Annotated in this window: 58 protein-coding genes and 1 tRNA gene (1 of these 59 cut by a window edge); 31 read left to right on the forward strand and 28 right to left on the reverse strand. The window is 71.5% G+C overall.

Translation table 11 applies throughout. The features are described 5' to 3' along the window. Nucleotides 1-55: 55 nt before the first annotated feature. From cobA to cobC, 3 genes are all read right to left on the reverse strand, one after another. Nucleotides 56-1,297: a uroporphyrinogen-III C-methyltransferase gene (gene cobA, locus Vse01_RS19975; RefSeq protein WP_093410650.1), complete on the reverse strand. Its 1,242-nt coding sequence runs from the start codon at nt 1,295-1,297 to the stop codon at nt 56-58. Between the two features lie 118 nt (nt 1,298-1,415). After that, nucleotides 1,416-2,522, reverse strand: coding sequence for a nicotinate-nucleotide--dimethylbenzimidazole phosphoribosyltransferase (cobT, locus tag Vse01_RS19980; RefSeq protein ID WP_170863618.1), 1,107 nt, complete (start codon nt 2,520-2,522; stop codon nt 1,416-1,418). Continuing rightward, complete coding sequence (gene cobC, locus Vse01_RS19985; protein WP_093410440.1) at nt 2,522-3,607, reverse strand: Rv2231c family histidinol phosphate aminotransferase CobC; 1,086 nt, start codon at nt 3,605-3,607, stop codon at nt 2,522-2,524. Before cobC ends, cobT begins: the two co-directional genes overlap by 1 nt. 121 nt (nt 3,608-3,728) lie before the next feature. On the opposite strand from cobC, the gene Vse01_RS19990 reads away from it, so the two are divergent. Continuing rightward, entirely contained in the window at nt 3,729-5,861 is a 2,133-nt protein-coding gene (locus tag Vse01_RS19990; protein ID WP_093410442.1) for a transglycosylase domain-containing protein, read from the forward strand. Nucleotides 5,862-5,864: 3 nt separating this feature from the next. On the opposite strand, the gene Vse01_RS19995 is transcribed toward Vse01_RS19990, so the two are convergent. Further along, a complete protein-coding gene (locus Vse01_RS19995) occupies nt 5,865-7,346 on the reverse strand; it encodes a cobyrinic acid a,c-diamide synthase CobB (RefSeq protein ID WP_093410652.1) in 1,482 nt (493 codons plus the stop codon). A gap of 282 nt (nt 7,347-7,628) precedes the next feature. Between Vse01_RS19995 and Vse01_RS20000 the strand changes: the two genes are divergently transcribed. Then, entirely contained in the window at nt 7,629-8,447 is an 819-nt protein-coding gene (locus tag Vse01_RS20000; RefSeq protein ID WP_093410444.1) for an SURF1 family cytochrome oxidase biogenesis protein, read from the forward strand. A gap of 3 nt (nt 8,448-8,450) precedes the next feature. Here Vse01_RS20000 and Vse01_RS20005 read toward each other — a convergent pair whose 3' ends face one another. From Vse01_RS20005 to Vse01_RS20020, 4 genes are all read right to left on the reverse strand, one after another. Then, nucleotides 8,451-10,031, reverse strand: coding sequence for an ATP-dependent DNA ligase (locus Vse01_RS20005; RefSeq protein ID WP_093410446.1), 1,581 nt, complete (start codon nt 10,029-10,031; stop codon nt 8,451-8,453). A 117-nt stretch (nt 10,032-10,148) separates the two neighbouring features. Next, nucleotides 10,149-10,355: a hypothetical protein gene (locus tag Vse01_RS20010; protein WP_093410448.1), complete on the reverse strand. Its 207-nt coding sequence runs from the start codon at nt 10,353-10,355 to the stop codon at nt 10,149-10,151. 70 nt (nt 10,356-10,425) lie between these two features. Further along, nucleotides 10,426-11,772, reverse strand: coding sequence for a dipeptidase (locus Vse01_RS20015; protein ID WP_170863619.1), 1,347 nt, complete (start codon nt 11,770-11,772; stop codon nt 10,426-10,428). 152 nt (nt 11,773-11,924) lie between these two features. Further along, nucleotides 11,925-12,554, reverse strand: a complete 630-nt coding sequence (locus Vse01_RS20020; RefSeq protein ID WP_373870689.1) for a uridine kinase family protein — start codon at nt 12,552-12,554, stop codon at nt 11,925-11,927. An 87-nt stretch (nt 12,555-12,641) separates the two neighbouring features. On the opposite strand from Vse01_RS20020, the gene Vse01_RS20025 reads away from it, so the two are divergent. Next, complete coding sequence (locus Vse01_RS20025; RefSeq protein ID WP_093410450.1) at nt 12,642-13,043, forward strand: rhodanese-like domain-containing protein; 402 nt, start codon at nt 12,642-12,644, stop codon at nt 13,041-13,043. A gap of 79 nt (nt 13,044-13,122) precedes the next feature. Here Vse01_RS20025 and Vse01_RS20030 read toward each other — a convergent pair whose 3' ends face one another. The 3 genes from Vse01_RS20030 to Vse01_RS20040 form a co-directional block, all read right to left on the reverse strand. Further along, nucleotides 13,123-14,667 carry a cobyric acid synthase gene (locus tag Vse01_RS20030; protein ID WP_093410452.1) on the reverse strand — a complete coding sequence of 515 codons (1,545 nt, stop codon included), beginning with the start codon at nt 14,665-14,667 and terminating at the stop codon, nt 13,123-13,125. After that, nucleotides 14,664-15,704 (reverse strand): cobalamin biosynthesis protein, encoded by a 1,041-nt coding sequence (locus tag Vse01_RS20035; protein WP_093410454.1) that lies wholly within the window; start codon nt 15,702-15,704, stop codon nt 14,664-14,666. The genes Vse01_RS20030 and Vse01_RS20035 overlap by 4 nt, the downstream gene beginning before the upstream one ends. 183 nt (nt 15,705-15,887) lie before the next feature. After that, nucleotides 15,888-16,676 carry a single-stranded DNA-binding protein gene (locus Vse01_RS20040; RefSeq protein WP_232511447.1) on the reverse strand — a complete coding sequence of 263 codons (789 nt, stop codon included), beginning with the start codon at nt 16,674-16,676 and terminating at the stop codon, nt 15,888-15,890. A gap of 348 nt (nt 16,677-17,024) precedes the next feature. Here Vse01_RS20040 and Vse01_RS20045 point away from each other — a divergent pair, with 348 nt between their 5' ends. The 5 genes from Vse01_RS20045 (at nt 17,025) to Vse01_RS20065 (ending at nt 19,776) form a co-directional block, all read left to right on the forward strand. After that, complete coding sequence (locus tag Vse01_RS20045; protein WP_093410456.1) at nt 17,025-17,441, forward strand: HPF/RaiA family ribosome-associated protein; 417 nt, start codon at nt 17,025-17,027, stop codon at nt 17,439-17,441. A gap of 58 nt (nt 17,442-17,499) precedes the next feature. Further along, nucleotides 17,500-17,706 carry a hypothetical protein gene (locus tag Vse01_RS20050; RefSeq protein WP_139233244.1) on the forward strand — a complete coding sequence of 69 codons (207 nt, stop codon included), beginning with the start codon at nt 17,500-17,502 and terminating at the stop codon, nt 17,704-17,706. A 78-nt stretch (nt 17,707-17,784) separates the two neighbouring features. Beyond that, nucleotides 17,785-18,819, forward strand: a complete 1,035-nt coding sequence (locus Vse01_RS20055) for an alpha/beta hydrolase (protein WP_093410460.1) — start codon at nt 17,785-17,787, stop codon at nt 18,817-18,819. A gap of 95 nt (nt 18,820-18,914) precedes the next feature. Beyond that, a tRNA-Arg gene (locus Vse01_RS20060) sits at nt 18,915-18,987 on the forward strand. A gap of 423 nt (nt 18,988-19,410) precedes the next feature. Further along, nucleotides 19,411-19,776 carry a hypothetical protein gene (locus Vse01_RS20065; protein WP_139233245.1) on the forward strand — a complete coding sequence of 122 codons (366 nt, stop codon included), beginning with the start codon at nt 19,411-19,413 and terminating at the stop codon, nt 19,774-19,776. A gap of 117 nt (nt 19,777-19,893) precedes the next feature. On the opposite strand, the gene Vse01_RS20070 is transcribed toward Vse01_RS20065, so the two are convergent. Both Vse01_RS20070 and Vse01_RS20075 read right to left on the reverse strand, forming a co-directional pair. Next, a complete protein-coding gene (locus Vse01_RS20070) occupies nt 19,894-20,667 on the reverse strand; it encodes an HAD family hydrolase (protein ID WP_093410464.1) in 774 nt (257 codons plus the stop codon). A gap of 158 nt (nt 20,668-20,825) precedes the next feature. Continuing rightward, nucleotides 20,826-22,367, reverse strand: a complete 1,542-nt coding sequence (locus Vse01_RS20075) for a PQQ-dependent sugar dehydrogenase (protein ID WP_093410466.1) — start codon at nt 22,365-22,367, stop codon at nt 20,826-20,828. Between the two features lie 99 nt (nt 22,368-22,466). Here Vse01_RS20075 and Vse01_RS20080 point away from each other — a divergent pair, with 99 nt between their 5' ends. The 5 genes from Vse01_RS20080 (at nt 22,467) to Vse01_RS20100 (ending at nt 27,060) form a co-directional block, all read left to right on the forward strand. Further along, complete coding sequence (locus Vse01_RS20080; protein WP_093410468.1) at nt 22,467-23,012, forward strand: GNAT family N-acetyltransferase; 546 nt, start codon at nt 22,467-22,469, stop codon at nt 23,010-23,012. Nucleotides 23,013-23,150: 138 nt separating this feature from the next. Further along, nucleotides 23,151-24,329 (forward strand): sensor histidine kinase, encoded by a 1,179-nt coding sequence (locus Vse01_RS20085; protein WP_093410470.1) that lies wholly within the window; start codon nt 23,151-23,153, stop codon nt 24,327-24,329. Further along, a complete protein-coding gene (locus tag Vse01_RS20090) occupies nt 24,319-25,599 on the forward strand; it encodes a hypothetical protein (protein ID WP_232511448.1) in 1,281 nt (426 codons plus the stop codon). The genes Vse01_RS20085 and Vse01_RS20090 overlap by 11 nt, the downstream gene beginning before the upstream one ends. Then, a complete protein-coding gene (locus Vse01_RS20095) occupies nt 25,572-26,285 on the forward strand; it encodes a response regulator transcription factor (RefSeq protein WP_093410472.1) in 714 nt (237 codons plus the stop codon). The genes Vse01_RS20090 and Vse01_RS20095 overlap by 28 nt, the downstream gene beginning before the upstream one ends. Before the next feature lie 73 nt (nt 26,286-26,358). Continuing rightward, nucleotides 26,359-27,060 (forward strand): hypothetical protein, encoded by a 702-nt coding sequence (locus tag Vse01_RS20100; RefSeq protein WP_093410659.1) that lies wholly within the window; start codon nt 26,359-26,361, stop codon nt 27,058-27,060. Between the two features lie 25 nt (nt 27,061-27,085). On the opposite strand, the gene Vse01_RS20105 is transcribed toward Vse01_RS20100, so the two are convergent. The 7 genes from Vse01_RS20105 to Vse01_RS20135 form a co-directional block, all read right to left on the reverse strand. Continuing rightward, on the reverse strand, nt 27,086-27,835 hold the full coding sequence (locus Vse01_RS20105) for a lysophospholipid acyltransferase family protein (RefSeq protein ID WP_093410478.1): 750 nt from the start codon (nt 27,833-27,835) through the stop codon (nt 27,086-27,088). A gap of 112 nt (nt 27,836-27,947) precedes the next feature. Continuing rightward, complete coding sequence (locus tag Vse01_RS20110) at nt 27,948-30,008, reverse strand: amylo-alpha-1,6-glucosidase (RefSeq protein ID WP_093410480.1); 2,061 nt, start codon at nt 30,006-30,008, stop codon at nt 27,948-27,950. After that, on the reverse strand, nt 30,008-30,376 hold the full coding sequence (locus Vse01_RS20115; protein ID WP_093410482.1) for an SCP2 sterol-binding domain-containing protein: 369 nt from the start codon (nt 30,374-30,376) through the stop codon (nt 30,008-30,010). The genes Vse01_RS20110 and Vse01_RS20115 overlap by 1 nt, the downstream gene beginning before the upstream one ends. Before the next feature lie 211 nt (nt 30,377-30,587). After that, nucleotides 30,588-31,004 (reverse strand): CBS domain-containing protein, encoded by a 417-nt coding sequence (locus tag Vse01_RS20120; RefSeq protein ID WP_093410484.1) that lies wholly within the window; start codon nt 31,002-31,004, stop codon nt 30,588-30,590. A 149-nt stretch (nt 31,005-31,153) separates the two neighbouring features. Continuing rightward, entirely contained in the window at nt 31,154-32,176 is a 1,023-nt protein-coding gene (locus tag Vse01_RS20125) for an aspartate-semialdehyde dehydrogenase (RefSeq protein ID WP_093410486.1), read from the reverse strand. 220 nt (nt 32,177-32,396) lie between these two features. Next, nucleotides 32,397-33,749: a M16 family metallopeptidase gene (locus Vse01_RS20130; protein ID WP_093410490.1), complete on the reverse strand. Its 1,353-nt coding sequence runs from the start codon at nt 33,747-33,749 to the stop codon at nt 32,397-32,399. 23 nt (nt 33,750-33,772) lie between these two features. Continuing rightward, nucleotides 33,773-35,065 (reverse strand): M16 family metallopeptidase, encoded by a 1,293-nt coding sequence (locus Vse01_RS20135; protein WP_093410494.1) that lies wholly within the window; start codon nt 35,063-35,065, stop codon nt 33,773-33,775. 153 nt (nt 35,066-35,218) lie between these two features. On the opposite strand from Vse01_RS20135, the gene Vse01_RS20140 reads away from it, so the two are divergent. After that, the gene (locus Vse01_RS20140; protein ID WP_093410496.1) at nt 35,219-35,953 is read left to right on the forward strand and encodes a phosphodiesterase; all 735 of its coding nucleotides are present in this window, start codon (nt 35,219-35,221) and stop codon (nt 35,951-35,953) included. On the opposite strand, the gene Vse01_RS20145 is transcribed toward Vse01_RS20140, so the two are convergent. Then, nucleotides 35,920-36,135 carry a hypothetical protein gene (locus Vse01_RS20145; protein WP_093410498.1) on the reverse strand — a complete coding sequence of 72 codons (216 nt, stop codon included), beginning with the start codon at nt 36,133-36,135 and terminating at the stop codon, nt 35,920-35,922. The genes Vse01_RS20140 and Vse01_RS20145 overlap by 34 nt on opposite strands. Nucleotides 36,136-36,232: 97 nt before the next feature. Continuing rightward, nucleotides 36,233-37,384: an alkaline phosphatase PhoX gene (locus tag Vse01_RS20150; RefSeq protein WP_093410500.1), complete on the reverse strand. Its 1,152-nt coding sequence runs from the start codon at nt 37,382-37,384 to the stop codon at nt 36,233-36,235. Nucleotides 37,385-37,687: 303 nt separating this feature from the next. On the opposite strand from Vse01_RS20150, the gene Vse01_RS20155 reads away from it, so the two are divergent. The 3 genes from Vse01_RS20155 (at nt 37,688) to Vse01_RS20165 (ending at nt 39,535) form a co-directional block, all read left to right on the forward strand. Next, nucleotides 37,688-38,788: a 3-deoxy-7-phosphoheptulonate synthase gene (locus tag Vse01_RS20155; protein ID WP_093410502.1), complete on the forward strand. Its 1,101-nt coding sequence runs from the start codon at nt 37,688-37,690 to the stop codon at nt 38,786-38,788. Nucleotides 38,789-39,057: 269 nt separating this feature from the next. After that, entirely contained in the window at nt 39,058-39,300 is a 243-nt protein-coding gene (locus Vse01_RS20160; protein ID WP_373870692.1) for a hypothetical protein, read from the forward strand. 37 nt (nt 39,301-39,337) lie between these two features. Continuing rightward, nucleotides 39,338-39,535: a hypothetical protein gene (locus Vse01_RS20165; RefSeq protein WP_093410663.1), complete on the forward strand. Its 198-nt coding sequence runs from the start codon at nt 39,338-39,340 to the stop codon at nt 39,533-39,535. Nucleotides 39,536-39,678: 143 nt separating this feature from the next. Here Vse01_RS20165 and Vse01_RS20170 read toward each other — a convergent pair whose 3' ends face one another. Genes Vse01_RS20170 through Vse01_RS20180 form a run of 3 tightly spaced genes read right to left on the reverse strand, consistent with a single transcriptional unit; the run spans nt 39,679 to nt 40,919 of the window. Next, nucleotides 39,679-40,212: a DUF1360 domain-containing protein gene (locus Vse01_RS20170; protein ID WP_093410504.1), complete on the reverse strand. Its 534-nt coding sequence runs from the start codon at nt 40,210-40,212 to the stop codon at nt 39,679-39,681. A gap of 60 nt (nt 40,213-40,272) precedes the next feature. Continuing rightward, nucleotides 40,273-40,596: an SRPBCC family protein gene (locus tag Vse01_RS20175; RefSeq protein WP_093410506.1), complete on the reverse strand. Its 324-nt coding sequence runs from the start codon at nt 40,594-40,596 to the stop codon at nt 40,273-40,275. Then, nucleotides 40,596-40,919 (reverse strand): DUF6158 family protein, encoded by a 324-nt coding sequence (locus Vse01_RS20180; RefSeq protein ID WP_093410510.1) that lies wholly within the window; start codon nt 40,917-40,919, stop codon nt 40,596-40,598. The genes Vse01_RS20175 and Vse01_RS20180 overlap by 1 nt, the downstream gene beginning before the upstream one ends. 120 nt (nt 40,920-41,039) lie before the next feature. Here Vse01_RS20180 and Vse01_RS20185 point away from each other — a divergent pair, with 120 nt between their 5' ends. Both Vse01_RS20185 and Vse01_RS20190 read left to right on the forward strand, forming a co-directional pair. Further along, complete coding sequence (locus Vse01_RS20185) at nt 41,040-41,498, forward strand: hypothetical protein (RefSeq protein WP_093410512.1); 459 nt, start codon at nt 41,040-41,042, stop codon at nt 41,496-41,498. Between the two features lie 26 nt (nt 41,499-41,524). Continuing rightward, entirely contained in the window at nt 41,525-41,866 is a 342-nt protein-coding gene (locus Vse01_RS20190; RefSeq protein ID WP_093410516.1) for a DUF3817 domain-containing protein, read from the forward strand. A gap of 10 nt (nt 41,867-41,876) precedes the next feature. Here the strand turns inward: Vse01_RS20190 and Vse01_RS20195 are convergent, their stop codons facing one another. After that, nucleotides 41,877-42,410, reverse strand: a complete 534-nt coding sequence (locus tag Vse01_RS20195) for a DUF6232 family protein (protein WP_093410517.1) — start codon at nt 42,408-42,410, stop codon at nt 41,877-41,879. A gap of 457 nt (nt 42,411-42,867) precedes the next feature. Between Vse01_RS20195 and Vse01_RS20200 the strand changes: the two genes are divergently transcribed. Continuing rightward, nucleotides 42,868-43,839: a C40 family peptidase gene (locus Vse01_RS20200; RefSeq protein ID WP_093410519.1), complete on the forward strand. Its 972-nt coding sequence runs from the start codon at nt 42,868-42,870 to the stop codon at nt 43,837-43,839. A 105-nt stretch (nt 43,840-43,944) separates the two neighbouring features. Here Vse01_RS20200 and Vse01_RS20205 read toward each other — a convergent pair whose 3' ends face one another. Continuing rightward, the gene (locus tag Vse01_RS20205) at nt 43,945-44,934 is read right to left on the reverse strand and encodes a sigma-70 family RNA polymerase sigma factor (RefSeq protein ID WP_170863621.1); all 990 of its coding nucleotides are present in this window, start codon (nt 44,932-44,934) and stop codon (nt 43,945-43,947) included. A gap of 638 nt (nt 44,935-45,572) precedes the next feature. Here Vse01_RS20205 and Vse01_RS20210 point away from each other — a divergent pair. Next, nucleotides 45,573-46,268, forward strand: a complete 696-nt coding sequence (locus Vse01_RS20210; protein WP_093410523.1) for an SDR family NAD(P)-dependent oxidoreductase — start codon at nt 45,573-45,575, stop codon at nt 46,266-46,268. Here the strand turns inward: Vse01_RS20210 and Vse01_RS20215 are convergent. Further along, nucleotides 46,253-46,957 carry a dTMP kinase gene (locus Vse01_RS20215; RefSeq protein ID WP_093410524.1) on the reverse strand — a complete coding sequence of 235 codons (705 nt, stop codon included), beginning with the start codon at nt 46,955-46,957 and terminating at the stop codon, nt 46,253-46,255. The genes Vse01_RS20210 and Vse01_RS20215 overlap by 16 nt on opposite strands. 112 nt (nt 46,958-47,069) lie before the next feature. Between Vse01_RS20215 and Vse01_RS20220 the strand changes: the two genes are divergently transcribed. The 10 genes from Vse01_RS20220 to Vse01_RS20265 all read left to right on the forward strand — a co-directional run. Continuing rightward, complete coding sequence (locus Vse01_RS20220) at nt 47,070-47,717, forward strand: nucleotidyltransferase family protein (protein ID WP_275415513.1); 648 nt, start codon at nt 47,070-47,072, stop codon at nt 47,715-47,717. After that, a complete protein-coding gene (locus Vse01_RS20225; RefSeq protein ID WP_093410528.1) occupies nt 47,714-47,989 on the forward strand; it encodes a hypothetical protein in 276 nt (91 codons plus the stop codon). The genes Vse01_RS20220 and Vse01_RS20225 overlap by 4 nt, the downstream gene beginning before the upstream one ends. Before the next feature lie 10 nt (nt 47,990-47,999). Continuing rightward, entirely contained in the window at nt 48,000-48,776 is a 777-nt protein-coding gene (locus Vse01_RS20230) for a metallophosphoesterase family protein (protein ID WP_093410530.1), read from the forward strand. Beyond that, complete coding sequence (locus Vse01_RS20235) at nt 48,767-48,910, forward strand: GPGG-motif small membrane protein (RefSeq protein WP_007464364.1); 144 nt, start codon at nt 48,767-48,769, stop codon at nt 48,908-48,910. The genes Vse01_RS20230 and Vse01_RS20235 overlap by 10 nt, the downstream gene beginning before the upstream one ends. Nucleotides 48,911-49,138: 228 nt before the next feature. Next, nucleotides 49,139-49,633, forward strand: a complete 495-nt coding sequence (locus Vse01_RS20240; protein ID WP_093410532.1) for a TspO/MBR family protein — start codon at nt 49,139-49,141, stop codon at nt 49,631-49,633. A gap of 338 nt (nt 49,634-49,971) precedes the next feature. Then, nucleotides 49,972-51,321 (forward strand): ABC transporter substrate-binding protein, encoded by a 1,350-nt coding sequence (locus Vse01_RS20245; RefSeq protein WP_093410534.1) that lies wholly within the window; start codon nt 49,972-49,974, stop codon nt 51,319-51,321. A gap of 69 nt (nt 51,322-51,390) precedes the next feature. Further along, the gene (locus tag Vse01_RS20250) at nt 51,391-52,446 is read left to right on the forward strand and encodes a carbohydrate ABC transporter permease (RefSeq protein WP_093410536.1); all 1,056 of its coding nucleotides are present in this window, start codon (nt 51,391-51,393) and stop codon (nt 52,444-52,446) included. A 1-nt stretch (nt 52,447) separates the two neighbouring features. Then, nucleotides 52,448-53,413, forward strand: coding sequence for a carbohydrate ABC transporter permease (locus Vse01_RS20255; protein ID WP_093410538.1), 966 nt, complete (start codon nt 52,448-52,450; stop codon nt 53,411-53,413). A 61-nt stretch (nt 53,414-53,474) separates the two neighbouring features. Then, a complete protein-coding gene (locus Vse01_RS20260) occupies nt 53,475-54,509 on the forward strand; it encodes a LacI family DNA-binding transcriptional regulator (protein WP_093410540.1) in 1,035 nt (344 codons plus the stop codon). 61 nt (nt 54,510-54,570) lie between these two features. Beyond that, on the forward strand, nt 54,571-55,306 hold the start of the coding sequence (locus tag Vse01_RS20265; protein WP_093410665.1) for a glycoside hydrolase family 13 protein. 908 nt of this gene lie beyond the right edge of the window; 736 of the gene's 1,644 nt are visible here — the first part of the coding sequence; it begins with the start codon at nt 54,571-54,573; its stop codon lies beyond the right edge, outside the window.

Raw genomic sequence — 55,306 nt, forward strand, 5'->3', positions numbered from 1 at the left:
ACCCACGAAGCCAGGCACAGTCGTCCCCCAGCCCAAAACCGCAACCACTAGAGGCTCAGGTCAGCCCAGCCGACCCCAGTACCTCGACCACGTCACCGACCACGACCACAGCCGGTGGACGCAGCCCGGCGGCGGTCACCGCGTCAGTCACCTCGCCGAGCGTCGAGCGGACTATCCGCTGACCACCGGTGGTGGCCTCCTGGATGACCGCAGCCGGCGTCCCCGGTGCCCGCCCGTGGGCCAGCAGCGTGCTGGCGATCGAGGGGAGGTTCTTCAGGCCCATCAGGATCACCAGGGTGCCGCGCAGACCGGCCAGCGCCTCCCAGCGGACAAGTGAGTCCGGTGATTCGGGAGCGACGTGCCCGGAGACGACGGTGAACTCGTGCGCCACCGATCGGTGGGTGACCGGGATGCCCGCCGCGGCCGGCGCGGCGATCGAGCTTGTCACCCCCGGCACCACCGTGACCGGCACTCCCGCCGCCGCGCAGGCGAGCAGTTCCTCTCCGCCCCGCCCGAAGACGTACGGGTCGCCACCCTTGAGCCGGACCACGAAGGCTCCCGCCAACGCCCGATCCACCAGGATCCGGTTGATCTCTTCCTGCGTCCTGGACGGACCGTAGGGGATCTTGGAGGCGTCCACCAGTTCCACGCCGGTGCGCAACTCGTCCAGGAGTAGTCCGGGGACGAGCCGGTCGGCGACCACCACGTCGGCCTCGCTGAGCAGCCGCCAGCCCCGGAGGGTGATCAGTTCCGGGTCACCGGGTCCGGCACCCACCAGGGCGACTCGGCCGCGACGGTCACCCCCGCCGGCAGGGGCGTCGAGCGGTTCCCCGGGCCCGGCGGAGTCCGACACCAGCAGGGCACGGATGGCGTCGCGGACGCTCACCGCGCGGCGTGGGTCGCCACCGCCGAGCACCGCCACGGTGACCGGACCGTACCGGGTCACCGCTGGCGTCCAGGCTGTCGCCGCGTTCCGGTCGTCGGCGCGTACGCAGAAGATCCGACGTTCCGCGGCGGCGGCGCTGACCGTCGCCGCGGCGGTCGGGTCGTCGATGGCGACCTGCACCAGCCAGGCACCATCGAGATCGTCGGCAGCGAACCGGCGCGACACCCAGTGCAGCCGCCCGGCGTCGACGTGTGCGCGCAGCGCCGGGGTGAGGTCCGGTGCCACAAGCAGTACGTCCGCACCCGCGTCGAGCAGCGCCGGGACCCGCCGCGTCGCGACCGCTCCCCCACCGACGACTACCACGCGGAGCCCGGCCAGCCGCAGCCCGAGGGGGTACGCGTTGGCGCTCAGCCCGCCCGAGCCGCCGGCTGCCGCGCCTGATGGTTCACTCGCAAACTCGCTCATACCGCCTCGCTCCGCGCACCGGCGACGCCCGGCACCTGACGGCGAATCCGAAGGGTGCGCTGGCTCACTTCTCGGCCACCCCGGCGGAGTCGAAGGTGGCCACCTCGTGCAGCACCCGGACCGCGCCGGTGACCACCGGCAGGGCCAGCAGCGCGCCGGTGCCCTCACCGAGTCGCAGGCCGAGGTCGATCAGGGGGGTGAGGCCGAGCCGGCGCAGCGCGACAGTCGCGCCGGGCTCGGCGGAGCGGTGACCGGCGACCATGGCCGCCACGGAGTCCGGGGCGAAGGCCGCCGCGGCGAGCGCGGCGGAGACCGCGATCACCCCGTCCAGCAGCACCGGTACTCGACGCGCCGCCGCACCGAGCACGAATCCGGTCAGCGCGGCGTGTTCCAGCCCACCGACGGCGGCCAGCACACCGAGCGGATCCGCCGGGTCGGGGGTGTGGCGGCGCAGCGCGGCGCGTACCACCTCGATCTTGTGCTGGTAGGTCGGGTCGTCGACGCCGGTGCCCCGGCCGGTCGCTTCGGCGGCGTCGACTCCGGTGAAGGCGGCGATCAGGGCGGCGGCCGGGGTGGTGTTGGCGATCCCCATGTCACCGGTGAGCAGAATCCCGGCGCCGGCGTCGACCAGTTTCCCGGCGTTGGCGATACCGACCTCGACCGCCGTCCGCGCCTCCTGCCGGGTCATCGCGGCGGTGACGGTCATGTCCCGGGTACCGGCCCGGATCGGTGTGCTGACCAGTCGGGGCACCGCCGGTTCCGGTGCGCCGTGCAGGGTGCCGGCACCGTCCGGGCCAGCGACGTCGGCCACCGGCAGCGGGGCCGCCACCCCGACGTCGATCACGGTCACCGAGGCACCAGCCTGCCGGGCGAAGGCGTTCACCACCGCCCCACCGGCCAGGAAGTTCGCGACCATCTGCCCGGTGACCTCCTGCGGCCAGGGGCTGACCCGTTGGGCGTGTACGCCGTGATCACCGGCGAAGATCGCCACCGCCGCCCGGTCGGGCACCGGCGGCGGGCAACTGCCCGCCAGGCCGGCGAGGCGTACGGACAGCTCCTCCAGAGCGCCGAGCGAGCCGGCGGGCTTGGTCAGGCGCGCCTGCAACTGCCTCGCCGCGGTCATCGCCGACTCGTCGAGCGGGCCGATGGCCGCGATGGTGTTCTCCAGCATCATGCCTCCATGATGTCGGCCAGCACGTCGATGAACGCGTCGGTGGTCACCCGATCCCGCACTGCGATCCGTAGCCAGTCGGAGCCGAGTCCCGGAAACGTGTCGCCCCGGCGTACCGCCCAGCCCCGGGCCCGCAGCCGGTCCCGGATCCGGTCGGCCCCGGAGATCCGCACCAGCACGAAGGCGCTGGCCGGGCGGCCGGCCACGCGTACGCCGGGCAGCGCCGCAAGCCGCGCGACCAGGTGTTCGCGGTCGGTCGCGAGCTGTGCGGCGATGACCCGTTCGGCGTGGGCCGCCGCAGGGCTCGCGCAGGCTTCGGCGGCGGCCAGCGCTGGGGTGGAGACCGCCCAGAGCGGCTGTACGACGGCCAGCCGGCGCAGCAGCGCGGCCTCGCCGAGCAGGTAGCCGATCCGCAGCCCGGCCAGCCCCCACGTCTTGGTGAGGCTGCGTACGACCAGCAGGCCCGGCAGGTCCCGGCGGGCAGCCAGCGATTCGGGTTCACCGGGTACCCCGGGCGTGGCGGCGGTGTCCGCGAACGCCTCGTCGACCACGAGTACGCGACCGGGGCGGGCCAGTGCGGCGAGGTCGGCGGCGGGGTGCAACACGGAGGTGGGATTCGTCGGGTTGCCGACGACGACCAGGTCGGCGTCGGTGGGTATCCGCTCCGGGTGGAGCCGGAAACCGTCCGCCGGGTCGAGCAGCACCCGCCGCACGGTGTGCCCGGCGGCCCGAAGCGCGGCCTCCGGCTCGGTGAACTGCGGGTGCACCACCACCGGACGACGGATTCCGCGCAGTGCCTGAGCGAGCAGCACGAAGCCCTCGGCGGCACCGGCGGTTAGCAGCACCTCCTCCGGTGGCCGGCGGTGCCGGGCGGCGACGGCGGCGCGGGCCGGACGGGGGTCCGGGTACGCGGCGAGGTCGGCCATCGACGCGGTGATCGGCTCGGCCAGCCAGGGCGGCAGTGGGGCGCGTCGCACGTTGACGGCGAGGTCGACCAGGCCCGCGGCGACCTCGACGTCACCGTGGTGGGCGAGATCCGGCTCGGTCACTGAGGCTCTGGATCTCGTGGTCAGCTGCCCATGCATGACCGCGATCCTGCCGGGAAGGCGCCGCGGGGGACAGCGACCCGGCGGGTGGGCCACATCACCACCGATCACTTCATGAGTATTTCTCATAGACGAATCGGAAATGTCATAACTTGGCGGTGTGAGCTACCGACCCCTTGCTGCCGCTGGTCGTCTCGTTCCGCTACTCCGTGCCGGGCTGATCGCCGGCGTCGTCGTCGCCGCTGCCGCGTACCCGGTCGTCGCGGTGACCGGCATCGGCGCCAAGGCCACCGCGCACGCCGTGGAGAGCAAGACCCGGCTGCTGACCACGGCCCTGCCCGCCGAGACCTCCTACCTGTACGCGCCCGACGGCAAGACCGTGCTGACCATGTTCTTCGAGGAGTACCGGCAGTACACCAAGCTGTCCGACATCTCGCCCAACATGCAGCAGGCCATCGTGGCCGCCGAGGACAACCGCTTCTACCAGCACCACGGCGTCGACCCGAAGGGGGTCGCCCGCGCCTTCGTGGCCAACGCCCGTTCCAGCGGGGTCTCCCAGGGAGCTTCCACCCTCACCATGCAGTACGTCCGGATGGCGCTGCGTGACAGCGCCACCAACCCGAGGGAGGTGCAGGAAGCCACGGCGCAGACCCCGACTCGCAAGATCAAGGAGATGCGCATGGCGGTCGACCTGGAGAAGGAGTTGAGCAAGGAGGAGATCCTGGAGCGGTACCTCAACTCGGCATACTTCGGGCACCGCGCGTACGGCATCTACGCCGCCAGCGAGATCTTCTTCTCGAAGACCCCCAAGGAGCTGACTGCGGTCGAGGCGGCCACCCTCGCCGGGCTGGTCAAGTCGCCATCCCAGTACGACCCGGCCAGTTCCGACCAGAAGGAGGCCACCGCCCGGCGCAACTACGTCCTCGACAACATGGCCCGGCTCGGTTACCTCTCGCCGGACTCGGCCCAGGCGGCGAAGGGCGAGCCGATCCGACTCCGGCTGACCTACCCGCCAAACGACTGCGCCGCCGTTCCCGACAAGTGGAACAGCTGGGGCTTCCTCTGCGACTACCTGAAGAACTGGTGGAGCGCCCAGCCGGCGTTCGGTGAGAACCGGCTCCAGCGGTTGGACAAGCTACGCCGGGGCGGATACCGGATCGTGCTCAGCATGGACCCGAAGATCCAGGCGGCGGCGGAGAAGAACGTCGGCACCGAGTCGAACACCGGCAGCCCGTTCGCAAACGGCATCGTGGTCTCCGAGCCGGGCACCGGACGGGTCAAGGCGATGGCGGTGAACCGCAGGTACTCGCTTGAGGTCGACGAGAATCCGCTCAGCTCCAACCCGGAGGCGGGCCCAGAGGTGCGGGCCAACTACCCGAACACGGTGGCACCCCTGATGGGCGGCGGTGGCCTGCCCGGCTATCAGGCGGGGTCGACGTTCAAGATGTTCCCCATGCTGGCCGCCCTCGACGCCGGGATGCCGCTCAACACCACCTTCAACGCGCCACACAGCTACCGCTCGGAGGTCTACGACGGTTGGCAACCCTCGAACGCCAGTGGCGCGATGAGCGGCATGCAGACCATGTGGTCCGGTTTCGGCAAGTCGGTGAACACCTACTTCGTCTGGCTGGAGGAGCAGGTCGGGGCGGAACGGGCCGTCCGGCTCGCCGAGCAGCTGGGACTGCGCTGGCGTACCGACGTGGACCGGGAGCACGCCTCCCCTGCGAAGGCCAACAAGTGGGGTGCCTTCACCCTGGGCGTCTCCGACGCCACTCCCCTGGAGATGGCCAACGCCTACGCCGCGGTCGCCGCCGACGGGCGCTACTGCGAGGCGCTGCCGGTAAATGCCATCTACAACCGGGACGGCACCCCGGCCACCTACACCACACCGGGTGGCATCGAACGTGAGGTCGCCAAGCCGCGCTGCCGCCAGGTGGTCAGCGCCGACGCGGCGCGCGCCGCCACCGACGCCGCCCGCTGTCCCACCGGCGACACCCCGGCCAAGGGCAGTTGCGGCGGATGGTCCACGGCGGACAGCGTGCGCGGAACGGTGGGCCGCCCGGTGGCCGGCAAGACCGGCACCACGGACAGCACCCGATCCGCCTGGTTCGTCGGCTACACGCCGGAACTGGCGGCGGCCAGCTTCATCTCCGACCCCGACAATCCCTTCAACGCGGTGGGCGACGGGCAGTCGCAGATCCCGATCGTCGCGGTGTCGAACACCCTCCGCGACGCGCTGAAGGGCAAACCCGTTCGGGACTTCGTCCCACCGTCGGACCGGATCGTCGGTTGACGATCAGGCTGGCGGGCCCGCGGCCGGCCCGGACGCCACCGCACCGGCCGGGTCGCCCGGCGCGACACCCGCCGGCCCGGCCGGGGCACCGCCGCCGACCCCGACCGGGACCGTGGCCGGCTCGGCCGCAGCGGCGGCCACCAGCCGGGTCGCGATCCTCGGGTACGCGGCCCAGTGCGGAACGAGCTGGGAGGCGTGTACGCCCCGCCAGATGAACCCCTCCGGCGCGCCGCCCGGCCAGCTCCACGCCGGACGCTGCCCACCCCGGGGATTGAGCACGGCCCGGTGTTCCTTGTGCCCGGTCACCACCTCGCCCCGGCCGGCGACCACACTGTCGCCCTGAGCGGTCGCCTCCCGGTAGCCGACCACCAGCCCGTCCCGCAGACTGCCGATCGCGTCGAGCACCCCGCACATCGGCAGCCCGTCGAGTTCCCGAGCCAGCCAGAGCAGGCCGGCCCCCTCGGCGACCACCGGACGCCCGGTGCGAGCCAGCTCGGCGACTGCGATGCAGAGCCGCCGGTTCGCGGAAAGCTGCTCCGCGTACGACTCGGGCAGCGCCCCGCCGACCACAAGTGCCCGGGTGCCGGCCGGCAGCACCTCGTCGGCGAACGGGTCGAGCGTCATCACCTCCGCCCCGGCGGCCCGCAGCAACTCGGCCGTCTCGGCGTGGCTGAAGCTGCCACCCGGTCCACCGAGCAGCGCCACCACCGGAGGCGCGGCACCGCCGGGCAGGGCCGGGGCGGCCTCGTCGGTGCTCTGCGGTGACCATGGCTGCGCACCCAACGCCGGTGCCGAGCGGGCCAGCCCGAGCAGCCGCTCCAGATCGACGGTGGCGGTCACCGCCTCACCCAGCCGCCGGACCGCCCGGGCGGCCTCGCCGGCGCCTTCAAGGACCGGCACCACGCCGTGCCGACGGGGCGGCAGCACCGAGGGCAGGTCCTGGCGGCGCAGCGCGCCGTAGACCGGGATACCGATGTCGTCGAGCGCCTCCCGCAGCAGCGCCTCGTGTCGGGCGGAGGCCACCCGGTTGAGGATCACCCCACCGATCCACAACTGTTCGTCGTACGCCCGGAAGCCGTGCACCAGGGCGGCCACCGACTGACCCATCGCGGCGACGTCGACCACCAGCACCACCGGGCTGCGCAGCACGGTGGCGACGGCGGCGGTCGACTCGGTCTCGCTCCGGCCGGTCAGGCTGTCGTACAGGCCCATGCTGCCCTGCACCACGGCGAGGTCCGTGCCGGCCGCGCCGTGCAGCAGCAGCGGGGCGATGCGTTCGGCGCCCACCAGCCGCGGATCCAGGGTGCGCCCCGGCCGGCCGCTGGCCAGCCCGAGGTACGCCGCGTCGACCTGGTCCGGCCCGATCTTGAAGCCGGCCACGTCGAGGCCCCGATCGGCGAACGCGGCGAGCAGGCCGATCGCCAGCGCGTTCTTGCCGTGTCCGGAGGAAGGGGCACTGAGCACCAGACGCGGCACGACGGTCATCATCGACTCCTCGCGAGCGGTCGGCGTGCCGACCGTCGGCGCGCTCCGCCCGCGTGACGATAGCTGAAGCGGACGCCGTACACGCACCCTCCGCCGCCCTGTCCCCGGCAGGTCAGGCAGTCGGTGGCGGACCGCCCCGACGCCGGTACGCTCCGCCACGATGAGGTTGCCTGCGCCGTCTCCGGCCGGCGCCACTGCCTGCGGCAGGGCAGGGCGACGACCGCACGCTCGCGCCGGGACGGCTCGGCGCAGTGGCTGCGGTCACACGGGTAATCTCGTGGCGTGTACCGGTTCCTGCTGACGCCGCGCTGGCTGGGCCTCCTCGTGCTGGCCCTGACCGCCGCCACGGTGATGGTGCTGCTCGGCAACTGGCAGTTGGACCGCTACCACGGCCGGACCGCGATCAACGAGCGCATCGACGCCGGCCTTCGAATGGACCCGGTGCCGCTGCGCGAGGCGCTGCCCGCGCCGACCGGTGGCCCCGGCACGGTCGGTGCGCCACCGGCTGCGGAGCGGACCTTCACCCGGGTCACCGTGACCGGCCGGTACGACACCGACAACATCGTCCTGGTGCGGGGCCGCACGGTCGACAGTCGGGTCGGCTTCGAGGTGGTCACCCCGCTGGTGCTGGCCGACGGCACCGCCGTCCTGGTGGACCGGGGTTGGATCCCACCCGCCCCGGGTGGGGCGGTGGCACAGCCCGACGTGCCACCCGCGCCGACTGGCGAGGTGACCGTCGAGGGGCGGGTGCACGCCAGCGAGAGCGGCGACGCCAAGGTGTCCCGCCGCGAGGGCCGGTTGGAGAGCCGCCGGGTCTCCGTGCCCCAACTCGCCGGTGAGCTGCCGTACCCGGTGCACGGCGCGTACCTGCTCCTCGACGAGCAGACGCCGGCCGCCGACCCGGTGTTCCGGGCGGTGCCGGTGGGCCACGCCAACAACTGGCAGAACCTCGGCTACGTCGTCCAATGGTGGATCTTCGCGGCGATGACAGTGGTCGGCTACGGCTGGATCGCCCGCCGCGAGGCCCGCCGGATCGCCGGGGTGGTCGACGAGCGCCCCCGCGACCGGGCCGCCGACGCCGACACGCCGGCGACCACCTGACGCTCAGCCGGCCGGGCGGCCCGCGTGGATCGCCCGGACGGCGTCGATGGTGTCGGCCTCGGCTGCCGTCTTGTCGTCCCGGTAGCGGACCACCCGGGCGAATCGCAGGGCGACCCCACCGGGATAGCGGGAACTGCTCTGCACGCCGTCGAAAGCGATCTCCACGACCTGCTCGGGCCGGACCCGGACGACCCAGTCACCGCGATCCACCGCGAGGCCGAGGAAACGCTCGGTCTGCCAGCGCAGCAGCTCGTCGGTGAGCCCCTTGAAGGTCTTGCCGAGCATCACGAACCCGCCGGTGCCCGGGTCGCGAGCGCCCAGGTGCAGGTTCGACAACCACCCGGTGCGTCGGCCGCTGCCCCACTCCACGGCGAGCACGACCAGGTCGAGGGTGTGCCGGGGCTTCACCTTGACCCAGGCGGCGCCGCGCCGCCCAGCGTCGTAGGGCGCGTCGGGCGCCTTTACCACCACGCCTTCCTGGCCGGCGTCGAGCGCGGCGGCGAAGGCCGCGCCGGCCCGCTCCGGGTCGTCCACCTCCATCCGCCCGACCAGCAGCGACGCATCGGCGGTGCCGCGCAGCGCCGCCCACCGCTCCCGGCCCGGCGCATCGATCAGATCCACCCCGTCGAGGTGCAGCAGGTCGAAGAAGTACGGCGTGAGCACGGTCTCGCCGGTGCGCTCGGCGGCGGCGCGTACCGCCGGTGCGACCGGCGCCCCGGGACCGGCGGCCCCGGCCCGGCGGGCGGCGGCGCTGGACGTCTGCTGGAACGGCAGGGGCCGACCGGTGGCGTCCAGCCCGATGGCCTCCCCGTCGAGGACGATCTCCCGCGCGGGCAGGGCTCGCACGGCGGCGACCACCTCGGGCACCCGGGCAGTGATCTCGTCGAGGCTGCGGGAGAACACGGCGATGTCGGAACCGCTGCGGTGCACCTGGATGCGGATGCCGTCGAGCTTCACGTCGACCACCGCGGGGACCCCGGTGGCGGCGAGCGCCTCGTCGACGGTGGACGCGCTCTGCGCCAGCATCGGCGCCAGGGGCCGGCCGACCCGCAGGCCGAACTCGGCCAACGCGGCGGCTCCGCCGCCGAGGGCGGCCACCGCCACCGCCCGCAGGTCACCGGCGAGCAGCAGCGCCCGGCGTACTGCGGCGACGGGAACCCCGGCGGCTCGGGCGATCGCGTCGGCGAGCAGCCCGGCCTGCGCGCCGTGCCGCAGCTCGCCGAGGAACAAACCGGTCAGCAGGCGCTGCTCGTCGGCGGTGGCGGCCGCGTAGAGCGCCTGCACCAGGGCCCGACGGCGAGTCTGCGAGCCGGTGCCGTGCACGGCCGCGATCTCGTCGATCGCCGCGTCGACCGCCGACACCGTCAGCGTCGGCTGGGCCGCTGGCGGAGGCAGGTCACGCAGGCTGGCCCAGCCGACGCCGGTCTGCCGCTGACGCAGCTCACCGGCGAGCCAGCCGGAGCCCGCCGCCACCTCGGGCGGGTCGAGCCGCCGCAGGGCATCGGCGAGCAGCTCCACCTTGGCCCGACGACCGCTGGTGGCGCCGACGGCCGCGGAGGTGGCAGCCAGGTCGAGGAACCGCACGACCTCATCCTGCCAGCCACCACCGACAACCGGCGCGACCTGCGTGCGGACCCGCCAGCAACGCCACCAGGACGGCGGCCGCCGACGTCACCCGCGCCCACCGACGTCGGCGCGCTGTCAAGCCGGGACCGGCTCCTCGATGCGCAGCCCGCGGGCACGGACACCGTCGGCGATGCGCGACAGCGACGCATCCAGGGCGACCAGGGCGGCGGACAGCTCGCCGAGCTGTTCCTTGAGCGTGTCCTCGGGCCACGCGGAGACGTCGACGTCCCCCAGAGCGATGACGGCGGCCTCCAGGCGGGCCAGAACCTCATTCGTACGCATGTTCGAGAGGCTACAACAGCCCCGCGCCCGACACACCGGAAACGGCCACTGTCGGCAGGAAGTTACGGGTTCACGCGCGACCCGCCTCAGCCACTCTGGCCAGCAACAACGCCTCGGCGAGGCAGACCCGGGCGAACTCGCCCAGGTGCAGGCTCTCGTTGGGCCCATGGGCCCGGGCGTGCGGGTCCTCCACCCCGGTCACCAGGATCGCCGCCTGCGGGAACATCTCCTGGAAGGTGGCGATGAACGGAATGGAGCCGCCGACCCCGATCTCCACCGCGTCGGTGCCGTCCCAGGCGGTACGGAAGGCCGATCGAGCCGCGTCGAACATCGGGCCGGTGGCGTCGATGACGCAGGGGGCGCCGTCGTGCTCGAAACTCACCTCGACCTGTGCGCCCCACGGTGCGCACTGCTCCAGGTGGGCGCGCAGCGCCGCGTACGCCCGCTTCGGTTCGTCGCCCGGCGCCAGCCGTACGCTGATCTTGGCCTTGGCCGCCGGAACCAACGCGTTCGGCGCCTCGCCGGTGGCCGGGGCGTCGATGCCGAGCACGGCGAGCGCCGGCTTGGTCCACAGCCGGTCGGTGATCCGGCCGGTGCCGAACAACCGCACTCCCTCAACCAGCCCGGCCTCGGCCCGGAACCGGTCCTCCGGGTAGTCGACGCGGGCCGCCTCCCGGCCGACCAGGCCGGGTACCGCCACGTTCCCGGCGTCGTCGTGCAGCGTGGCGAGCAGCCGGACCAGTGTGGTGAGCGCGTCCGGGACGGCGCCGCCGAACATGCCGCTGTGCACGGCGTGGTCCAGCGTGCGCACCTCGACGAAGCAGTTGACGATGCCGCGCAACGACGTGGTCAGCGCCGGCACGCCAACATCCCAGTTGGCCGAGTCGGCGATCACGATGGCGTCGGCGGCGAGCTTGTCCCGGTGCTCGGCGAGCAGGCGCTCCAGGGAGTCGGAGCCATACTCCTCCTCCCCCTCGACGAACACGACCACGCCGACCGGCAGCCGGTCACCGTACGCGCGCAGCGCCGCGACGTGCGCCATGATGCCGGCCTTGTCGTCGGCGGCCCCCCGGCCGTACAACCGGCCGTCCCGCTCCACCGGCTCGAACGGGTCGGACTCCCACAGACTCGCGTCGCCGACCGGCTGGACGTCGTGGTGGGCGTAGAGCATCACCGTCGGCGCACCGGGTGGTGCCGCCTTCCGGCCGATCACCGCGGGCTGACCACCGGCCCGCACCACCTCCACGTCAAGGCCACAGCCGCGCAGCAACTCGGCCACCGCCTCGGCGGACCGCTCCACGTGCGCGTGATCGAAGCCTTCGAAGGCGATGCCGGGAATGCGGACGAGACGCTCCAGGTCGGCGCGTACGCCAGGCAACTCCCGCGCGACGGCCTCCCGCAGATCGGACTCGGTCATGATCGGTGTGGTCATGACCGGCATCGTATGCCGGCCTTACCGCGCGGCGCGGCCCGCGGGGGGATTGCGGGCCACCACCGCAGCCCGGACGGCAGGCCGCACCGGGGCGGCGCGGCCTGCCGCCCGCAGCACGGTCGGTGTGGTCGGCGTGCTCAGCCGCATCGGCAGTAGTAGCGCGTCGGGTCGTGCGGCAGGGTGGGTGCGCCGTCGACGATCAGGTCGGCGCGGGCCTCGGTGCCGTCGGCGGCGAAGTGAGCGCTTTCGGTGACGTGCCAGCGTCGCAGCTCCGGCAGGATCGTCGGACCGTCGCGGGCCACCGCCCGATTCAGCCGCAGTGGTTGCGGGGCGGTGACGAAGACCGCCAGGGTCAGGTCCGCCACGGCGGTCGTCCGGGCCGCGCTGACTCCCTCCACGATCAGCACCGGCGTCACCGGGACCGGCACCGGCGCGGGCAGGAAACGCCGCCGCACCCAGCTGTACCGCCGGTAGGCGCCGGCCTGCCCGACCCGGACCGGCGCGAGCACCTGCTCCTCCAACCGCTCCCAGAAGGTCAGCTGGTCATCCCACCCGTCGAGCAGGTCGTCGGTGTGCACCACCGGCGGCCGGGCCGCATCGGGCGTCACACCGGCGAGGGCGTCGGCGAGGCGCGCGGCGAAGACGGTCTTGCCGGCGCCACTGGGCCCGTCGATGGCCACCAGCCGGGTACGCCCCAACCGGGCCGGCCCCGCCAGCACCCGTCGAGCCAGTCCGGCGTACGCCTCGAAGACCACCACCACGGACACCGACGTTACCGATCGGGTTGTCCCGGGCCACTTCGGATCGCGCAGCCGCGCACCGGACGGCATGCTCGTGGCGTGTCCCATTCCGTGATGAGTCCCGGTGTCGAGGCGTTGCTGGAGCAGGCCCGCGCGGGCATGACCCGGTTGACCCCGCAGGAGACGGTGCAGGCCGCGAGCCGGGGTGCGCTCCTGATCGACACCCGCACCGACGCGCAGCGACGGGAACAGGGCGACCTACCCGGCGTCATCGTGATCGACCGGACGGTGTTGGAGTGGCGACTCGACCCGGCCAGTGACTGGCGGATACCCGAAGCCACCGGGTACGACCTGGAGATCGTCGTGATGTGCCGGCAGGGGTACAGCTCCAGCCTCGCCGCCGCGAGCCTGCGCGCCCTGGGCCTGCACCGGGCGACCGACATGATCGGCGGGGTGGAGGCGTGGACGTCGGCCGGCCTGCCCTTCTCCGACCAGCCCGCCGACGTCCGCAACTGATTCGGTCGGCCGTCAGGTATCCAGGGTCTGGGGTCGTGCCACAGTGGACTCTTCCGCCGATGTTCGCCGGCTCAGCACCCTAACCTCCGGTCGGAGCACCGGGAGGGACGAACGGCAGGTCGGTCGGAGGGCCGTCTTCGATGAGCCGCCACAGGGCGTCCGTGTCCAGGTGCTCCTCGACCAGGTCACCGAGCAGGTCGAGACTGCGTTCCCGGGCGGCGGCGAAGGAGGTGTCCGGCGCGATCCGGAAGCCGGTACGCCCGGCTAGTCGGGCCGCCCGGGTGAGGAACCAGCGACGGAACTCGTCGGACTCGAACGCGCCGTGCCAGTGGGTGCCGTGCACGACGCCGTGCATGGCGCCCTCGCCGGCACCACCGGTGTCCCGCAGCAGCGGGGTCAGCTGCGGGTCGGCGGTCGAGACGTACCCGTGGTGGATCTCGTAGCCGTGGACCGGAAGGTCGGCTGCGGCGCTGCCCCGCGCCGGCCGGACGATCTTCGTGTGGTCGAAAGTGATCTCGATGGGCAGCAGGCCGAGGCCGGGCACGGTGCCCTGCCGGCTCTCCACCGGGTCGTGGATGGCGCGGGCCAGCATCTGGTAGCCACCGCAGATGCCGAGCACCGGACGGCCCGCCGCCACGTGCGCGGTGACGGCGTCGGCAAGACCCGTCTCGCGCAGCCAGGCCAGGTCGGCCACGGTCGACTTCGAGCCGGGTAGCACCACCAGGTCGGCGGCGGCCAGTTCGGCCGGCTCGACGGTCAGCCGCACGCGCACTCCCGGCTCGGTCGCCAGCGCCTCGACGTCAGTGGCGTTGCTGATCCGGGGCAGCCGCAGCACGGCCACGTCGAGCCACTCGGTGCCGCGCGGGGCGGGCGGGCGACCCAGGACCCGGCCGTAGGCGAGTGAGTCCTCCGCGTCGAGCCACAGGTCCAGTGCCCAGGGCAGCACCCCGTACGTCGGGCGACCGGTGAGCTGGCGCAGCATCTCCAGCCCGGGAGCGAGCAGGCCGAGGTCACCCCGGAACTTGTTGACCACGAAGCCGGCGAGCAGGGCCTGGTCGGCGGGGTCGAGCAGGGCGAGGGTGCCGAACATGGCGGCGAACACGCCACCCCGGTCGATGTCACCGATGATGATGGTGGGCAGCCGCGCGTGCCGGGCCAGCCCCATGTTCACGTAGTCGCCGTCGCGCAGGTTGATCTCCGCCGGGCTGCCCGCGCCCTCGCAGATGACCACGTCGTACTCCGACCGCAACTCGGCCAGGGCCGCGTAGGCGGTGTCGGCGAGCCGGGGACGCAGGGTCCGGAAGGTGCCGGCGGTGATCGTGTCGACGGCCTGGCCGAGCAGCACCACCTGACTGGCCAGGTCGCTGCCGGGCTTGAGCAGCACCGGGTTGAACCGCAGGTCCGGCGCGAGCCCGCAGGCCGCCGCCTGCATCGCCTGGGCCCGCCCGATCTCGCCGCCCCGGCCGTCCGGCCCGAGCACGACGGCGGAGTTGTTAGACATGTTCTGCGCCTTGAAGGGCGCGACCTTCACACCTCGCCGGTGCAGCCACCGGCAGATGCCGGCGGTGAGCACACTCTTGCCGGCGTCCGAGGTCGTCCCGGCCACCAGCAGCCCACCGGTCACCGACCGCTCCGCAGCGGCAGGGGTCGAGGCGCCCGCAGCGGTCGGACCGTCCGGAAGGATCGAAGCGTCCGGCGGGAAGCGACGCCGATCAGTCGGCCCGCGGTCAACGGGTACGCCACCGCGATACCGAGCGCCGCCAGGCCGACCGCCCGGGAGATCCGGGCGGCCCGGGTCAGGTGCCGAGCCCCGGGACGGGGACCGTCACCGAGAAACGGACGTACCTCCGTACGGCCGAAGTACACGTTGCGTCCGCCCAGGCGTACGCCCAACGCCCCGGCCATCGCCGCCTCGCACTGCCCCGCGTTGGGGCTGGGATGGTCGTCGCGGTCCCGCCGCCATACCCGCCAGGCTCGTTCCCGGTCTCCCTTGCCGGCCGGCGCCAGCGCCACGGTCAGCAGCCCGGTCAGCCGCGCGGGCACCAGGTTGAGCAGGTCGTCCAGGCGCGCGGCGGGCGTACCGAAACGCGCGTAGCGCACGTTACGGTGGCCCACCATCGCGTCGAGAGTGTTCGCCGCGCGGTAGCCGAGCAGGCCGGGAAGCCCGGCGACCGCACCCCAGACCAGTGGGGCGACCACCGCGTCGGAGGTGTTCTCCGCCACCGATTCCACCGTCGCACGTGCGAGTTCGGGCTCGTCGAGCGTCGTCGGGTCCCGCCCGCAGAGATGCCCGAGCCGCTGTCGCGCAACCGGCAGGTCACCACCGCGCAGTGACCGGCCCATCGCCTTCGCCTCGTGGCTCAGGCTACGCCCGCCCAGCACCGCCCAGGTGCCAGCGGCCACCAGCACCACCCGGGCCACCGGCCGATGCCGGGTGCCGACGGTGGCGGCCACACCCATCACGACCGGCGCACCGACGCAGAGCGCGACGAAGACTCCGCCAGCCAGCCGGTCAGGGCGGTAGAGGCGACGTTCCAGGGCGGCGGCGGCCCGGCCGAACCCGGCCACCGGGTGACCACGACGAGGGTCGCCGAACAGGGCGTCCAGCGCGTAGCCCGCGACAAGGCCAGTCGCGTTCGCCACCGCACCCGCGTGTCGCACGGCATGTCACCCCCGGACGGCCAGCCTAGCCGAGTTGGGCACCCGGGATCCGCCCGCCGTAGCCACCCCGAGCACCGCTGTCCTGGGGTGGCAGGCGACCGGGCACGTCACCGGCCCGGTCACCTGATCACCACTGGCGAGGCGCACACCGGCAGGCGCATGCCGGCCGCCTTTCGCGCGTGGTCAGACGGGCTGTGGCAGCCGTCCGCGCCCTCGACGACCGCGCCCGGTCGCGGCATCGCCCGCCCCCGATTCCTCCGGGCGCACCGCCAACTCGACCTCGACCTCGGTGGCTTCGGCGGGCACCGGGGCAAGCTCGTCGGAGACGCCAGCGCCGGCGAAATCGTCCAACTCCCCCGCCGGCAGCCGGCCGCCGCCCGACGACTCGGACCCGCCCGAACCCGGGTCGAATCCGCCGAGCCGCCCTGGGTCGAGATTGCCGTCGAGACCGGCGGCGTAGCCCGACATGTCGGGCAGCTCGAAGTCGTCGTCGACCGGGCGGTCGTCGGGTCGGGCCGGTGCCTCGTCGTCCGGCACCGGCTCGGTCGGCTCCCCGTGCACCCGCCGCTCCGCGTCGGCGTCGGAGACCGCGCTGGTGGTCAGGCTGGGCCGGTTGCGCAGGAAACGCCCACGCCCCCGGGACAGGTCGTGGCCGACTGCGACGGCCTCCAACTCGTACAGCGTGCGGTGGTTGCCGGCGTCGTCGACCCAGTCACGGGTGTAGAGGCGGCCGCAGACCACGACCGGGTCACCGACCATCACCGAGGCGGCAACTCCCTCGGCGAGCTTGCGCCAGCAGTTTACGCGCACCCGCAGGCTGTTGCCGTCGACCCAGCGCCCGCTGTCGCGGTCGAGGCGTCGGGCGGTCGAGGCGACCTTGAAGTTGGCCACCAGGGTGTTGCTCTGGGCGGTTCGGCGCCACTCCGGCGCGGTGAGCACATTTCCGACAATCGTCATGTAGGTATCGAACATCGTCCCTCCTTCAGAGGTCCGGGGCGTGGCTTCGGCGAGTCGACTCGCCACTGAGCCTGCCGCCCGTTGCCCTTCGCAGACAGCCCAGGAGGCGGCACCTGTGGACGACCGGACCACCTGTGGACAAACGCCTGATCAAGGTCCCCTTGTGGTAGGCCGAACGTCCCTGGCCCGCCGGCAGCCACCCGGCGATGATCAAGAGGCAGCGGAAATGGTCACGTTCCGGACGGAGCCGACCTGGGTAGGGATCCCTGCAAGCGCACCCGTGAGCACGACGTCGAACGAAAGGTCAGCGATCATGATGATGACCAGTACCCGTTCCACCCGCCTTACGGGGCAGGTGCGGCGATGAGCGCCGTGCAGGACCCCGCCACCGTGGCCAAGTGCCTCCGGCTGGGCGCGGGCTTCTCCGACCGGGAGCGAAACCGCATCGTCGAGCAGTTCACGACGCTCGACGCCCGCCTGGCCGGCTTCCACGCCGACGCCACCGACATGGAGCTGTCGGTGAAGGATCGGGAGGCCAAGGGTCAGAAGGTCACCCTGGAGTGCTGGATCGCCGGTCGGCAACGGGTGGTCGCCACCTCGACCGAGGAGGACCTGCACGCCGCGCTCAACGACGTCCGCGACGACCTGCGTCGTCAGCTGAACGACGCGAAGACCCGGCAGGAACCCCGCAACAACAAGCACCTGCGGGTCAACGAACCGCCCGGCCCGGTCGCGCCGACCGACGAATTGGCCGGGGCCGGGACGACCGACGAGAGGTGAGCGCATAGCCGGCCGATGGACCTGAGCGGCCGGCGCGCCCACCGTGGAGGTGAACGACATGCCCAACGTGCAGCAACCCGAGATGCGCCGGAGCGGCGAAACCCGGCTGGTCCAGGACAGCGACGGCCCGGTCGAGGGCGGTTCGTCCTCGGCCCGGCGGGAGCACCGCTCGGTGCCGGTCGACCAGGTGTCGCCGTACGGTCCGGATCGTGGCCGGGCCTCGACCTCGCACGAGCCGTCCGGGCGCGAGGCCGTGGGCGATTGACCAGGAGGTAGCCCCTGTCCGCCGGGTGCGGGCGGGCGGGGGCTACCGCCCGGTAGCCAGCCGCAGTACCGTCGGTGGGTGGAACCGGACGTGCTTGGGCCGCCCTACGAGCGGCAGATCATCGACCTGGGCAGGGATGACGAGGGTCCGGTGGTGGCGACGCTGGTCCGCCGCCGGGCGGAGCAGCCCACCGGACGCGCCGTGCTCTACGTGCACGGCTTCGTCGACTATTTCTTCCAGACCCACGTGGCTGACTTCTTCGCCGCGCGCGGCTGGGACTTCTACGCGCTCGACCTGCGCAAATACGGCCGTAGCCTGCTGCCGCACCAGACCCCGAACTTCTGTCGCGACCTCGGCGACTACTTCCCCGAGCTGGACGCTGCCGCACGGATCATCCGGGACGAGGACGGGCACGACACCCTGCTGGCCATGGGCCACTCCACCGGCGGCCTGATCATCTCGCTGTGGGCCGACGCCCGCCGCGACGCCGGACTGGTCGACGGGATCTTCCTCAACAGCCCCTTCTTCGACCTCAACGCTCCCTGGTTCGTGCGGCGACCCCTCGCGGCCGCCGTCGCGCGCCTGGGCCGCAGGGCGCCGCACCGCATCCTCCCGTTCGGGATCGGCACCGTGTACGGCGAGAGCCTGCACGCCGACCATCGCGGCGAGTGGACGTACGACCTGGCCTGGAAGCCGCTCGCCGGTTTCCCCGTGCGGGCCGGTTGGCTGGACGCCATCCGCACCGGTCAGCGGCGACTGCGTGCCGGGTTGGACATCCCCGTGCCGGTGCTGCTCGCCTGCTCCACCCGATCGTTCCGAGGCACGAAGTGGCAGGATGCGGCGACCCTGGCCGACGCCGTCCTCGACGTCGAGCACATGGTCCGCTGGGCTCCCCGGCTCGGCCAGCACGTCACCGTGTCCCGCTTCGACGGCGGCCTGCACGATCTCACGCTCTCCGGCCCCGCCGTACGCGAGAAGGTCTTCGCCGAGGTCGGTCGGTGGGCCGAAGCCTTCCTCTGCGCCGGACCGACGGCCACCCGCCCGACCCCGCCGCAGCCCCGGCCCTCGGCCGAGGACGGACACCCCGCACGCCACTCCGCCGCGGACGCCTGAGCCTCGCCGACACCCGGCCGCTACGACCCGGCCTGACCACCCGTTTCACCGGGCGGAGGGCGGACGGCGGTACCCTTCTCGCGCGATACCACGTTGCGCCCGTAGCTCAGCGGATAGAGCAGGGGACTTCTAATCCCAAGGCCGCAGGTTCGAATCCTGCCGGGCGCGCAGACGATACAGCGGTGGCGGAGTCGTCGAGCGGCTCGTTGCCACCGCCGGGTTCGACTGCGCCCTTCACCGGCGCCGCGAACCGGGGTAGCCACCGCCGCACCATCGGGCTGGCCGAAGGTTGGCTCACCCGGCCAACCCGTGACCCGCCTCCACAACCAGGATCAACGTCGACCTGGCACTCCCTCGGTTGAAGTCGGTACGTCCACGGCCCTTGATCTTTTGGCCCGCTTGCTGAAAGGGTTGCGCCGGCGGTGGACCGCGAAGTCGTCCACAAGGGAGCGTTGCCGAGTCCGCGGATCTCGGCGCGCCCGAAAGTGATGGTCTTCGATTCAGTGGGCGTGCCGGCGCGAATGCTGCACCGCCAGAGCTACCGACGAAGGCCGAAGTCGGAACCGGCCGACCGGCAAAGGGGGAAACAACGTGCGAGCAAGCAATAACGGGACGGGAAGCAGGGTCGGCACCGCCAAACGGGTAGCGGTCACCCTGACCCTTGCGCTCACTTCGACCCTCGGTGTTGTCGCGGTCACCGCCTCACCAGCACAGGCGCTGCCGACGAACTGCAACGGCACCCCCGGGACCGCCACCTACGGGGTCATGTGTCGGGGTGGCACCGGCTTCTACCGTGCCTGGACCGAGTGCAAGCACGTGAGCACAGGCAACAAGAAGCACGCTTACGGCAACGGTGTGGGTATCGGGGGATACTCCAAGGCGAACTGCGGGTCCAACTACCGCATCACCAAGAACCGCGGGGTTACGAAGAGCAACTACCTGCCACCGAACTGGTAGTCACTACCGCACAGATACACCACGACCGACGATCTCCAGCGAGATGCCGGTCGTAACGCTGGATGCTGCCGGTGGCTCGGCCCGAGGATGACCACGGCGGGCGGAGCCACCGGCACGCTAGGGCAGGTCGTCCTCGGGCGAGGAGCCGCCTCGGCTCAGGAGCGCGAGTAGGCCGTGGCCGTCCTCGGTGTGGGCGTCCGGCCGCAGGTCGGGGCGGGACGGCTCGCGGTCGGTGCGAGGTGAGCGCATCAGGATCGCGGCACCTGCACCAGCCCGACGAGCACAGGCCACGTCGCGGTGCACGCTGTCGCCGACGAACCAGCAGTCGCCGATCGGCACGCCGACGGCGTCGGCCGCCAGCCAGGCCAGACGGGGGTTGGGCTTACGGAGCCCGGCCTCGTCGCTGTAGAACTCGGCCACGAACAGGTCGGACAGCCCGGCAGCGGCGAGGAAGTCCCGATGCGCCGCCCCGCAGAGCGCGTTGCTGACCACCGCCATCGGCAGACCTGCCCCGGCCGCGGCTCGCAGCGCCTCCGGGATGCCGGGACGGACCTGCCACTCCGGTCGCCACGCCCACGCGTACGCCAGTGGGGTCGCCGCCTCCTGGACCGCCGTGCGGGCAGCTTCGGGCCAGGTAACGGTGACGAAGTCTGCCCACACCTGCGCGTGTGGCAGCTCGATCGGATCGTCGGAGTTGCCGACGTCGTCGCGCCACCGCGCGTAGGCCCGGCCGCCCTCGGTCAGGTCGGCGGCGATCTGCTCGGCCGACACGGCACCGCCCATCAGGTCGAACAGCCGGCGCACCAGTGCCGGTGGTGCCGGTGGCTGTCGTGGAGCGTCGGCCAGGACACCGCCGAAGTCCAACAGGAGCGCGCGAGGTGGTCGCAGCATCCCCCCATCCTGACGCACCTCCCGCCTACAAACCCGTCCGGGAGGATCACCCGTCCCGCCTGCGTCGCTGTCAATCTTGGAAAGTTCCCGTTCGCGGAGAACGGGAACTTTCCAAGATTGGCTCGATCTGGCACCAGGCGCGGCCTCGGATGGGGAGGTCAGCTGGTTTGGCAGGGGGTGCCGTTGAGCTGGAAGTCGGTGGGGCGGTCGTTGGTGCCGGAGTAGGTGGCCTGGAAGCCGAAGCTCACCGTGCCGTTTGTCGGCAGGCTGCCGTTCCAGGCCGCGTTGCGCGCGGTCACGTTCCTGCCGGCCTGGGTGACCTGCGCGTTCCACGCGTTGGTGACCTGCTGGTTGCCGCCGAAGGACCAGGTCACGGTCCAGCCGGTCAGGGCGGCACCCCGGTTGGTGACCCGGACGTCCGCGGTGAAGCCGCTGTTCCACTGGTTGACCGTCCAGCTCACCACACAGGTGGCGGGTCCGGTGGTCGGCGGCGGTGTCGTGGGCGGGGGCGGCGTGGTGGGAGGCGGAGTTGTCGGCGGCGGCGTGGTCGGCGGCGGGGTGGTGGGAGGGGGTGTGGTGGCGTCGCGGGGCGGGAAGCGCAGGATCCGGTCGTCGGTGGCTGCCGGCGTGCCCCGGCCGTCCCGGTTGCTGGTGGTGACCCAGAGCCACCCGTCCGGGCCGTACTCGACGGTGCGCAGCCGCCCGTAGCTGCCCGCCAGTTCGGCGGTGGGGGTGCCGACGCCGCCGGACCCGTTTAGCGGCACGTTCCACAGGCGGTTTCCGCGCAGGCTGGCCACGAAGAGCCGGTTCCCGGCGATCGCCGCACCGCTCGGTGACGCCTCCGCCGGGGTCCAGGTCAGCAGCGGGTCACGGAAGCGGGGGTCGTTGGCCCTTCCCTCCACCGTGGGCCATCCGTAGTTGCTACCGGCGACGATCAGGTTGATCTCGTCCCAGGTGTTCTGACCGAACTCGGTGGCGTACAGCCTGCCCTGGGCGTCCCAGGCCAGTCCCTGCACGTGACGGTGGCCGAGGCTGTAGACCGGCGATCCGGCGATCGGGTTGTCCGACGGGACGGTGCCGTCGGGCCGGATGCGAAGGATCTTTCCGTTGCGGCTCTGCGGGTCCTGTGCTGAGGCGGTCTGTCCGGCGTCGCCGACGCCGACGTAGAGCATCCCGTCCGGTCCGAACGCGATCCGACCCCCGTTGTGAATGGCCGCGCGGTTCAGCCCGGTGAGGATCGGCTGCTGGGTCTGCGGTGCGGTGAGCCGGAACCGGGCTATCCGGTTGTCGCTCGCGGTGGTGAAGTAGACGTAGATCCAGCCGTCCTGAGCGTAGGTCGGCGACACGGCCAGGCCGAGCAGGCCGCCCTCGCTGACCGGAGTCACACCGGAGATGGTGACCACGGGTTCCGTCGGCTGACCGGGCCGGACCCGCACCACCTGCCCGGTGGGTCGCTGGGCGACCAGGGCGCTGCCGTCGGGCAGGAAGTCCATCCCCCACGGCACCTGGAGACCGGTGGCGACCGTCTCGGGCCGGGAGAAATCGAAGTCACCGACGGCGAGCAGCGCGGGTGGCGCGTCGTTGCGGGCACCGGACGGACGTTCGGCGCTCGGGACCGCGCCGGCCAGGCCGGCGAGGCCGACACTGCCGACGACCAGACCGGCGGTGAGTACGGCCCCGACCGCGAGTCGGATCTTCATGCCACCCCCTATGCATCGATGTAAGTGAATCTAGCACGATGCCACGTCGTCGCCGGAAATCGCTGGCCCGGATCAATCGCCGACCGTACGGTCACCGGCATGCGACTGCGGGAAGAACTGGCGGCCGATCACGATGCCGTCCACGAACTGCACCGGCTGGCCTTCGGTGACCATGGGGAGGTGGTGGCGGCGCTGGTGCGGGCGCTGCGGAACGACGACCCGGAAGCCCTCAGCCTGGTCGCCGAGGAGGACGACGAGGTCGTGGGGCACGTGATGTTCACCCGCAGCCTGCTCGACGCTCCGCGTCAACTCGTACCGGTGCAGGTGCTCAGCCCGGTCGCGGTCACGCCCGGCCGGCAGCGGCGCGGCATCGGTGGCGCTCTGATCAGACACGGGCTGCGCCTGCTCGACGAGCGGGGCGTGCCGGCGGTCTTCCTGGAGGGCGATCCCGGGTACTACGCCCGCCTCGGCTTCGCCGCCGCCGGCGAGCTGGGCTTCCGTCGGCCGTCGCTGCGCATTCCGGCACCCGCCTTCCAGGTGGTCAGGCTATCCGGGTACGAGCCGTGGATGACCGGGACGTTCGTCTACTCGGCCACGTTCTGGCAGCAGGACTGCGTCGGGCTACGCGAGGGGGTCAGCGGCTGAGCGTGACGGATAGGCGACCAAGGGTCGACCTCGACGTAACCCACGGTCATCGGCTCCACTGCCGTGTGTTATTCTCCGGCGTCGATCTCCGCAGCGCGGACCCGGATCGGGTCGTTTGTCGCAAAGGACGCCTTCCCGATGTCGGCCCTGCCCAACCCGATCACGTCACCTGCCACGGTGGACCGTCCGGCCGCCAGCGCGTTCGCGTTCATCTTCACCCGACTGCCGGCGCTGCTGCGGCTCTCCTGCGGCCTGTTCTGCCTCGTGGTGGCGCTCGCCGTGCGTACCCCGCCGGTACGTCCGGAGCTGCTGCTACCCGCCGTGGCGGCGCTGACCGGCTGGTCGCTCTGGTACGCGCTGCACGCCTGGCGGGACGGCGTCGGCACGCCACTCGTCGCCGTCGACGTGGCGCTCACCAGCGCCGCGTGCCTGGCGATCCCGGTCCTGGTCGCACCCGAGGTGCTGCCTGGTGAGGCCAGTTGGATCGCGGTACTGGCCAGCACCACCGTGATCAACGCTCAGGCGACCGCCCCGGCCCGCCTGTCGATTCCGGCCGGGCTGCTGGTCACCGCGGCGTACGCGACGGGTGCGCACACGGCCGGGAATTCGACCGAGGCCAGGGCGCACGCGGCCACCCTGCTCGCCCAGACCGCCTGTACGGCGATGATGACCGCGGTGATGCGCCGCCGCATCACCCGGGCGGACACCGCCTTCGTGGCCGCTCAGCGGGCCGCCCGGGACGCCATGGTCGCCCGGATCGCCCGCGAGGCGGAACGACGGCAGAACCGCGACCTGCATGACACCGTGCTGGCGACGCTCAACATGGTGGGGCAGGGCGCGGTGGACAGGTCCTCCACCGCGCTGCGCGAGCGGTGTGCCGCCGACCTGCGTACCCTCGCCGCTCTGGCGGAGGCGCGCGCGGTGCCGCACGACGTGACCGCCCGACTGGACGAGCGTCTCCGGGCCGCGATCGCCCGGCTGCCCGGCCTCCCGGTCGCCACCGACCTGCCACCGTGCACGGTGGCCGCATCTGTCGCGGAGGCCGTCGCGGAGAGCGCGTACGCCGCGCTGGCCAATGTGGTGAACCATGCCCCCGGCGCACGGGCGACCCTGCGACTGCGGCGGTACGCCGGCACCGTCACGGTCGAGGTGATCGACGACGGTCCCGGTTTCGACCCGGCCACCGTGCCGGCGCACCGGTACGGTCTGCGCGAGTCGGTACACGGCCGGATGGCGACGATCGGCGGGCGTGCCGACGTCGACTCCGCGCCCGGTCGGGGCACCCGGATCCGGCTGGAGTGGTCCGATGTCGGCTGAGCGGCTGTCGACGGACCCGGGGGCGAGCGCGACGGGGTTCCGAGCCGGCACGACCACGTACGCCGAAGGCACCGCCGCCCGTACGGCGTCCCTGCCGCAGCAGCCCCGGCCAGGCCCGGTGCCGAAGCCCGTGGCCGGGCCGGCGTCCGACGAGGTCGGTGCGGTGCGGGCCGCCGCCGCGGTGGCCCGCACCTCCGACCGGGGCGCCCGGATCGTCGCGGTCACCATCGCGCTGGTCTGGCACCTGGCCATCGGGCTGCCCGCGGTGCTCGCCGCCCGGTCGACGCTGGCCGTGCCCGGGGTGGTGCTGGGGGGCTGGTTACTCGTCGCGGCGCTCGGCGTGATCGCCGGGATCCGGCTGCTACACGACACCCCGCTGCCGGCGACGCCGCTGGCCGGCCTGCTGCTGGCAGTCGACGTGGCGGTCTTCGCCACGGTGGGCCGGGCACATCTGTTCAGCCCGGCGAACTGGGTGTGGGGCACCCTTGCCTGGTTCTTCCTGGTGGTGCTCTGGGGGCGGCCGGTGCGCCGGCTGCTGGTACTGCTGGCCGCGCACGCGGCCACCGCGCTGACCGCCGTCGTGCTGCACGGTGCGACGGGCGCCGCCGACCTGGCCCGGGCCACGATGGCCCTCTACGGCACATCGTCGCTGCCGGTGGCGGTCTTCGCCGGTGCGGCGGTGCTTGCCGCGCTGTCCCGGCAGCGCGCCGCCACGGCGGCGACCACGAACGCGATGGTGGCCGAGCGGGAAGCCGCCGAACGGGCCCGGCACGAGCGGGGCGAGCGGCTGAATCTGGTCGGTCGCGCCGCCAGCGAGGTGCTTACCGAGTTGGCCGAGGGACGGGTCGATCCGGCCGACCCGGAGGTGCAGCGCCGCTGCGTACGGGCCGCCGCCCAGTTGCGTCGCCTGATCGCCGAGTCCGACGACGTGCCCCACCCCCTGCTGCACGAGTTGCGGGCCGCTGCCGATCTGGCCGAGCGCAACGGCCTCCCGATCGACCTGGTCACAATTGGTACACCGCCACCGTTGCCGGTGCGGATTCGCCGCAGCCTGGCGGATCCGCTCACCGCCGGTCTCGCGGACGCACAGGACTGGGCCCGGTTGACCGTGGTCTCCGGCCCCGACGAGGTGGTGGTCAGTCTCGTCACACCCGACCGGGAGGGCCCGGACACCACCGGGCATCCGCCGGAGGACGACGACGGGCAGGTGGAGCACCTCTACGAACGGGACGGGAAGATCAGATGGACGCAGACGCGCTGGCACCGGTGACGCCGGGGCGGCCTGTCGGTGTGGCTATCGTGGACGACCACCCGGTAGTCATCGACGGGGTGCGCGCCTGGTTGGCCACCGAGCCCCGGCTGACCGTACTGGCCACCGGCGACGATCCGGACGAGGTTCTGCGAGCGGCACCGCAGGCCGACGTGGTCCTCCTCGACCTGCGGTTGCACGGCCGGCTGGTGCTCGACAAGCTGGCCGAGCTCAGCTCCGCCGGACGACGCGTGGTGGTCTACTCCGAGCACTCCGACCCCGCCACAATGCTCGCCGCGTTGGACGCCGGGGCGGTGGCTTTCCTGGCCAAGCACGAGGGGCGGGAGCACTGTGTGACGACGGTGCTCGATGCGGCGAGCGACCGACCGTACGTCGGGCCGGCGCTGGCCGGCGCGATGGTCGGCGATCCGCGGCCGGACCGCCCGGTGCTGTCCGACAAGGAACGTGAGGCGCTGCTGCTGTGGTTCCAGTCGATGTCGAAGGCTTCGGTGGCCCGGCGGATGCGAATCAGCGAGCACACCGTGAAGCAGTACGTCGACCGGGCGAGGATCAAGTACACGCGGGCGGGCCGACCGGCCGCCACGAAGGCGGCGCTGCTCGCCCGGGCGATTGAGGACGGACTCGTCCGACCAGAGGAAATTGGTATCTACCGGTCGCGTGCGTCGACCGATCAGCCGACCCCCTAACGGGCGTCATGACAGCGGCGGACGCCTGGGCGAGGCTCGTGGGTAGATGCCGTCCGCACCGGAGGTCGCGACGATGCACGATGACGTCTCCCCGTTCTTCATCGCACCGCACCGGTTCGACGCGGTGGACGACGGCACGGGCCCGGTGCTGGACCGGCGGCACGAGTTGGTGCCGGATTTCGGCGAGCACGTGCTCGACCGCCATCGGGTGGACGTGGCCGGATACCTTCTCGGACCCAGCGACGCCCACCGGGCCTGGGCGCTGCCCGCCCCGGTCGCCCTCACCGTCACCGATCACCGGCTGACGTACGTCGGCGCCGGCACTCAGCTCGCCCTCGTGGGCCCCGGACAGCGCGGGGCGGCCCGGCCGCCCGGGCTGGTCAGTGGGCAGATCCGCTGGCAGTGGCCGTCCCGGCTGGAATTGCTGCCTGCTGCCGGCGGCGACCCGGCGACCTTGCTGGTGGTCTGCGACGCGTTGCGTACGATCCGGCAGCCGGCACTCGCCCTGGTCGGTCCCGATGACCGGATCGACGCGCTCGCCCGACAGCTGCGCCACGCAATCGCCACGTTCCGGCTGGTCCGGCCGGAGCTGGTGGACCTGTCCCCGCCCGAGCGGGACGCGCTCGCCCGCCTGACCCGGACCGCGTCGTTGAGCGGCGCGGGGCGGGTGCTGCTGCCCGGCGCCCTGCCGGTGGAGTTCCACTCCCGGGACGACTACTACCGGCCGAGGCAGGCCGACGCGCCGCCGTACGACGCGGCGTCCGGCCAGCGGTAGGCCCCTGCAACGGTCGGACCGGTGGTCAGCGGGTCGTGGAGCGCCGGGCGTCGGCGTCGAGCGCGGCGGCCTCCTGTGGGGTAGGCGCGCTGCCACCGAGATGCGCCGGCAGCCACCACCCGTCCGCTGGCGTGGCGGGCTGGTCCGGGTACTCCCGCTGAGCCCGGTCGACAAGCGCGGTCAGTCGGATACGCAGTTCCTCGGTCATCGCGGCGGGGTCCGGGTACGCGGCCGGATCCATCGGCTCGCCGACCAGGATGGTGATCGGGGTGTGCCGGCGGGTGAGCGTACGCGGACGCCCCTTCGTCCACAGCCGCTGGGTGCCCCAGAGCGCGACCGGCAGCACCGGCACCTGCGCCTCGTGGGCCATCCGGGTGGCCCCGCTCTTGAGTTCCTTGACGGTGAAGGAGCGGCTGATCGTCGCCTCGGGGAACACACCGACCACCTCCCCAGAGCGCAGCGCCGCCACGGCGGCGGCGTACGAGTCGGCGCCGGCACGCCGGTCCACCGGGATGTGTCGCATGCCTCGCATCAAGGGCCCGGACACCCGGTGCCGGAACACCGAGTCCTTGGCCATGAAGCGGACGAGACGTCGGGACTCCAGGGCGCCCAGGCCGCAGAAGATGAAGTCGAGGTAACTCACGTGGTTGCTGGCCAGCACCGCTCCCCCGGCACGGGGAACGTGATGATCGCCCTCGACGGTGAGCTTCAGGTCGAGGACCCGGAACATCGTCTTGGCTGCGGCGATGACGGGCGGATACACGAGTTCCGGCATCCCGGAACTTTACCTTGGGTAGGTTACGCACCGGTAGGGACGGTGGTTGCCACGACCTGCCGGGGCGTGGCCGGGTCGCCCGTCGCCCGATTGGGCAACCCGGCCACGCCTGTCACCCGGCCAGCGAGTGCAGGTCGACCCGGCCACGGGCGAAGGCGTCCACCCGGCCCCAGCGGCCGGGGATGTCCAGCACCTCGATCCGGCCCATGCCGACGGGCAGTCGCGGCTCGACCGCCAGGTGCCCCTCGTGTGGCTCCAGGCCGAGCATCGTACGCAGCAACAGCAGCGGAGCCCCCGTCGACCATGCCTGCGGACTGCACGCCGTCGGGTACTCAACCGGGAACTTCGTCTGCTCACGCGGATAACCGCCGAACGCCTCCGGCAACCGGCCGTCGAAGTACCGGGCGGCGTCCAGGATGCCGTTGGCGATCATTGCGGCCTCCTCGGCGAAGCCGTACCGGCGCAGACCCCAGGCACAGAACGAGGTGTCGAAGGGCCAGACGGTGCCGTTGTGGTAGCCGATGGGGTTGTAGCGCACCTCGCCCTCGGCCAGGGTCCGCACCCCCCAGCCGGTGAACAGCCGCGGCCCGACCAGGTGGTTGGCGATCTGCTCGGCCCGGTCGTCGTCGACGATGCCGCTCCAGAGCAGGTGGCCGATGTTGGAGCTGAGCACGTCGCACTGTCGCCCGTCCGGATCGAGCGCGAGCGCGTAGTAGCCGCCGTCCTCGACCCACCAGTCCCGGTTGAACCGTTCCTTCAGGGCTGCGGCCTCCCGCTCCAGTTGGTCGGCGTACGCCGGGTCGTCCCAGAACTCACGGGCCAGCCGCGCGCCGCGCATCTTCGCGTCGTACGCGTACCCCTGCACCTCGCAGGTGGCCCGGGGAAACGGCGGCAGGGTGCCGTCGCGGTAGGAGATGGAGTCCCAGGAGTCCTTCCAGCACTGGTTCTCCAGGCCGGTGTCGGTGTTGCGCCGCTCGTACCAGATGTAGCCGTTGCCGACCAGGTCGGCGTAGTCGTCGATCCACTTGAAGGCCCGGCGGCACTCCTGCTCCAACTCCTTGACCAGCGCGCCGTCGCCGCTCCACTGCTCGTACTCGTCGAGCAGCACCACGAACAGCGGCGTGGAGTCGACCGCTCCGTAGTACGGCGAGTGCGGTTGCTCCTCGAACGCGGCGCTCTCGCCGTACCGCATCTCGTGCAGGATCCGGCCGGGGTCCTCCTCCCGGAAGTCGTCGAACCGGGTGCCCTGCAGGGCCGCGAGGATCCGTAGCGTGGTCGCGCTCAGCTGCGGTGTGAACGGCAGCGTCTGCAGACAGGTCAGGATGCTGTCCCGGCCGAACATGGTCATGAACCAGGGCAGACCGGCGGCCGGCAGGGTCTGACCGCCAAGCGACAGCGGTGAGAAGCGCAACGCCGCCAGGTCGACGATGCACTTGCGGTACGTCGCGGACAAACTGTCGTGCTCGCTGTTCACCGTCGGCGCCTTGGCGATCCACTCCTCCAGGTCGTGTTGCAGGGCGAGCCGTTCGGTGCCGTGCGTCTGCAATCCGAGACGCAGGTCCCGACCGCCCGGGCCGAGTGCCAGGGTCTGCACGTCGATGCGGGTGTCCCACTGCTCGTTCGGTTCCAGGTGGATGGAGTACGCGAAGCCGTTGCGGTCGTACCGGGCCGGCGCGGAGGACGAGATGATCGTTTCGCGCTTGAAGTTGCCGCGCCGGTAGCCCAGGCGCAGCCGGTCCGGCTCGGCCTCACAGTAGATTTCACCCTTTTTGTTGAGGATCTCGTCCTTGACCTCGAACAGGTCGGCGAAGTCGCAGCCGGCATCCATCCGGATCTCCAGGTCGACTGCCTTCTCGTCGTGGTTGAGGATGGTGATGTCCTCCCGGAAGCTCCCACCGACCGCCCGTTCCCGGATGATCGACAGTTTCGCGTCGACGTAGTGCGTGGCCAGCCCGGGCACCAGGAAGAAGCGCGACTCGTAGTACTGGAGGTCGTCGTAGGAGAGGGCGTTCAGCCGCTCACCGTTGACCGTGAGCACCCACTTGGAGAGAAAGCGGGTGTCGATGGAGAACAGCCCGGTCGGTTCGGTAGGTGTCGCCTCGATGTCCCCGGTGGCCTCGCTGACGACGAAGTTGTTGCCGTCGAGGATCCGTACGGTGTGGCTGGGTGCCATCACTTCACCCCCTTCCGGTAGCGCTGCGGTCCCCTGGCGTGCGGCGAGCTGGGGAAGATCCGTTCGACCTGCACCACCAGGCGGGCGTCACCGGTGACCGTCATGTCCCCCCGGAGCAGCGCCGCCAGCCCGTTCTCCCGGCCGGTGACCAGCTCCTCGAAGAGGGCGGGGCTGGTGCCGACCACCGTGTCGGCCTCCATGTCCTGCCGGCTGACCTGGATGTTTCCCCGGTCGATCCGCATCAGCCAGTGGGTGGTCTGCGGTCCCTCGTGCAGGTCGAAGCGCAGGGCTCCGGAAATCTTCGCCAGCAGAGGTTCGTACCCCTGCTGGTCGAGGTCCTCGAAAAACCGCGTGGTCGCGTCCGCCATCGGGCCCCTCCTCCCGGTCGCTCATGTCCCGCAGGAGGGGTCCCCGACGCCCGGTGGCTCAACCTCACCCGCTTGGGGTGAGACCGCGCGGCCCGGTGGACCCGGTAAGCGGCCACGGCGAATTGCCGGATGCGGGGGCGGACGCGCGGCACCGAACCGCGCGAAGCCGGCTCCCGATGGCTCGGGAACCGGCTTCGGTTGGTGGAGGCGATCAGTTGTTGGGATCGTCCGCGCTGATGTCGGCCAGCACCGACTGAGGCTCCCGCTCGACCGCCAGATCGCCCATGGACACCAGTCCGATCAGCCGGCCGTCCTCCACCACGGGCAGCCGCCGCACGGCGTACGTCCGCATCAGGTCGGCGGCGGCGACGGCGTCGTCGTACTGACTCACCGTAACCACGTCCTTGGTGGTGATCTGGTTCAGCCGGGTGGTGTCCGGGTCCATGCTCTCGGCCACGCCTCGGACCGTGATGTCCCGGTCCGTGACGATGCCGACCACGTTGTCTCCGTCGGTCACCACCACGTCACCGATCGCGGAGTCGCGCATCTCCTGGGCCGCCGCGACGAGCGTGGCGTTGCCGTCCATGGTCACCAACCGGGTCGTCATGAACTCTCCGACCGTTGTCATGGCGCCTCCCTCTGGGTGTCGGGCAGCCAGGGGTCTACCCGACGGCCGCAGCCAGTAACGTGGCCGGTCACCGCGCGGGTGCCGCACGCTCAGCCGCAGCTCGGTCGGCTGCCACGACCGGCGAAGGCCGGGCCCGGTGTCGGTGTGGTTCAGCCCTCGGCGGCAACCAGCTCGGCAAGCTGCACGGCGTTGAGTGCCGCGCCCTTGCGCAGGTTGTCGTTGGAGCAGAACAACGCCAGGCCGTGCTCGACGGTCTCGTCGGCGCGGATCCGGCCGACGAACGTCGGATCCTGCCCGGCCGCCCGCAACGGGGTCGGCACGTCGGAGAGCGCGACGCCGGGCGCGTCGGTGAGCAGCTCGGACGCCCGCTGCGGGCTGATCGGCCGGGCGAACCGGGCGTTGATCTGAAGCGAGTGACCGGTGAAGACCGGAACCCGTACGCAGGTGCCGGAGACCTTCAAGTCGGGGATCTCCAGGATCTTGCGGCTCTCGTTGCGAAGCTTCTGCTCCTCGTCGGTCTCCGCCGACCCGTCGTCGACGATCGAGCCGGCCAGCGGCAACACGTTGAAGGCGATCGGCTGAGCGAACGAACGGGGGGCGGGAAAGTCCACCGCGCCGCCGTCGAAGGTGAGCCCGGTGGCGGTCTCGGCCACCTTGCGGACCTGCTCGTCCAGCTCGGCGACGCCGGCCAGGCCGGCACCGGAGACCGCCTGGTAGGTGGCGACGACCAGGGCGACCAGTTCCGCCTCGGCGTGCAGCGGACGCAGCACCGGCATGGCGGCCATGGTGGTGCAGTTCGGGTTGGCGATGATGCCCTTGGGCCGGTCGGCGGCGGCGTGCGGGTTGACCTCGGCGACGACCAACGGCACCTGCGGGTCCATCCGGAACGCCGAGGAGTTGTCGATGACGACCGCACCCGCGGCGGCGACCCGAGGCGCCAACTCCTTTGCGGAACCCTTGCCGGCTGAGAAGAGCACGATGTCCAGCCCGGAGTAGTCCGCGGTGGCGGCGTCCTCGACGGTGATCTCCTCGCCGCGCCACGGCAGCGTACGCCCGGCCGAGCGCGCCGAGGCGAACAGCCTTACCTGCTCCGCCGGGAAGTTCCGCTCCGCCAGCACCTGCCGCATCACGCCACCGACCTGGCCGGTGGCTCCCACAATGCCGATCCTCATGCCCGCGAGGCTACCCAGCCCGGTGCCCGGACCGGGAATGCTTTCCCACCGCCGGGGATCCCGCCGGCCGGGCCGAGCCCGTTCGGTCCGGGACAGTCACCACCCGCCGGCCGGTTCCGCCGGAAGAACACCGCCGCACCACCGTTGCCGACCGCAGCATCTCAGCCCGGACCGCCGACGCCGCGACCGACGTCACAATCCCGGCCGATGGGCTCGTCGATCAACCCGCCGGCGGGTGGTCGATCAGCTCACCGAGACCGGTGGCCACCAGCTCATCCCTGATCACCGCGGCATCGCCCTCCACCACCAGGGTCAGCGACTCCGGACGCAGGTGCGTGGCGGCAGCCGCCGAGACCTGGGCCACCTGGGCACCGAGCAGTTCCTCCCGCAGCCGGGCGTGGTAGTCGTCCGGCAGGTCGTGCACCACAAGCGTGCTCAGCGCCCCGGCGATGGCCCGTGGGCTCTGCAACTCGACCGAGAGCTGGCCCGCCCGCCAGGACCGGGCCACCGCGAGCTCGTCCTCGGTCACCCCACCGGCCTGGGTACGCGCGATCTCCCCGACCGCCTCGACCAACGCCGGTGCGGTGACGGCCGTCTGCACTCCCGAGCTGACCGCGAACCGGCCGAACCGGCGGGACGAGGCGAAGTCGCCCCGGATGCCGTACGTGTAACCGCGCACTTCCCGGATGAGGTGGTTCAGCCGGGAGGTGAACGCTCCGCCGAGCACGGTGCCGGCAAGCGCGATCGGCACATGGTCCGGGTGCGCCCGGTGTGGTCCGGGATGGCCGAGCCGCAGCGTGGACTGCACTGATCCGGGCCGGTCGACGAGGATGATCCGCCGCTCGGCACGCACCGGCACGTCGATCGGTACGCCCCGGTCAACCGGCCCGCCGCCGGTGCCGGTGAACGCCGTGGCCGCGAGGGCGTCCAGGTCGAGCCGGTCCAGATCGCCGGCGACGACGAGAGTGCCCGGACGGATGAACCACTCCGAGTGGAAGACGGTGACGTCCTCCACGTCCAGACCGGCCACCGAGTCGGGGTCGCCGTACATCGGGCGGCCCCAACGGTTGCCGGCGCCGAACAGGTCGGCGCGCAACGCCGCGTCGGCCCGAGGTCCCGGATTCGCCCAGTCCATCCGTAGCGCGGTCACCTCGTCGTCGCGGACCCGCCGGACGTCGTCCGGGTCCAGCCTCGGGGTGCGCACCGCCTCGGCGAGCAGTTCCACCGCCGCGCCCAGCCGGCCCACCGGCACCTGCACGCTCGCCTGGAAGGTGTCCCAGTCCAGCCCGGTCACCAACTCGGTGCCGAGCGCCTCTATGGCCAGCGCGTACGCGGTGGCGTCGCGCTGGGTGGTGCCCTCCTCCAGTGCCTTGGCCAACACCCCGCCGAGTCCCTCGCGACCCACCGGTTCACGGCCGGCGCCCGCGTCCAGCAGCAGCATCGCCACGGCGAGGTTCTGGCCGGGCAGGTGCGCGGCGACGACGTCGCCACCGGCGACGGTGCGGCGGACCACCTGGGGGAAACGGTACGGGCGGGCCGCGCCCGGGCCGGGCCGGTCAGCGATCAGGGTCACTGAGGGCCGCTCACTGCTCGCGCTCACAGCTTCTCCTCGGGAAGGTAGGTCAGGGTCGCCCGGTCGTCGGCGGCGAGCGTGTCGGCCGCCACCTCGGCGATCTCCTCGGCGGTCACCGCGAGCCAGGCCGGTAACCGCTCGGACACCGTGGCCGGGTCACCGAACTGGGTGGCGTACCGGCTCAGCGCGTCCGCCCGACCGTCCACCGTGGACATCTGCCGCCACCATGCGGTGGTCAGCAATGCCTTGGCGCGGTCCAGTTCGGCGGCGGTGACCGGCACGGTCACCAGTTCGTCGACCACCTCGGCGAGCCCGGCGGCCAGCCGCTCACCGCTGACCCCCGGGCGGGCGGTCGCGGTGGCGATCAGCGGTGCCGGGGCGTGCGCCAGGTCCACCCCGTACGCCCCGACCAGATCGGGCTGGGCGATCCGTTCACCGTCGGCGAGCCGCTGGTAGAGCCGACTGCCCCGACCGCTGCCGAGCACGGTGGCCAGCACCGTCACCACGTCGTACCCGGGGCTGCCGAACGGGTGGGTGCGATGCGCGACGTACACGCGGGGCGCCGGCACCTCGGTGACCACCGTCTCCTCGGCGGGCACTCCGGTGGCCGGCACGACCCGGCCGTCGGGAGCCGGGGGGATGTCCGGCCGGGGCGGGATCCCGCCGAAGTACCGCTCGGCCAGGCTGACGACCTCGTCGACTGTGGTGTCACCGACCACGGTGAGCACGGCGTTGTTCGGCGCGTAGTACGTCCGGTGGAACGCCTGGAAGGTGGCCAGGTCGGCGGCGTTCAGATCGGCCATCGACCCGATGGTGGCGTGATGATACGGGTGACCCGGCGGATAGAGCAGCGGCAGCAGCCGCAGCCAGGCGTCCCCGTACGGCACGTTCTCGTAGCGCTGCCGCCGCTCGTTCTTGACCACGTCCCGCTGGTTGTCCAGCGTCTCCTGGGTCAGCGCCGGCACCAGCCCGCCCATCCGGTCGGCCTCCAACCAGAGCGCCAACTCAAGGTGCTCCGCCGGGACCGTCTCGAAGTAGTTGGTGCGGTCCGGGTTGGTGGTGGCGTTGAGCGAGCCGCCGGCCCCCTGGACCAGCTTCATGTGCTCGGTCTTCGCAACGTGCGTGGAGCCCTCGAACATCAGGTGCTCGAAGAGATGGGCGAAGCCGGTCTGACCGGCCGGCTCGTGCCGGGAACCCACGTCGTACCAGAGGTTGACCGCGACCGCCGGGGCGGTGCGGTCCTCGCTGACCACCACGCGCAGGCCATTGTCCAGTCGGGTCGTCGAGATCGGCCAGGGGTAACCGCTGTCGGGCATGGCACCGACGCTATCCGATCTTTCGCCCGGGCAGGCCACGGGACACCCACCGGCGAGCCGCGCCGACGGGCGGGCCCGTGCCGCGACGACCGCACGTCAGGCGGCAGTGCCGGAAGACGGCATCGACGGTACGGCCCTGGGTATGCGGAGGGCATGCCGACGATTACCTGGCCGCAGCCCGCCGTCATCACCGAACGAGCGGCCCGGGCCCTGGCCCGGCTGCGCCGGGGACGGATGCTGCACCCGGCCGGCCGGTCCTTCGCCGGCGAGGTGCTCGTCTGGGGGACGGCCGGCCCGCCGACCGGCGTCCGACTGCTCGACCGGCCCGGTCACTACCCGGCCACCGTCCGCCTCTCCAAGGGAACGCCCACCCCGGACGCCTGGCCCGACGTGCTCGGCCTGGCGGTGCGGATACACCACCAGGCCGGACGACCGTTCGATCTGCTGGTCAGCTCCAGCGCCGCCGCGCCGATGCTGCGACACCTGCCACTGCCCCGACGTCGGTTCACCGGCACGTACAGCTCGGTCATGTCGTACCGGGCCGGCCGGCGGCGGCTCTGGTTGGCTGCGCTGGCCGACCCGGAATCGCCCGACCTGGGCCACGACCTGTCCGGCCTGTCCACCGCGGTGGCGGCCGGCCGGCCCGGGCTGGTCCTCGCCGTCGCCTCCGCCGTCGGACCGTGGCGGCCGTTCGGGCAGGTCACCATCGGCGATCAGCTCAGCGCGCGGGAGGACGCCGCGCTGGCCTTCGACCCGGTGGGCAACCTCCCGGAGGAACTGCGGTTGACCGGGCCCCTGGCCTGGCTGCGCCAGCACACCTACCGAGGATCCCGTCGAGGGCGTGGTGCCAGCGCTCAGTCCGGCGGTTCGACGGGGTTGACGGTCTGATCCGACGTACGCCGCTCCAGCACCGTGTCGGGGGCGACGTTCTGGTCGGCCTCCCGGGCGTCGGACTCGGTCAGGATCGCGTCGGCCTGGGCATGCGCGTCGTCGCTGCCGGCCGCTGCCTCTTCCGGTAGCAGGTGGGCGCGGGACTCCACCCGCTCCTGGTCGCTTCGCTCGTCAGTCATGCCGCTCCTCATACCCCGCCCCCGTCTCCCGCACTCGGGGGGCGGGCAGGGCTCCTCCGCAACGACGAAGGCGCCCTGCCACGACGTCAAGCTGGGCTCAGCGGAACGGGCCACGCACCTCGTAGGTGATGCCGCCGGATGAGGAGCCGGAGGTGCCGCGCTGCGACGAGAAGTAGAACCGGGTGCCGTCCGGCGAGAAGGCCGGCCCACAGATCTCTGAGGAGGACTGCCCGGTGATCCGCAGGAACGGCGCGACCACCCCGGCGGGAGTGATGACGTTGATCTCCATGTTGCCGCCGTCCTCGGCCACGTAGAGGTCGCCCGAGCCGGCACCGGTGATGTTGTCCACCCCGGTCAGCGGCGCGGTGCCGGAGACCAGCGAGTCGTCGTACGCCAGATCGATTCGCTGGTTGACCGCGTCGTACGCCCAGACCCGGTTGTCGCCCTTGGTGGTGAACCAGCAGGTGCCGTCGTCGTACCAGCAGCCCTCGCCACCGTTGAACCGCTTGGCACCGGAGACCTGGCTGCGGGTCAGCGTCGGCGACCCGTCCGGGTCCGACACTCGCGCCCAGGTCACCGGGCCGCTGGTGGCGCTCCCCGCGACCAGCACCTCCAGGGTGCCGGCGGCAAGATTGCCCCAACTGTTCGGTCGGAACCGGTAGAAGCAGCCGTTGCTCTCGTCCTCGGTCAGGTAGATCACCCGACGGTCCGGGTCGCAGGCGGCGGCCTCGTGCTTGAACCGTCCCATCACCGCCCGCCGCACCGCGGCGGTGCCGCCCTGCGGGTACGTCTCGTAGACGTATCCGCGGCTGACCTCCTCGCAGGAGAGCCAGGTGCCCCACGGGGTGGCGCCACCGGCACAGTTCTGGTTGGTGTTGGAGAGGATCCGGTACGCCGACGCGATGCTGCCGTCGGCGTTGAAGCGCACCGCCGAGGCGCCACCGCCCGGGGTGATCTCGGAGTTCGAGACGTAGATCCAGCCGGCGCCGGCGACGAAGCAGGCACCGCCGTCGGGGGCGTCGTGCCAGGTGTACGACGTCCCGGAGACGGTCTGGCGGGACCGGGCGATCACCCGGCTGGTGAATCCGGTGGGCAGCTGGATGCCGTTGCCGTCGGCGGTCCGGAGCGAGCCGTAGGGGCTGGGGCCGGGCTGAGCGGGTGCGGCCACGGCGGCGCCCGCCCACAGGCTGCCGGAGAAGGCGGCGGCGCCACCGGCGACGGTGGCGCGCAGGACGGTACGACGATCCATCGATGACCTCCGGGTGATCCGCGTTGGGTGGCGCTGGAGTTACCGGGAGTTTCATCGGTGCCGATGAACGCGAGGCGAGGCTTTGTCGACGAGAGGATGAGCGCTCGGGCGCGGTCGGGTACGCTTACCGCCGTGACGCGCTCGTATCGATGGTTTAGCCAGCCGGCTCGCAGGCCGGTGACTTCACCATGATCTGACGTCACCGTTGTCGAGCCGGCCGGGCAGGAGCTTTCGTTCCTGCCCTTTCGCGTACGAGCAGCCGGCTCGACCCGGGCACCGGCCCCGGGTGCGGTCGGCGGAAGGATGCCCACCGTGACGACCCCGGAGAACCACCGGGTCATCGACCAGCGGATCGACCGTGTCGTACCGCTGACCACCCCAGCTCTGCTGCTGCACGAACTGCCCCTGGACGACGACCTGACGGCGGCCGTGCTGTCCGGCCGCCGGGCGGTCGGTCAGGTGCTCGACCGCACCGACGACCGGCTGCTGGTGGTCGTCGGGCCGTGCTCGGTGCACGATCCTGCCGCCGCCCTCGACTACGCGCAGCGGCTGCGCGCGGCGGCCGAGCGGGTCGATGAGGACCTGCTCGTCGTGATGCGGGTCTACTTCGAGAAGCCGCGTTCCACGGTTGGCTGGAAGGGGCTGATCAACGATCCGGGGCTGGACGGTTCCGGGGACGTCAACACGGGTCTGCGTCGAGCCCGGGCGCTGCTGCTCGACGTGCTGCGTCTCGGCCTGCCGGTGGGTTGCGAGTTCCTCGACCCGATCACCCCGCAGTACATCGCGGACACCGTCGCGTGGGGGGCGATCGGGGCGCGCACCGTGGAGAGCCAGGTGCACCGTCAGCTTGCCTCCGGGCTGTCCATGCCGATCGGCATGAAGAACCGTCCGGACGGCAGCATCGGCACCGCGGTCGACGCGATCCGGGCCGCCGGCGTGCCGCACGTCTTCCCCGGCATCGACGTCTCCGGCACGCCGGCGATCATGCACACCCGGGGCAACGCGGACGGCCACCTGGTGCTGCGGGGTGGCGGCGGCCGGCCGAACTACGACGCCGCGTCCGTGGCCGGTGCGCTGGACCTGCTGCGCGCCGCAGGGCTGCCGGAACGGCTGGTGGTGGACGCCAGCCACGCCAACAGCGGCAAGGACCACCGTAACCAGCCCGTGGTTGCCGCCGACGTGGCCGCACAGATCGCCGCCGGTCAGCGGGGCATCGTGGGGATCATGCTGGAGAGCTTCCTGGTACCGGGTCGACAGGACCTCGACCCCACCCGCGAACTCACCTACGGCCAGTCGGTCACCGACGCCTGCATCGGCTGGGACACCACCGACGAGGTGCTCGCCGAACTGGCCGCCGCCGTCCGCGCCCGCCGCGCCACCACCTCCCTCCCCACCCCCGCCTGACAGCCCCTCGCCCCCACCCCCACCGTGTTGATCATGAGGTTGGCGGCACTGCTCGATCCACGCTGCCGCCCACCTCATGATCTACGCAAAGGGGCAAGGGGGTGGGGGTGTTTTGGCGGGGTGGGGGCGGGTAGGTCACGGGGGTGAGCGATGACGTACCCGTGACCGAGGCGCCCACGGAACCGACGACGCAGGCTCGGCTACCCGAAGCCATCCTGGCCGACGTGCCCGTGGTCGACACCGCCGCGCTCGATCCGCCCACCACCGACCTGCCCGGCACGGCTGCCGCAGTCGGGGACGAGGTGGAGACCGAGGAGGTGGACACCCGTCCGCTCGACGAACTGCTCGACGACCTCTACCACGGTCAGGAGCGGATCAGTCAGGTGGACATCTACCGCCGCGCGGTCGCCGCGGAGCTGCCGGCGCAGCTGCTGTCCCGGCTCAACGCGTTGCCACAGGGCGAGTACGCGGTCGACGAGGTGACCGACCTGCTGGGTGGCTCGGCGGGCTGATCAGCCGGCCGGGACCGGCGACGAGGAGAGGAACACGATGACGCAGCGCGAGGAAGATCAGCACCCCCATCCGCCCGCGCTCGGCCAGCCGCCGGAGGGGACGGACACCCTGCCGGAACCCGACTTCGCCAACGAGCACGACCGCACCGCCGTCGACCGGGACATCATCACCGGCGCGGACGAGGACGAGCGGGAGCCGGAGTCGCCGCGCGGCTGGTCCGGAATGCAGCGCTGAACCGCGGTCCTGCCGCTGGTTGACGCCCGCGAGACGGCCAGGCAGGCAGCCCCAGGTCACCTGCCGTGCCGCCGGCAACCGGTCAGACAGCAGCGTACGACGCGGCCGACCCGTCTCCCGGGTCGGCCGCGTCGTACGTACCGTCAATCCTTCTCGTCGCCGCCCTCGGCCGCCTGCTGGGCCACCGCGTAGCCCATCTGCAGGAAGTCGGAGGCGGCCACCGCGGTCAGTGCCGTGGCGACGAGCCGGGTCAGTCGCGGCGCGAGCACCAGCCCGCCGGTGAGACCGGTGGCCACCCAGACGGCCAGGCAGAACGGGCAACTGAGCAGTTCCCCGATCGCATGGCGGGTGGAGCTGCCAGAGTCGCGTACCTGCTCCATCACCTCGCCGCTGCCGATCGGCCGGTCGTAGCGGGTGAAGGGGGCCCGCAACGGACTGGTCACCGCATCCTTGGACAGCAGTCGGCTGAGCTTGTGGGTGGCGATGGCGAGCAGCACCACGTCCGACGTGGCGGGTCGCTCGGGCACGCTCCGCCCGGTCACCTTCACCAGGCCGGCGATAGCGCCGGTCACCCCGGCGTAGGTGCCCATCGCCGCCAGGTAGCCACCGAGCGGGCGGTGCTCGTGCGGCGCGTACGCCTGGCGCAACCGCGCCACCTTCTGCTTCAAGTCGCTCACCCGGCCTCCTCTTCGGGTCACGCTACGATCCGCCGCAGTCCGGCGGGGGGTTCGATCGAGTCAGCCGGCCTGCAGGTTGTCCGCCACCTCGCGGGCAAGGCTGTTCAGCGCCTCGTCGGCGAGCCGGTCTACGTCCCCGCCACCGCCGCCGAGTTCCAGCCGGAGCCGGGAACCACCAGCGTCGACCGGCTCCACCTGTAGCTCGGCCGACCAGTCGGCGCCACGGGCCGTCCAGCGCGCCCGCAGTTGCCCGGCGTCGCCCTCCCGGGCCGGTTCACTCGACAGCAGCGGCTCCGGCAACCACGAGGAGATCCGGTCGGGGTCGGTGGCCGTGTTGAAGACGACCTCCGGGGGCGCGGACACCCCCCGTTCCGCGTACGCCATCACGCGTCCCGCAGCCGGCTCGGGTCGACCTCGCGCCCCGGGTGGCGAGCGAGGTACTCGGTCTCCAACTCGGCGGTACGCCGCAGGTGGTTGGCGAGCGCCGAGTCGGTGGCGTGACGCAGCGTGTCCAGACGGGTACGGTGCAGGCTCTGCATCTCCCGAATGAGATCCTCCTCGCCCAGCTCGGCGGGATCGATGCCGAGCATGTCGGCCTCGGGCGCGGGGGCCGGTGTCCGGTCGTCGCCCCACTCGGGAATCCGCTGCTCGGGGCTCACCTCCGTACCGCCGGCGGGAAATCCGTCCTGTCGTCCCGATGCCGTCATCTCGCCCCCTCGTCCGTCCTGGGCTGGCGTCTGTACGGTTGCCCGCCTCAGGTGTCGCCAAACCACGACGCACTACGACACCGCGTCGGAGAAGGCGGCCGGTTTCGGTACCCTCGTGGCATGAAGCGGCTCTGGACCCCGGCGTGGATCGCTCGCCACGTGGCCATGGTCGTGCTGGTGACCACCTTTCTCGGTCTCGGTTGGTGGCAGGTCAGCCGGGCCGCCGCGGGCAACGCCATCAGCTGGGGTTACGCGGTGGAGTGGCCGATCTTCGCGGGCTTCGTGGTCTTCGTCTGGTGGCGCGAGGTACGCCACGCGCTGCGCACGGAGCCGCCGACCGGGGACACGGTCGCGTCGGCGTCCGTCGGTCAGCCGGGCGAAGCCGTCGGGCCCGACGATGTGACCGCTCCCGACGCGGTCGACGCCGAGCAGCCACGGACGGGGATCCGACGTCCGGTGCGGGTTGCCCGGGTCCCCGCCGGTCCCGGCGAGGACGACGCCGACCTGGCCGCCTACAACCGCTACCTGTCATGGTTGAACGCCAATCCGGGCGCCAAGCCCGGTGACTATCCCGGCTGAGCCGGGCCCGGAAGGACGGACGAGAAGTGCGCGCTGCCCTCACCCGCTACCGCGTGATCGCCTGGGTCGTCGGCGTGGTGCTGATCCTGCTGGTCGTGATCGGCATGCCGCTGAAGTACGGCTTCGACAACCCGGTCGTGGTGGAGACCGTGGGCCAGGCACACGGCTTCCTCTACATGGTGTACCTGGTCGCCGCGTTCGACCTGTCCCGCCGGGCCGACTGGCCACTCAAGCGCATGATCCTGGTGATGCTGGCCGGCACCGTGCCGTTCGTCTCCTTCTGGGCGGAGCGGCGGGTGAGCGCGCTGGTCACCGCCGAGCAGCGGGAGCGGGAACAGGCGCAGGCGCCCGAGCCGATCGCCGGGTAGCGACCCGCCCTCACCGTCGCGGTCGCCACGGGTCGGCACCGGCAAGCGGGTCCTCCCACCCGCCGTAGCTGTTCATCTCACGGGCTCGACGCAGTGCCCGGCTCACCTGGCCGAACTGCTGCTCGTCGTCGCTGCTGAACAGCAGTTCGTCGGTACCGGCCCGGCGGCCCCACAGCTCGTACGCCGGTGGCCGCCAGCGGTCGCCCGCCGCCGCGAGCAGCACCGGCACCAGGAACACGGCACCGAGCAGCAGGTACGCCCCGGCGGTGAGTCGTTGCAGCCCTCCGGTGAACCCCAGCAGCAGTCCCACCCCGCCGATCACCACCGTCGAGACCAGCACGGCCCGGGTCGCCGCCCGGTCGTGCGGCCCTCGGGTGCTGTGCAGATGGGTCAGCTCGGCGACGCGCCAGGTGCTGCCGCCGACGGTGAATCGGTCGACCGTGACGATGATCCCGGGCCGGGCGTAGAGCAAGGTCGGCCCGGCGCCGGCGCCGGTGCCTCGGGGTGTTCGTGGCGTCCGCGTTGTCGCGCCATCAGGATTCACGCCCCCTCCTCCCACGGCTGGTGGCACCGGGTTGGCCTCCGTCGGCCCTGCGCATCGACGCCGGTTGGCGGGAATCCCGGTCGCGCGATTCATTGTGGGCCGTGCGCGCCACTCCGGCTGCGACGTTTCCGATGGTCAGAGGCTTGCGAGGCACCGCCGCCGCCGGAAAGAGCCCACCAAGTCCGGCTTGTCGGTCAAAACGTCCCGGCATCCGACGTCATATGCCGGGAGCGACCAGTCCGACATGTCGCCGATAACCTGCTTGACGCTGATTGCCACTGCGTGTTCCGCCACAGCACTCCCAGTGGTCCCGGCTTTCTCTGCGGATGACTCCCGTCCCGTACTAGGTTGGGCAGGTCGGCTCGGCCGGCCGCTGTCCACCAGGACGGCACCGGGCCGTCGCCGTCGCGGAGCCTCAGCCGCCCGCGCCGGCACCGGGAGAGGAGCATTCGGGCTCTTGTCGTCCCTGACGCACACGCCGCGCGCCCTGACGGTCGCCGCTCTCGCACTGGCGCTGCTCGTGCCGGCGACGGTGGCCCGGGCCGAACCTTCCCCCGCCGAACTGACCCGGCGGATCGAGAAGGCCTCCGTCGAGCTGGAACGCGTGGTGGAGGCCCACAACGAGCTGCGGGAGAAGATCAAGGAGAACCGGTCCGCGGTGGAGCGGTTGCAGGGCCGGATCGGCCCGCTGGAGCAGCAGGCCGAACAGAGCCGAGCGGACGTCGGCGAGTTGGCGGTGACCGCGTACAAGACCGGCAACCTCGGCACCGTCGACGCGTTGCTGCACGGCGGTGACTCGACCTCCGTACTGGACCGGCTCGGCACGCTGGACCACCTGACCCGGCAACGGCAGGCCACCATCGCCAGCTACACCGCCGACCAGCGGCGACTGCTCGACGAGAAGACCCGGCTGGACGTCACGCTCAGCCGTCAGGCGGCGCAGTCGCGCGAGTTGTCGTCGGCGAAGAAACGGATCGAGCGCGATCTCGCCAAGCTCTACGAGATGCGCCGGGAGGCGTACGGCCGGGCAACCGAACGACCGGCGAACCGAGCCAGCAACGCCCAGGACGCGCCGGCCGTCTCCGGCAAGGCCGGCGTCGCCGTCCGGTACGCCTACGGCGCGCTGGGCAAGCCGTACGGCTGGGGCCAGGACGGGCCGGGCAGCTACGACTGCTCCGGGCTGACCTCGGCCGCCTGGCGGGCGGCAGGCCGATCCCTGCCGCACAACACCCGGATGCAGTGGGGCGTGGTGGCCCACATCAGTCGCAGTGAGCTGCGCCCCGGCGACCTCGTCTTCTACCGGGGCCTGGGCCACATGGCCATCTACGTGGGCGACGGACAGGTCATCCACGCACCGACCTTCGGCCGCAACGTGGAGAAGCGATCCGTGGACCTGATGCCACCGTACGGTTACGGACGGGTGCGTTGAGGCGACCGGTCGTGAGGTGCCGTTGTCGGCGGCGTCCGACAACGAAGAACGGCGAACGGCCGGCGTCCCGATAGACGCCGGCCGTTCGCCGTTGTTGTCGCCTGCTCAGGCCGCTTGCAGGCCCTCCGCTCGGGCCAGCTCGCGGAGCCGGCCGAGCGCCTGGATCTCCAACTGCCGGATCCGTTCCCGGGACAGGGAGAACCGCGAAGCCACCTCGGTCAGCGAGTGCTCCCGGCCGTCCTCCAGCCCGTACCGGGCCCGCATGATGCCGGCCGAACGGTCGTCCAGGTGGTTGAGCAGTCCTTCGATCCGCTGACGCTCCAACCCGGTGAGGACGATCTCCTCCGGGGAGGGTGCGTCACTGTCGGCGACCAGATCACCGAGGTTGGTGTCGCCGTCGTCGCCGACGGGCGTGTCCAGCGAAACGGTGTCCTGCGACCAGCGGACCAGTTCGTTGACCCGCTCGACGGTCACCCCCAGCGCCGCCGCGATCTGCTCCGGCTCCGGGTCGCCGCCCAGCTCACGGGTGAGCTGCCGGGCCACGTTGCGCATCCGGTTGACGTCCTCCACCAGGTGCACCGGCAGCCGCACGGTGCGCTCCTGCTGGGCGATCGCCCGGCTGATCGCCTGGCGGATCCACCACGTCGCATAGGTCGAGAACTTGTAGCCACGCTCGTAGTCGAACTTCTCGACCGCCCGGACCAGACCGGTGTTGCCCTCCTGGATGAGGTCCAACATGGGCATGCCGGAGCGGACGTAACGTCGGGCGATCGACACGACCAGTCGCAGGTTGGCCCGGATGAACAGGTCCTTGGCCCGCTCCCCGTCAGCGATCAGCCGTTCCAGTTCCTCCCGGGTCACCCCGTCGGGGACGCGGTCCTCGCCCAGCAGGTGCTCGGCGTACAGGCCGGCCTCGATGGCCTTGGAGAGGTCGACCTCCTTGGCGGCGTCCAGCAGCGGCGTCCGGGAGATCTCGTGCAGGTAGACTCCGACCAGGTCGCGCTCCTCGGCGACCTCGTCAGTTCGCATTCCGATGTTCTTGTCCACGGTGCCCACGGTCCCCTCGCTCGCGCCGGTTGCCCGGTTCCTTGCCATCCCCACGCCCATCAGCCCTCCCCCGTAACCTCCGCTGTGCCCATCGGTGCTGACATCTACACAACAGATGAGACGTGTCGGGGATTCCATGTCGTGGGTCGAAAGTGTCACGAATGCCTGATAATCAGCTGAGAGCAGCGTCCACGTTTGCTGTCAGCACCCTGCCTGGCTGTCGTCGGCAGGAACCCCGTGAGGTCGACGGATCGACGGATCGCCGTCCGTTCCGGTCCATGGCAGCACTGCCCGGCCGATAGGCACAGCGACCCGGGTCACCAGCGTGCTGCGATCCTGGTCACTGCCTGATACGCGTACGTGGACCGCTCGGTTCATCCACGCCGGTGGTAATACCCCACGCCCTGATGAACAATCCGCGCCCCGGCCCTATGCCCGCCGCGGCCAGCGCTCCGGCCGGCGGTCGCGTTCCTGACCCAGCGCCGCGTTCGTGGCAACCGGGTGGCGAGTGGCCGGGCGCGCCATGAGGGCCGTCGAGAGGCCGTTCCGGACGATCGTCCGGCCGGTGCCTCCTTGGGTGGCGATCCCGCGCCGCGCCGGCTTCAGCCGTCACGCCCGCTTCCGGCCGGAGTCCTCCCGGGTGGGTCTCACGGTCCGCCGATCGGGCATCGCACTAACCTCAGGTCATGGCGAATCGCAGTGTGTTGGTCACCGGGGCCACGGGCGGACTGGGCACGGCGGTCAGCGCCGCGTTCGTGGCGGCCGGGTGGCGAGTGGTCGCGCCCCAACGCCGGCAACCGGACCCGCTGAGCGGACCTGAGGCCAACGCTCCCGTCCGGATGGTCGCGGACCTGACCGACCCGCAGGACGTCGCCCGGGTGGCCGAGGTGGCGTCCGGAGATCCCGAGGCACCGCTACGCGCCGTGGTCAACCTCGTCGGCGGATACGCCAGCGGCGGTCTGGTGCACGAGACGCCGGTCGAGGACTTCGAACGGATGCTCACCCTCAACCTCCGCCCGACCCATCTGGTCACCCGGGCCGCGCTGCCCCACCTGGTCGCCGCCGGTGGTGGCGCGGTCGTCTGCGTGGCTGCCCGGGCGGCGGTCGCGCCCTTCCCGGGAGTCGGCGGCTACGTCACCGCGAAGGCCGCCGTGCTCGGCTTCGCCGCCGCGGTGGCGGTGGAGTACAAGGCGGCCGGAGTCCGCTGCAACACGGTGCTGCCCAGCGTCATCGACACCCCGACCAACCGCGGCGCGATGCCGGACGCCGATCACAGCCGATGGGTGGACCCGGCCGAGATCGCCTCGGTGATCCGCTTCCTCGCGTCGGACGAGTCGGCGCCCACCAGCGGTGCCGCCGTACCCGTCTACGGACGGGCTTGAAGCGGCACCAGTTCCGTCACCGGTGCCGCCACGTCGGTCGGCTCGCCTCCGGCTGCCAGCCAGGCGTTCAGGTGCCCACGGATCTCCCGGGCGATCTCCTCGGCCGGGAGATCCGCGTTGACCGGCACGAACGTCGGATACTCCGGCAGCGTACGGTAGGCCAGGTCAGCGGCGGCCAGGAAGCCGAGGCTCTCGTGGTCGGTGCCCCTGCGCTCGATCCGCCGGTACGCCTCGATCGGCTCGACGGTCAGCAGGAACGTCACCTGCGGTCGGGGGAAAAGTCGGTAGGCGGCCCGGACCAGCCGCTCCCAGCGGTGCCCGTCATGAGCCCGCAGGCTGGCGTACTGGCAGGCGGCATAGCGGTCCATCACCGCGACCCGTCCGCTGAACAAGCCACCGACAAGCGTCATCGCGATGGCCAACCAGCGCAGCACGGACTCCGCCAATAGCATTCCGTCCCGGCCGAGGAGGCTCTGGGCATCCGGCCGACCGAGTCGGTGCGCCGCCCGGCCGAGCCAGCGCCGCCCACCCGCGTTGCGGTGATAGGTGGCCGGCAAGCCGGCTGCGGTGAGTGACTCGGCGAGCCGGTACGCCTGGGTGGTCTTGCCGGAGCCGTCGATGCCGATCAGGGCTACGGTGCGAAGCCGGCCCCGGGCACAGCGGACTCCCGTCGACGCGGGCGCTCCCATCGATCTGGCCACCCTGGAAAGGTTATCCGACGGGCGCACGAGGGTGCACCATAGATCCGGTTTGAAACCTGTTCGTCCCCATGCGCGCGCGGCGCAGGTGTGGGCGACCGGAATGCCGGGTACCGAACGGAGATCCCACCGGTGGCACCCCCGACGAATCGACGGGAGAGGCGAGATGGCCGAGCGCGACGACGAGACTCTCCTGCACACCCTCAAGAAGGTCGCCGCCGTGCTCAAACAGTCCGAGATCCCGTTCGCTCTCGGCGGCAGCTTCGCCGTCTACGCGCACGGCGGGCACTCCAGCGAGCACGACGTCGACTTCCTCATCCGCGAGTCCGACGTCGAAGCCGCGCTGGAGGCGCTGGGGCAGGCCGGTTTCACCGCCGAGCGGCCCCCGGAGGACTGGCTGGTCAAGGTCTACGACGGCGGTCGGATGGTGGACCTGATCCACCGCCCGGTCGAGACGCCGGTGACCGAGGAGACCTTCACCGACACGGTCGTACGGCCGGTGGACGCCATCCACATGCCCGTGCTGTCCGCCACCCAACTGATGGTGCACAAGCTGCTCAGCTTCTCCCAGCACTATTGCGATTTCGCTCGGGGGCTGCCGCTGGCCCGCTCGCTGCGTGAGCAGATCGACTGGGAACGGGTACGCAAGGAGACGCAGCACTCGCCGTACGCGGAGTCGTTCCTGGTGCTGCTGGACAGGCTGGACGTCGTGCCGCTCTCCGGCACGGCCGACGGGAAGGGGAGAACGTGACCGCGCACCTCGACTCCGGCGCCGGTCCGCCCGACGAGTACGTCGAGGCGGAGATCCACCGGCTGCTCACCGAAGATCCGGCCGTTGCCGAACAGGGAATCACCGTGGTCCGCACCGAACGCGCTCTCGTGCTGCACGGCGAGGTCGAGAGCGCGCACCGGCGGGAGGAGATCCTGCGCCGGGTGGCCGATCGCTTCCCGGACGTCCCGATCAGCAGTGACATCGGGGTGATCCGCGCGCAGGCGCCCACGGAGATCGAGCAACTGCCCTGAGGGAGGTTCGATGGTTATCCGGATCGCCGCCGTGGGCGACGTGCATCTGGACGAGGACGTGGTCGGCCGATTTCGGCCGGCCCTGGAACAACTGCCGGGCAGCGTCGACGCGCTGCTGCTCGCCGGCGACCTGACCCGGCACGGCACCGAGGCCGAGGCCCGCTGCGTGGCCCAGGAGTTCGGTGGTCTGGGTGTACCGGTGATCGCCGTGCTGGGCAACCACGATCATCAGTGCGACCAGGTGCCCCAGGTGGTCGGGACGCTGGAGGAGGCGGGCATCACCGTGCTGGAGGGGGACGGGGTGGTGCTGGACTGCCCGGGTGGCCGCCTCGGCGTCGCCGGGGTGAAGGGCTTCGGTGGCGGATTCGCCGGCCGGTGCGCCAGCGACTTCGGCGAGCCGGAGATGAAGGCGTTCGTACGCACCACTACCGAGAGCGCCGACCGGTTGAGTGAGGCGTTGCGCTCGCTGGACTGTGACGTGCTGGTGGCACTCACCCACTACGCCCCGGTGCCGGACACCCTGGCCGGAGAGCCGCTGGAGATCTACCCGTTCCTCGGCTGCTACCAGCTGGGGCAGGCCGTCGACGCCGCGCCGACCGCACTCGCCCTGCACGGGCACGCCCACCACGGCTCCGAACGCGGCACGACCCCGGGCGGGGTACGCGTACGCAACGTGGCCCATCCGGTGATCAAACAGGCGTACAGCGTCTTCCAGCTGGGCGATCACCTTGATCAGAGTGAGGTTTCCGGAGTCGCCGCCGGGGGTATTCAGCAACCATGGAGCTGATTCTCTGGATTCTCGCAGTCGTACTGGTGGTCGCCGGAATTCTCGCGCTGTTCCGCCGGCAGATCCTCTGGGGCATCGTCCTCATCGTTGTCGGGCTGCTCGTCGGCCCGGGTGGGGTCAGCATCTTCAATTGACCTGGCGGCGCAGGGCGCCGCTCACCGGACCCGCCGGGGTCGTCGCGCCCGGTACTCCGTCCTCCCGACAGGAGTTACCGGACGCGGCGACCCCGGCGTGCTTGTCGTCAGCCGGCCGGGGGACCGCGCCCGCCCCGCGCTGTGGCGGCCCAGGCGGGCTGTTCGAAACGGTACGGGCAGCTACGCCTGGCAGGTTTGCCGCCGCCACTCAGCGGAGAACCACCTACCATGCGGACGAGTGCGGAACAGACCCGACGGAACGGCGCCGGCAAGTGGTGGGCGCTCGCCGGTTTCGCGGTGGCCGTGCTGGCCGCCGCCGTGATCGGCAACCTGGCCGCGTCGGGCGCCGCCGACCAGTACGCGAGCCTCGACCGGCCCGCGTGGTCGCCGCCGTCCTGGCTCTTCGGCCCGGTCTGGACCGTCCTCTACGTGACGATCGCGGTCGCCGCCTGGCTGGTCTGGCGCCGGGTGGGCTTCGGTGCGGCCCTCGGCGCGTGGGCGGTCCAACTCGTCCTCAACGCCGCTTGGACGCCGCTTTTCTTCGCCGGCGACCGGTATGGGCTGGCGTTCGCCGAAATCGTCCTGCTGTGGCTGGCGATCGGTGTGACCGTGCTGCTGTTCGCCCGGGCGAACCGGGTGGCGGCGGTACTGCTGCTGCCCTACTGGGCGTGGGTGACCTTCGCCGCGGCCCTCAACTACTCGATCTGGCAGCTGAACAGCTGACCGACCCTGGTCCGACGGCGGGCCAGCGACGGCGGGGACAGCGCCGGCAGCGCCGGCCCGGCAGTGGTGCTCCGCTGCCCGCCAGCCAACCTCCGCCGAAGAGAATTTCCACCGCCCCGGTCCATCAGCGGGAGGATCCGCTGATAGACAGGGCTCTTTCCCGCAGATGGGCGCGGATCCTTGGCCTCTCGCCAGGTTTCCGGATTGTTACTCGCTCGTGTCCCTCCAGGGGTGGACCCCAGGGAGATGCAAGCGCTTACATGTGAAAACGCCCATCGGACCGGCGCCAGGTCAACCGGACGCGATCCCGGCCGGCGCCGGACAGGAAGGAGGACGGCATGGCGGTCTCTGCCAGGCCACGCCAGGCCCTCGCGATCGTTGGCGCGATCGGACTGGCACTCAGCGCCACCGCTTGCGGCACCGGAAGCAGCAGCAACGGCGGCAGCAGCAACGCCGATTCCGCGGAGTGCGCCCCGTACGAGGACTACCAGGGCCACGAAGGCAAGACGGTCAACATTTACTCGTCGATCCGAGACATCGAGGCCGACCGCCTGGCGGAGTCCTGGAAGCAGTTCGAGGACTGCACCGGCATCACGATCAATCACGAGGGAAGCGGTGAGTTCGAGGCTCAGCTCCCCGTACGGGTCGACGGCGGCAACGCCCCCGACCTGGCCTTCATCCCCCAGCCCGGCCTGCTCGCCCGGTTCGCCGAGCGCAACCAGCTGAAGCCGGCCAGCGCCGAGACCAAGGCGATGGCCGAGCAGAACTACTCGCCGGACTGGCTGAAGTACAGCACCGTCAACGGCACCTTCTACGGCGCGCCGCTCGGGTCGAACGTGAAGTCGTTCGTCTGGTACTCGCCGAAGATGTTCCAGGAGAACGGCTGGACCGTCCCGACCACCTGGGACCAGATGATCCAGCTCAGCGACACGATCGCCCAGAGCGACGTCAAGCCGTGGTGCGCCGGCATCGAGTCCGGTGACGCCACCGGCTGGCCGGCCACCGACTGGATCGAAGACGTGATGCTGCGGACGCAGACCCCCGAGGTCTACGACCAGTGGACCACGCACGAGATCCCCTTCAACGACCCGCGGGTCGCGGAGGCGCTGGACCGGGCCGGCACGATCCTGAAGAACGACAAGTACGTCAACGGTGGCTTCGGTGGGGTGCGCAGCATCGCCACCACCTCCTTCCAGGAGGCGGGCGTGCCGATCACGCAGGGCAAGTGCGCGCTGCACCGGCAGGCCTCCTTCTACGCCAACCAGTGGCCTGAGGGCACCCGGGTGGCCGAGGACGGCGACGTCTTCGCCTTCTACTTCCCGGCCATCGACCCGGCCAAGGGCAAGCCGGTGCTGGGCGGCGGCGAGTTCGTGACGGCCTTCGCCGACCGTCCCGAGGTGCAGGCGGTGCAGACGTACCTCGCCTCCGGCGAGTACGCCAACAGCCGCGCGAAGATCGGCGACTGGGTGTCCGCGAACAACAAGGTCGACCTGGCCAACGTCGCCAACCCGATCGACAAGCTGTCGGTGGAGATCCTCCAGGACGACAGCACGGTCTTCCGGTTCGACGGTTCCGACCTGATGCCCGCCGCCGTCGGCGCGGGGACCTTCTGGAAGGGCATGGTCGATTGGATCAACGGCGGTAACACCGCCAGCGTCCTGCAGGGCATCGAGAGCAGCTGGAAGTAATTCCGGTGGTGGGCCGGTCCGCGTTCGCGGACCGGCCCACCGGCTCTACCGAGGACCCGGGGAGGGTTGATGGACTTCGACTTTGCCGAGCAGGCACCCAAACTGATGATGCTGCTGTGGGGGTTGGTCGCCTTCGCGGTGGTGGTGGGCGGCCTGCTGGTGCTGCTCGACGCGGTGCCGGCCTTCTTCGCGCGGCGACGCGAGGCGCGATTCGTGGCCGCCTCCGCCAGCGGAGCACCGCTGCCCGGGGGGCGGCCTAGATCCCGTGAAGGGCTGTTCGCCACGTTCTTCCTGTTGCCGACGGTGGTGCTGCTGCTGATCGGCCTGGTCGTACCGGCGCTGCGGACCACCCTGCTGTCCTTCATGGACGGTGGCAGCCAGAACTTCGTGGGCCTGGACAACTACCGCTGGATGTTCGCCGACGACTCGATCGTCCGGGTGCTGCTCAACACTCTGGTCTGGGTGACCCTGGTTCCGCTTGTCGCCACCTCGATCGGCCTGATCTACGCGGTGCTTGTCGACAAGGCCCGGCTGGAGGCGGTGGCCAAGTCGCTGATCTTCATGCCGATGGCGATCTCGTTCGTCGGCGCCAGCATCATCTGGAAGTTCGTGTACGCCTTCCGGAGCGAGGAACAGGAACAGATCGGTCTGCTCAACCAGATCGTGGTCAGCCTCGGCGGCGAACCCCGACAGTGGCTGCTCGACTCACCGCTGAACACGCTGCTGCTGATCGTGATCATGGTGTGGATCCAGGCCGGTTTCGCGATGGTGGTGCTGTCTGCGGCGATCAAGGCGATCCCGGCCGACATCGTCGAGGCCGCCCGCCTCGACGGGGTGAGCCCGTGGCAGATGTTCTGGCAGATCACCCTGCCGAGCATCCGGCCCGCGCTGATCGTGGTGGTGGTCACCATCTCGATCGCCACGCTGAAGGTCTTCGACATCGTCCGCACCTCGACCAACGGCAACTACGACACCAGCGTGATCGCCAACGAGATGTACAACCAGGCGTTCCGGTACGGCCAGAACGGGCAGGGTTCCGCGCTCGCGGTCTTCCTCTTCGTCCTGGTGATCCCCATCGTGATCTTCCAGATCCGCAACCTGCGTCAGCAGCGACGGGAGGGCTGAGATGACCACCACCACTCCCCCGGTCGCCGCCGGAGCACAGGAGACCAGCGGCCGGCCGACCCGTGCGGCGCGGGTACGCAAGCGGCTGAACACCCACACCGCGACGATGGTCGCCATCGTCATCGCGGTCGTCTGGACCATCCCGACCTTCGGTCTGCTGGTCTCCTCGTTCCGGCCGGAGAACCAGATCAAGACCACCGGCTGGTGGACGTTCTTCCGCGATCCGGAGTTCACCCTCCAGAACTACCAGGAGGTGCTGTTCGGGCAGTCCGCCTCGTCCGGGCAGCTCGCCAGCTACTTCGTCAACTCGTTGGTGATCACCCTGCCGGCGGTGCTGTTTCCGCTCGCCTTCGCGGCCCTGGCCGCGTACGCGCTGGCCTGGATCAACTTCCGGGGGCGGGACTGGGTGTACATCGCCATCTTCGCGCTTCAGATCGTGCCGCTGCAGATGGCCCTGGTGCCGCTGCTGAGCTTCTTCTCGCGCGGAGTCAGCCTGGGCGGCATCACCCTGATGCCCGCCTGGAACCTCGACGGCGCGCAGAACTTCGCCCAGGTGTGGTTCGCGCACACCTGCTTCGCGCTGCCGTTCGCCGTGTACCTGCTGCACAACTTCATCTCGCAACTACCGAAGGATCTGATGGAGGCGGCCCGGGTCGACGGGGCCACCCACCCGAAGATCTTCCGCACCATCGTGCTGCCCCTGGTTGCCCCGGCGTTGGCCGCGTTCGGCATCTTCCAGTTCCTCTGGGTCTGGAACGACCTGCTGGTCGGGCTCATCTTCGCCGGTGGCAGCGACGTCACCGCGCCACTCACGGTTCGCCTCGCCGAACTGGCCGGTACCCGGGGCAACGAGTGGCAACGGTTGACCGCCGGAGCGTTCGTCTCGATCGTCGTACCGCTGATCGTGTTCCTGTCCTTGCAGCGCTACTTCGTTCGTGGGCTGCTCGCCGGCAGCGTCAAGGGTTGATCCGCCGTGGTGCCGCCGCCCGCGGGCGGCGGCACCAGGCGGGACGTGAGCGGGGTGTCACGTGACGAAGATCGACGACGTCGCCCGGCTGGCCGGCGTCTCCACGGCCACCGTCTCCCGGGCGCTGCGCGGGCTGCCCACCGTGTCGGCGGCGACCCGCAGCCGGGTGCTCGCCGCCGCCGAGCAGTTGCAGTACGCCGTGTCACCCAGCGCCTCACGACTGGCCGGCGGCCGGACCGGCACCGTGGCGGTGGTGGTTCCCCGGATAACCCGGTGGTTCTTCGGCGTGGTCGTCGAGGCGGCGGAGGACTTCTTCCACCGGGCCGGATACGACCTGCTGCTCCACAACCTCGGTGGGCGGGAGCAGAATCGGCAACGCGTCCTGCACGCCACCCACCTGCACAAGCGGGTGGATGCGATCATGCTGGTCGCGACTCCGCTACGGGCCACCGACGTGACCGCGCTGGCGGCACTGGACCTGCCCGGCGTCACCATCAGCTCCGGTACCACAGTGCCCGGCTGGCCCTGCGTACGCATCGACGACGTGGCGGCGGCGCGGACCGCCACCCGGCATCTGCTCGATCTCGGGCATCGGCGGATCGCGCACATCTCCGGCGATCCCGACGACGAACTCGCCTTCAGCGCCCACCTGGATCGACGCCGGGGGCATCAGGAGGCGTTGCGCGCGGCCGGGTTGCAGCCGGACCCGAGCCTCGACGTGGAATCCAGTTTCGACATCGCCGGTGGCACCCGGGCCACCGAGGAACTCCTCCGCCGAGGCGACCCACCGACGGCCATCTTCGCCGCCTGCGACGAGATGGCGATGGGGGCGCTGACCGCGCTGCGCGACGCCGGCCTGCGGGTTCCCCAGGACGTCAGCGTGATCGGCATCGACGACCACGCCCTCTCCGGTGTACTCGGGTTGAGCACCATCGCCCAACCGGCGGTGGAGCAGGGTCGGCTGGCCGCGCAGTTGCTGCTCGACCCGCTCTGCGGACGGGCCGACGACGCCAACATGATCAAACAGGATTCGTCGGTGATCCTGAACACTCGGCTGGTCGTGCGTGATTCGACCGCGCCCGTCCGGGCACACTGAACGGCAGCCAGCACGCCGTCCGGCCGGCCGGTCTGGACGGCTCGACCCATGGGAGTACGCCCTGAACCACGACGCGACGCAGCAGACCCCACCGACCGGCTGGTGGACGGAGGCGGTGATCTACCAGATCTACCCCCGCTCGTTCGCCGACTCGGGTGGCGACGGGATCGGCGACCTGCCCGGGATCACCGCCCGCCTCGACCATTTGGCGGAGTTGGGTGTCGACGCGGTCTGGCTCTCCCCGTTCTATCCGTCCCCGCAGGCCGACGCCGGCTACGACGTGGCCGACTACCGGGACGTCGAGCCGCTGTTCGGCACCCTCGCCGATGCCGACGACCTGATCGCGAAGGCCCACGCCAACGGGTTGCGGGTGATCGTCGACCTGGTGCCCAACCACACCTCCTCGGCCCACGCCTGGTTCCAGGCCGCCCTGGCCGCCGGTCCCGGCAGTGCCGAGCGGGGGCGGTACATCTTCCGAGAGGGGCGCGGACCGGGCGGCGCCGAGCCGCCCAACGACTGGCAGAGCGTCTTCGGCGGCCCGGCCTGGACCCGGGTGCCGGACGGCCAGTGGTACCTGCACCTCTTCGACACCGCCCAGCCCGACCTGAACTGGGACAGTCCCGAGGTCCGCGCCGAGTTCCTGGACGTGCTGCGGTTCTGGTTGGACCGGGGCGTGGACGGCTTCCGGGTCGATGTGGCGCACGGTCTGGTCAAGCAGGCCGATCTGGCCGACTGGCAGGATCCGCAGGAGATCCTCTCCGGGCAGGAGGCGGACAAGCCCCGCCCGCCGATGTGGG

The organism is Micromonospora sediminimaris, assembly GCF_016863575.1.
GTDB lineage: Bacteria > Actinomycetota > Actinomycetes > Mycobacteriales > Micromonosporaceae > Micromonospora > Micromonospora sediminimaris.

Excerpts from the sequence above, each read along its gene's own strand:
- Vse01_RS20140 (WP_093410496.1), top strand. The coding sequence starts at position 35,219 with ATGCCGACGATTACCTGGCCGCAGCCCGCCGTCATCACCGAACGAGCG.
- Vse01_RS20235 (WP_007464364.1), top strand. The coding sequence starts at position 48,767 with ATGGAGCTGATTCTCTGGATTCTCGCAGTCGTACTGGTGGTCGCCGGA.
- Vse01_RS20120 (WP_093410484.1), bottom strand. The coding sequence starts at position 31,004 with ATGACAACGGTCGGAGAGTTCATGACGACCCGGTTGGTGACCATGGAC.
- Vse01_RS20230 (WP_093410530.1), top strand. The coding sequence starts at position 48,000 with ATGGTTATCCGGATCGCCGCCGTGGGCGACGTGCATCTGGACGAGGAC.
- Vse01_RS20240 (WP_093410532.1), top strand. The coding sequence starts at position 49,139 with ATGCGGACGAGTGCGGAACAGACCCGACGGAACGGCGCCGGCAAGTGG.
- Vse01_RS20100 (WP_093410659.1), top strand. The coding sequence starts at position 26,359 with ATGCACGATGACGTCTCCCCGTTCTTCATCGCACCGCACCGGTTCGAC.
- Vse01_RS20220 (WP_275415513.1), top strand. The coding sequence starts at position 47,070 with ATGCCGGGTACCGAACGGAGATCCCACCGGTGGCACCCCCGACGAATC.
- Vse01_RS20050 (WP_139233244.1), top strand. The coding sequence starts at position 17,500 with ATGCCCAACGTGCAGCAACCCGAGATGCGCCGGAGCGGCGAAACCCGG.
- Vse01_RS20010 (WP_093410448.1), bottom strand. The coding sequence starts at position 10,355 with ATGCGTACGAATGAGGTTCTGGCCCGCCTGGAGGCCGCCGTCATCGCT.
- Vse01_RS20095 (WP_093410472.1), top strand. The coding sequence starts at position 25,572 with ATGGACGCAGACGCGCTGGCACCGGTGACGCCGGGGCGGCCTGTCGGT.
- Vse01_RS20110 (WP_093410480.1), bottom strand. The coding sequence starts at position 30,008 with ATGGCACCCAGCCACACCGTACGGATCCTCGACGGCAACAACTTCGTC.
- Vse01_RS20175 (WP_093410506.1), bottom strand. The coding sequence starts at position 40,596 with ATGGCGTACGCGGAACGGGGGGTGTCCGCGCCCCCGGAGGTCGTCTTC.
- Vse01_RS20070 (WP_093410464.1), bottom strand. The coding sequence starts at position 20,667 with ATGCTGCGACCACCTCGCGCGCTCCTGTTGGACTTCGGCGGTGTCCTG.
- Vse01_RS20145 (WP_093410498.1), bottom strand. The coding sequence starts at position 36,135 with ATGACTGACGAGCGAAGCGACCAGGAGCGGGTGGAGTCCCGCGCCCAC.
- Vse01_RS20080 (WP_093410468.1), top strand. The coding sequence starts at position 22,467 with ATGCGACTGCGGGAAGAACTGGCGGCCGATCACGATGCCGTCCACGAA.
- Vse01_RS20210 (WP_093410523.1), top strand. The coding sequence starts at position 45,573 with ATGGCGAATCGCAGTGTGTTGGTCACCGGGGCCACGGGCGGACTGGGC.
- Vse01_RS20025 (WP_093410450.1), top strand. The coding sequence starts at position 12,642 with ATGAGTCCCGGTGTCGAGGCGTTGCTGGAGCAGGCCCGCGCGGGCATG.
- Vse01_RS20015 (WP_170863619.1), bottom strand. The coding sequence starts at position 11,772 with ATGACCGAGTCCGATCTGCGGGAGGCCGTCGCGCGGGAGTTGCCTGGC.
- Vse01_RS20075 (WP_093410466.1), bottom strand. The coding sequence starts at position 22,367 with ATGAAGATCCGACTCGCGGTCGGGGCCGTACTCACCGCCGGTCTGGTC.
- Vse01_RS20255 (WP_093410538.1), top strand. The coding sequence starts at position 52,448 with ATGACCACCACCACTCCCCCGGTCGCCGCCGGAGCACAGGAGACCAGC.
- Vse01_RS20245 (WP_093410534.1), top strand. The coding sequence starts at position 49,972 with ATGGCGGTCTCTGCCAGGCCACGCCAGGCCCTCGCGATCGTTGGCGCG.
- Vse01_RS20215 (WP_093410524.1), bottom strand. The coding sequence starts at position 46,957 with ATGGGAGCGCCCGCGTCGACGGGAGTCCGCTGTGCCCGGGGCCGGCTT.
- Vse01_RS20205 (WP_170863621.1), bottom strand. The coding sequence starts at position 44,934 with ATGGCAAGGAACCGGGCAACCGGCGCGAGCGAGGGGACCGTGGGCACC.
- Vse01_RS20040 (WP_232511447.1), bottom strand. The coding sequence starts at position 16,676 with ATGTTCGATACCTACATGACGATTGTCGGAAATGTGCTCACCGCGCCG.
- Vse01_RS20185 (WP_093410512.1), top strand. The coding sequence starts at position 41,040 with ATGAAGCGGCTCTGGACCCCGGCGTGGATCGCTCGCCACGTGGCCATG.
- Vse01_RS20165 (WP_093410663.1), top strand. The coding sequence starts at position 39,338 with ATGACGCAGCGCGAGGAAGATCAGCACCCCCATCCGCCCGCGCTCGGC.
- cobT (WP_170863618.1), bottom strand. The coding sequence starts at position 2,522 with ATGCTGGAGAACACCATCGCGGCCATCGGCCCGCTCGACGAGTCGGCG.
- Vse01_RS20150 (WP_093410500.1), bottom strand. The coding sequence starts at position 37,384 with ATGGATCGTCGTACCGTCCTGCGCGCCACCGTCGCCGGTGGCGCCGCC.
- cobC (WP_093410440.1), bottom strand. The coding sequence starts at position 3,607 with ATGCATGGGCAGCTGACCACGAGATCCAGAGCCTCAGTGACCGAGCCG.
- Vse01_RS20155 (WP_093410502.1), top strand. The coding sequence starts at position 37,688 with ATGCCCACCGTGACGACCCCGGAGAACCACCGGGTCATCGACCAGCGG.
- Vse01_RS20045 (WP_093410456.1), top strand. The coding sequence starts at position 17,025 with ATGAGCGCCGTGCAGGACCCCGCCACCGTGGCCAAGTGCCTCCGGCTG.
- Vse01_RS20115 (WP_093410482.1), bottom strand. The coding sequence starts at position 30,376 with ATGGCGGACGCGACCACGCGGTTTTTCGAGGACCTCGACCAGCAGGGG.
- Vse01_RS19995 (WP_093410652.1), bottom strand. The coding sequence starts at position 7,346 with ATGACCGTCGTGCCGCGTCTGGTGCTCAGTGCCCCTTCCTCCGGACAC.
- Vse01_RS20105 (WP_093410478.1), bottom strand. The coding sequence starts at position 27,835 with ATGCCGGAACTCGTGTATCCGCCCGTCATCGCCGCAGCCAAGACGATG.
- Vse01_RS20180 (WP_093410510.1), bottom strand. The coding sequence starts at position 40,919 with ATGACGGCATCGGGACGACAGGACGGATTTCCCGCCGGCGGTACGGAG.
- Vse01_RS20125 (WP_093410486.1), bottom strand. The coding sequence starts at position 32,176 with ATGAGGATCGGCATTGTGGGAGCCACCGGCCAGGTCGGTGGCGTGATG.
- Vse01_RS20250 (WP_093410536.1), top strand. The coding sequence starts at position 51,391 with ATGGACTTCGACTTTGCCGAGCAGGCACCCAAACTGATGATGCTGCTG.
- Vse01_RS20085 (WP_093410470.1), top strand. The coding sequence starts at position 23,151 with ATGTCGGCCCTGCCCAACCCGATCACGTCACCTGCCACGGTGGACCGT.
- Vse01_RS20135 (WP_093410494.1), bottom strand. The coding sequence starts at position 35,065 with ATGCCCGACAGCGGTTACCCCTGGCCGATCTCGACGACCCGACTGGAC.
- Vse01_RS20090 (WP_232511448.1), top strand. The coding sequence starts at position 24,319 with ATGTCGGCTGAGCGGCTGTCGACGGACCCGGGGGCGAGCGCGACGGGG.